This window comes from Paenibacillus durus (assembly GCF_000756615.1).
In the GTDB taxonomy this organism is placed as follows: domain Bacteria; phylum Bacillota; class Bacilli; order Paenibacillales; family Paenibacillaceae; genus Paenibacillus_AQ; species Paenibacillus_AQ durus.
This window is the reverse complement of the sequence record NZ_CP009288.1, coordinates 865,072-922,742: the sequence shown is the minus strand read 5'-3', so window position 1 is coordinate 922,742 and position 57,671 is coordinate 865,072. Positions and strand designations below refer to the sequence as shown.

Annotated in this window: 58 protein-coding genes and 1 pseudogene (2 of these 59 only partly in view); 11 read left to right on the top strand and 48 right to left on the bottom strand. The window is 46.4% G+C overall.

What is annotated here, in order from left to right; all coding sequences use genetic code 11:
- The 7 genes from PDUR_RS04240 to PDUR_RS04210 form a co-directional block, all read right to left on the bottom strand.
- Positions 1-551 carry the beginning of an S-layer homology domain-containing protein gene (locus PDUR_RS04240; RefSeq protein ID WP_169744886.1) on the bottom strand. Its footprint begins 4,675 nt before the window's first position, so the window shows 551 of its 5,226 coding nt (coding positions 1-551); its start codon is at positions 549-551; its stop codon lies beyond the left edge, outside the window.
- Positions 552-792: 241 nt separating this feature from the next.
- Positions 793-2,034 carry an MFS transporter gene (locus PDUR_RS04235; RefSeq protein ID WP_042205232.1) on the bottom strand — a complete coding sequence of 414 codons (1,242 nt, stop codon included), beginning with the start codon at positions 2,032-2,034 and terminating at the stop codon, positions 793-795.
- Positions 2,035-2,350: 316 nt separating this feature from the next.
- On the bottom strand, positions 2,351-4,540 hold the full coding sequence (locus PDUR_RS04230) for an alpha-galactosidase (RefSeq protein ID WP_042205231.1): 2,190 nt from the start codon (positions 4,538-4,540) through the stop codon (positions 2,351-2,353).
- A gap of 23 nt (positions 4,541-4,563) precedes the next feature.
- Positions 4,564-5,589: a LacI family DNA-binding transcriptional regulator gene (locus tag PDUR_RS04225; protein WP_042205230.1), complete on the bottom strand. Its 1,026-nt coding sequence runs from the start codon at positions 5,587-5,589 to the stop codon at positions 4,564-4,566.
- A 146-nt stretch (positions 5,590-5,735) separates the two neighbouring features.
- On the bottom strand, positions 5,736-6,086 hold the full coding sequence (locus PDUR_RS04220; protein WP_042205229.1) for a hypothetical protein: 351 nt from the start codon (positions 6,084-6,086) through the stop codon (positions 5,736-5,738).
- Between the two features lie 13 nt (positions 6,087-6,099).
- Positions 6,100-6,789, bottom strand: coding sequence for a DUF2271 domain-containing protein (locus PDUR_RS04215; RefSeq protein WP_052410026.1), 690 nt, complete (start codon positions 6,787-6,789; stop codon positions 6,100-6,102).
- Positions 6,790-6,846: 57 nt separating this feature from the next.
- Positions 6,847-7,593 (bottom strand): FadR/GntR family transcriptional regulator, encoded by a 747-nt coding sequence (locus PDUR_RS04210; protein WP_042205228.1) that lies wholly within the window; start codon positions 7,591-7,593, stop codon positions 6,847-6,849.
- A gap of 293 nt (positions 7,594-7,886) precedes the next feature.
- Here PDUR_RS04210 and PDUR_RS04205 point away from each other — a divergent pair, with 293 nt between their 5' ends.
- Both PDUR_RS04205 and PDUR_RS04200 read left to right on the top strand, forming a co-directional pair.
- On the top strand, positions 7,887-9,005 hold the full coding sequence (locus PDUR_RS04205) for an ABC transporter substrate-binding protein (RefSeq protein ID WP_042205227.1): 1,119 nt from the start codon (positions 7,887-7,889) through the stop codon (positions 9,003-9,005).
- Positions 9,006-9,093: 88 nt separating this feature from the next.
- Entirely contained in the window at positions 9,094-9,831 is a 738-nt protein-coding gene (locus PDUR_RS04200; protein WP_042205226.1) for a class I SAM-dependent methyltransferase, read from the top strand.
- A gap of 22 nt (positions 9,832-9,853) precedes the next feature.
- Here the strand turns inward: PDUR_RS04200 and PDUR_RS04195 are convergent, their stop codons facing one another.
- Positions 9,854-10,684 carry a helix-turn-helix transcriptional regulator gene (locus PDUR_RS04195; protein ID WP_456238436.1) on the bottom strand — a complete coding sequence of 277 codons (831 nt, stop codon included), beginning with the start codon at positions 10,682-10,684 and terminating at the stop codon, positions 9,854-9,856.
- A 167-nt stretch (positions 10,685-10,851) separates the two neighbouring features.
- Here PDUR_RS04195 and PDUR_RS04190 point away from each other — a divergent pair, with 167 nt between their 5' ends.
- Positions 10,852-12,018 carry an MFS transporter gene (locus PDUR_RS04190; RefSeq protein WP_042205224.1) on the top strand — a complete coding sequence of 389 codons (1,167 nt, stop codon included), beginning with the start codon at positions 10,852-10,854 and terminating at the stop codon, positions 12,016-12,018.
- Between the two features lie 63 nt (positions 12,019-12,081).
- A complete protein-coding gene (locus PDUR_RS04185; RefSeq protein ID WP_081949381.1) occupies positions 12,082-13,188 on the top strand; it encodes a GerAB/ArcD/ProY family transporter in 1,107 nt (368 codons plus the stop codon).
- Here the strand turns inward: PDUR_RS04185 and PDUR_RS04180 are convergent.
- The 3 genes from PDUR_RS04180 to PDUR_RS04170 are packed head-to-tail and all read right to left on the bottom strand — an operon-like array spanning position 13,185 to position 16,133.
- Positions 13,185-13,418 carry a hypothetical protein gene (locus tag PDUR_RS04180; protein ID WP_156130294.1) on the bottom strand — a complete coding sequence of 78 codons (234 nt, stop codon included), beginning with the start codon at positions 13,416-13,418 and terminating at the stop codon, positions 13,185-13,187. The genes PDUR_RS04185 and PDUR_RS04180 overlap by 4 nt on opposite strands.
- Complete coding sequence (locus PDUR_RS04175) at positions 13,415-14,587, bottom strand: Ger(x)C family spore germination protein (protein ID WP_233277542.1); 1,173 nt, start codon at positions 14,585-14,587, stop codon at positions 13,415-13,417. Before PDUR_RS04175 ends, PDUR_RS04180 begins: the two co-directional genes overlap by 4 nt.
- Positions 14,588-14,597: 10 nt before the next feature.
- Positions 14,598-16,133 carry a spore germination protein gene (locus PDUR_RS04170; RefSeq protein WP_052410024.1) on the bottom strand — a complete coding sequence of 512 codons (1,536 nt, stop codon included), beginning with the start codon at positions 16,131-16,133 and terminating at the stop codon, positions 14,598-14,600.
- 304 nt (positions 16,134-16,437) lie between these two features.
- On the opposite strand from PDUR_RS04170, the gene PDUR_RS04165 reads away from it, so the two are divergent.
- Both PDUR_RS04165 and PDUR_RS04160 read left to right on the top strand, forming a co-directional pair.
- Positions 16,438-17,283 carry an alpha/beta fold hydrolase gene (locus PDUR_RS04165; protein WP_233277475.1) on the top strand — a complete coding sequence of 282 codons (846 nt, stop codon included), beginning with the start codon at positions 16,438-16,440 and terminating at the stop codon, positions 17,281-17,283.
- A 45-nt stretch (positions 17,284-17,328) separates the two neighbouring features.
- A complete protein-coding gene (locus PDUR_RS04160; protein WP_042205220.1) occupies positions 17,329-17,892 on the top strand; it encodes a TetR/AcrR family transcriptional regulator in 564 nt (187 codons plus the stop codon).
- A gap of 73 nt (positions 17,893-17,965) precedes the next feature.
- Here PDUR_RS04160 and PDUR_RS04155 read toward each other — a convergent pair whose 3' ends face one another.
- Positions 17,966-18,832, bottom strand: coding sequence for a LysR family transcriptional regulator (locus tag PDUR_RS04155; RefSeq protein ID WP_156130293.1), 867 nt, complete (start codon positions 18,830-18,832; stop codon positions 17,966-17,968).
- 152 nt (positions 18,833-18,984) lie between these two features.
- On the opposite strand from PDUR_RS04155, the gene PDUR_RS04150 reads away from it, so the two are divergent.
- Positions 18,985-19,815: a nitroreductase family protein gene (locus PDUR_RS04150; protein ID WP_042205218.1), complete on the top strand. Its 831-nt coding sequence runs from the start codon at positions 18,985-18,987 to the stop codon at positions 19,813-19,815.
- 329 nt (positions 19,816-20,144) lie between these two features.
- Here the strand turns inward: PDUR_RS04150 and PDUR_RS04145 are convergent, their stop codons facing one another.
- From PDUR_RS04145 to PDUR_RS04135, 3 genes are all read right to left on the bottom strand, one after another.
- A complete protein-coding gene (locus PDUR_RS04145) occupies positions 20,145-20,645 on the bottom strand; it encodes a hypothetical protein (RefSeq protein ID WP_042205217.1) in 501 nt (166 codons plus the stop codon).
- Positions 20,632-20,835: a hypothetical protein gene (locus tag PDUR_RS04140; protein ID WP_156130291.1), complete on the bottom strand. Its 204-nt coding sequence runs from the start codon at positions 20,833-20,835 to the stop codon at positions 20,632-20,634. The genes PDUR_RS04145 and PDUR_RS04140 overlap by 14 nt, the downstream gene beginning before the upstream one ends.
- A 492-nt stretch (positions 20,836-21,327) precedes the next feature.
- Positions 21,328-21,816, bottom strand: a complete 489-nt coding sequence (locus PDUR_RS04135; RefSeq protein WP_042205216.1) for a hypothetical protein — start codon at positions 21,814-21,816, stop codon at positions 21,328-21,330.
- Between the two features lie 149 nt (positions 21,817-21,965).
- Between PDUR_RS04135 and PDUR_RS27745 the strand changes: the two genes are divergently transcribed.
- A protein-coding gene (locus PDUR_RS27745; protein WP_407944310.1) for an IS630 family transposase occupies positions 21,966-23,010 on the top strand; the annotation gives its coding sequence in 2 pieces (ribosomal slippage) (positions 21,966-22,469 and positions 22,471-23,010; 1,044 coding nt in all).
- Here the strand turns inward: PDUR_RS27745 and PDUR_RS28535 are convergent.
- The 28 genes and pseudogenes from PDUR_RS28535 to PDUR_RS28510 form a co-directional block, all read right to left on the bottom strand.
- Positions 22,979-23,242 carry a hypothetical protein gene (locus tag PDUR_RS28535; protein WP_156130289.1) on the bottom strand — a complete coding sequence of 88 codons (264 nt, stop codon included), beginning with the start codon at positions 23,240-23,242 and terminating at the stop codon, positions 22,979-22,981. The two genes, PDUR_RS27745 and PDUR_RS28535, sit on opposite strands and share 32 nt — an antisense overlap.
- A gap of 14 nt (positions 23,243-23,256) precedes the next feature.
- Positions 23,257-23,715: a hypothetical protein gene (locus PDUR_RS27085; RefSeq protein ID WP_052410021.1), complete on the bottom strand. Its 459-nt coding sequence runs from the start codon at positions 23,713-23,715 to the stop codon at positions 23,257-23,259.
- Positions 23,712-24,047 (bottom strand): hypothetical protein, encoded by a 336-nt coding sequence (locus tag PDUR_RS04115; RefSeq protein WP_042205214.1) that lies wholly within the window; start codon positions 24,045-24,047, stop codon positions 23,712-23,714. Before PDUR_RS04115 ends, PDUR_RS27085 begins: the two co-directional genes overlap by 4 nt.
- Positions 24,048-24,339: 292 nt before the next feature.
- On the bottom strand, positions 24,340-24,558 hold the full coding sequence (locus PDUR_RS04110; RefSeq protein ID WP_052410019.1) for a hypothetical protein: 219 nt from the start codon (positions 24,556-24,558) through the stop codon (positions 24,340-24,342).
- An 11-nt stretch (positions 24,559-24,569) separates the two neighbouring features.
- The gene (locus PDUR_RS04105) at positions 24,570-24,770 is read right to left on the bottom strand and encodes a hypothetical protein (protein WP_042205212.1); all 201 of its coding nucleotides are present in this window, start codon (positions 24,768-24,770) and stop codon (positions 24,570-24,572) included.
- A 6-nt stretch (positions 24,771-24,776) separates the two neighbouring features.
- Positions 24,777-25,256: a hypothetical protein gene (locus PDUR_RS04100; protein WP_042205211.1), complete on the bottom strand. Its 480-nt coding sequence runs from the start codon at positions 25,254-25,256 to the stop codon at positions 24,777-24,779.
- Positions 25,257-25,270: 14 nt separating this feature from the next.
- Complete coding sequence (locus PDUR_RS04095; protein WP_042209047.1) at positions 25,271-25,684, bottom strand: hypothetical protein; 414 nt, start codon at positions 25,682-25,684, stop codon at positions 25,271-25,273.
- On the bottom strand, positions 25,669-26,574 hold the full coding sequence (locus tag PDUR_RS28530; protein ID WP_156130287.1) for a hypothetical protein: 906 nt from the start codon (positions 26,572-26,574) through the stop codon (positions 25,669-25,671). The genes PDUR_RS04095 and PDUR_RS28530 overlap by 16 nt, the downstream gene beginning before the upstream one ends.
- A 719-nt stretch (positions 26,575-27,293) precedes the next feature.
- Positions 27,294-27,797 (bottom strand): hypothetical protein, encoded by a 504-nt coding sequence (locus PDUR_RS04085; protein WP_233277474.1) that lies wholly within the window; start codon positions 27,795-27,797, stop codon positions 27,294-27,296.
- A gap of 1 nt (position 27,798) precedes the next feature.
- Complete coding sequence (locus PDUR_RS27075; protein ID WP_156130286.1) at positions 27,799-29,301, bottom strand: CdiA C-terminal domain-containing protein; 1,503 nt, start codon at positions 29,299-29,301, stop codon at positions 27,799-27,801.
- Positions 29,298-29,483: a hypothetical protein gene (locus tag PDUR_RS04075; protein WP_042205208.1), complete on the bottom strand. Its 186-nt coding sequence runs from the start codon at positions 29,481-29,483 to the stop codon at positions 29,298-29,300. The genes PDUR_RS27075 and PDUR_RS04075 overlap by 4 nt, the downstream gene beginning before the upstream one ends.
- Positions 29,471-30,763, bottom strand: coding sequence for a type VI secretion system Vgr family protein (locus tag PDUR_RS04070; protein WP_042205207.1), 1,293 nt, complete (start codon positions 30,761-30,763; stop codon positions 29,471-29,473). The genes PDUR_RS04075 and PDUR_RS04070 overlap by 13 nt, the downstream gene beginning before the upstream one ends.
- 364 nt (positions 30,764-31,127) lie before the next feature.
- Entirely contained in the window at positions 31,128-31,817 is a 690-nt protein-coding gene (locus PDUR_RS04065; RefSeq protein WP_042209045.1) for an endonuclease V, read from the bottom strand.
- A gap of 177 nt (positions 31,818-31,994) precedes the next feature.
- Positions 31,995-32,312: pseudogene (locus PDUR_RS30175) on the bottom strand (hypothetical protein); the annotation flags it as partial.
- Positions 32,313-32,459: 147 nt separating this feature from the next.
- Positions 32,460-33,603, bottom strand: a protein-coding gene (locus PDUR_RS04055) for an IS3 family transposase (protein WP_218918414.1) whose coding sequence is annotated in 2 segments (ribosomal slippage) — positions 32,460-33,330 and positions 33,329-33,603 — 1,146 coding nt in all. Because the reading frame shifts where the segments join, the coding sequence is not laid out codon by codon here.
- Positions 33,604-33,843: 240 nt separating this feature from the next.
- Complete coding sequence (locus PDUR_RS29650) at positions 33,844-36,243, bottom strand: hypothetical protein (RefSeq protein WP_233277473.1); 2,400 nt, start codon at positions 36,241-36,243, stop codon at positions 33,844-33,846.
- 169 nt (positions 36,244-36,412) lie between these two features.
- Positions 36,413-36,901 carry a hypothetical protein gene (locus tag PDUR_RS04040; protein ID WP_042205206.1) on the bottom strand — a complete coding sequence of 163 codons (489 nt, stop codon included), beginning with the start codon at positions 36,899-36,901 and terminating at the stop codon, positions 36,413-36,415.
- Between the two features lie 17 nt (positions 36,902-36,918).
- The gene (locus tag PDUR_RS27070; RefSeq protein ID WP_156130282.1) at positions 36,919-40,119 is read right to left on the bottom strand and encodes a type VI secretion system Vgr family protein; all 3,201 of its coding nucleotides are present in this window, start codon (positions 40,117-40,119) and stop codon (positions 36,919-36,921) included.
- Between the two features lie 148 nt (positions 40,120-40,267).
- Complete coding sequence (locus PDUR_RS04030; RefSeq protein ID WP_081949380.1) at positions 40,268-40,714, bottom strand: DDE-type integrase/transposase/recombinase; 447 nt, start codon at positions 40,712-40,714, stop codon at positions 40,268-40,270.
- Positions 40,715-40,809: 95 nt separating this feature from the next.
- Positions 40,810-42,348 carry a group II intron reverse transcriptase/maturase gene (ltrA, locus tag PDUR_RS04025; protein ID WP_218918416.1) on the bottom strand — a complete coding sequence of 513 codons (1,539 nt, stop codon included), beginning with the start codon at positions 42,346-42,348 and terminating at the stop codon, positions 40,810-40,812.
- 638 nt (positions 42,349-42,986) lie between these two features.
- The gene (locus PDUR_RS04020; RefSeq protein WP_081949379.1) at positions 42,987-43,379 is read right to left on the bottom strand and encodes an IS3 family transposase; all 393 of its coding nucleotides are present in this window, start codon (positions 43,377-43,379) and stop codon (positions 42,987-42,989) included.
- Positions 43,380-43,398: 19 nt separating this feature from the next.
- Positions 43,399-43,692: a transposase gene (locus tag PDUR_RS28525; RefSeq protein ID WP_042205154.1), complete on the bottom strand. Its 294-nt coding sequence runs from the start codon at positions 43,690-43,692 to the stop codon at positions 43,399-43,401.
- A gap of 412 nt (positions 43,693-44,104) precedes the next feature.
- Positions 44,105-44,794, bottom strand: coding sequence for an endonuclease V (locus PDUR_RS04010; protein WP_042205205.1), 690 nt, complete (start codon positions 44,792-44,794; stop codon positions 44,105-44,107).
- 178 nt (positions 44,795-44,972) lie between these two features.
- A complete protein-coding gene (locus tag PDUR_RS04005) occupies positions 44,973-45,422 on the bottom strand; it encodes a hypothetical protein (protein ID WP_042205204.1) in 450 nt (149 codons plus the stop codon).
- 59 nt (positions 45,423-45,481) lie between these two features.
- Positions 45,482-47,488: a hypothetical protein gene (locus PDUR_RS29645; RefSeq protein ID WP_233277472.1), complete on the bottom strand. Its 2,007-nt coding sequence runs from the start codon at positions 47,486-47,488 to the stop codon at positions 45,482-45,484.
- Positions 47,489-47,890: 402 nt separating this feature from the next.
- Positions 47,891-48,295, bottom strand: a complete 405-nt coding sequence (locus PDUR_RS03995) for a hypothetical protein (protein ID WP_042205203.1) — start codon at positions 48,293-48,295, stop codon at positions 47,891-47,893.
- A 13-nt stretch (positions 48,296-48,308) separates the two neighbouring features.
- On the bottom strand, positions 48,309-48,515 hold the full coding sequence (locus PDUR_RS30265) for a deaminase domain-containing protein (protein WP_156130657.1): 207 nt from the start codon (positions 48,513-48,515) through the stop codon (positions 48,309-48,311).
- Positions 48,512-49,108 (bottom strand): hypothetical protein, encoded by a 597-nt coding sequence (locus PDUR_RS28510; protein WP_042205202.1) that lies wholly within the window; start codon positions 49,106-49,108, stop codon positions 48,512-48,514. The genes PDUR_RS30265 and PDUR_RS28510 overlap by 4 nt, the downstream gene beginning before the upstream one ends.
- A 323-nt stretch (positions 49,109-49,431) precedes the next feature.
- On the opposite strand from PDUR_RS28510, the gene PDUR_RS03985 reads away from it, so the two are divergent.
- From PDUR_RS03985 to PDUR_RS03975, 3 genes are read left to right on the top strand one after another with little or no spacing between them, the layout of a single operon-like run.
- Positions 49,432-49,968 carry a DUF6431 domain-containing protein gene (locus PDUR_RS03985; RefSeq protein WP_156130276.1) on the top strand — a complete coding sequence of 179 codons (537 nt, stop codon included), beginning with the start codon at positions 49,432-49,434 and terminating at the stop codon, positions 49,966-49,968.
- 40 nt (positions 49,969-50,008) lie between these two features.
- Entirely contained in the window at positions 50,009-51,361 is a 1,353-nt protein-coding gene (locus PDUR_RS03980) for a DDE-type integrase/transposase/recombinase (protein WP_042205201.1), read from the top strand.
- Complete coding sequence (locus PDUR_RS03975; protein WP_042205200.1) at positions 51,354-52,154, top strand: ExeA family protein; 801 nt, start codon at positions 51,354-51,356, stop codon at positions 52,152-52,154. Before PDUR_RS03980 ends, PDUR_RS03975 begins: the two co-directional genes overlap by 8 nt.
- A gap of 320 nt (positions 52,155-52,474) precedes the next feature.
- Here the strand turns inward: PDUR_RS03975 and PDUR_RS27065 are convergent, their stop codons facing one another.
- The 5 genes in view from PDUR_RS27065 to PDUR_RS03950 are tightly spaced (at most 23 nt apart) and all read right to left on the bottom strand, a layout consistent with a single transcriptional unit that may run on beyond the window.
- Positions 52,475-53,296, bottom strand: coding sequence for an Imm3 family immunity protein (locus PDUR_RS27065; RefSeq protein WP_052410004.1), 822 nt, complete (start codon positions 53,294-53,296; stop codon positions 52,475-52,477).
- 22 nt (positions 53,297-53,318) lie between these two features.
- Positions 53,319-56,357 (bottom strand): hypothetical protein, encoded by a 3,039-nt coding sequence (locus PDUR_RS03965; protein WP_042205199.1) that lies wholly within the window; start codon positions 56,355-56,357, stop codon positions 53,319-53,321.
- A 23-nt stretch (positions 56,358-56,380) separates the two neighbouring features.
- Complete coding sequence (locus tag PDUR_RS03960) at positions 56,381-57,079, bottom strand: DUF4280 domain-containing protein (protein ID WP_042205198.1); 699 nt, start codon at positions 57,077-57,079, stop codon at positions 56,381-56,383.
- Between the two features lies 1 nt (position 57,080).
- Positions 57,081-57,605, bottom strand: a complete 525-nt coding sequence (locus tag PDUR_RS03955; RefSeq protein WP_042205197.1) for a hypothetical protein — start codon at positions 57,603-57,605, stop codon at positions 57,081-57,083.
- On the bottom strand, positions 57,598-57,671 hold the end of the coding sequence (locus PDUR_RS03950) for a pentapeptide repeat-containing protein (protein ID WP_169744885.1). 1,069 nt of this gene lie beyond the right edge of the window; 74 of the gene's 1,143 nt are visible here — the last part of the coding sequence; the start codon falls outside the window, past its right edge; the stop codon is at positions 57,598-57,600. Before PDUR_RS03950 ends, PDUR_RS03955 begins: the two co-directional genes overlap by 8 nt.

The following is a 57,671-nucleotide window of genomic DNA, read 5'->3' as shown; positions in this document are numbered from 1 at the left end:
TAGGAAGCCGAGACGACAATATTCCCGCTGCCATCCTTAAGAATTAAATCTCGCGGGGCGCTGTTGCTCATGCCTCCTCCACCCGATACACGGAATAGGTTCATGCCTTCGGTCAGCGAGGTGCCGTAATTGCCGTTAAAGTCGGCGGCGGTAAGCCCAGTATTATCGTTGTTCATCACCCATAACACTACCGATTGCTGGGCTCCGATTACCGGATTATCAGCCGAAGAAGCCAACGGCCAGACCGCATCCACATCCGAATTGCTCGCATTCAGATAGTGGTATTGCAGACTGTAATCTTTTAACGAAACCGCTTGGCTTGAATTGTTATACACCTCGATAAACTCATAGGCGTCTACCGATTTCCCCGACACGTTCGAACTGTCCGGCGTAAGCTCCGTGATCAACAGCTTGGGAATTTTCATGTAATCCAACGTATCCCCAATTTCATTCGCACGTGCCTTACTTGCGCCGTATGGTGTCAGCAGACCCGACAGCAAGCCGGCAATTGAAGCATGTAACGCCAGCTTTTTAAGCACTCCTCTTTTCAATGGCTCCGCACTCTCCGTTCTCATAGTAATGTCTTGATTTCCTCAGTGATGAAGTGGCCAACATCTACTCACCAGCTGCCAAATACCTAAATCTTAAAATAACAATCAACTGTAAAAAGTCTGTCAACGCTGTATCATCAGGTTGTAAATATTAATACCTATAAATTTCCACTCAATAGCACAAAGAACCCGGACTGCCGTCCAGGTTCTCTCAATTTATTTATCGCTTTTGCCGCTCTATTCAACTCGCTTCTTGAGCGCTTACATTTTTCACAAGAACCATTTTTTTGCCGGATAATGTGAAGATTGAAATGGCAGTGAAGATGAGAGCAATGGAACCAAGCAGCAAGTATGCGCTTTTAAATCCAACCGTATCATACATGTTCCCCGCGATGGTCGACAGGAAGATAGCTCCTACTTGCTTGGAGAACTGGAATCCGATCAGATAAATCGTCGCTGACAATCTCATATCAAAATTCGCCGAGATGTATTTGAAGACGGCCACCAGCAGGATCGGAACTTCCAGGGCGTGCATTAATTTTAACAAGCTGATCGCAACCGCTCCGTCCGCCACACTTGATCCCAAGATCCGGATAGACATAATGAAACCCGCATACAGCAGAGCATTTTTCGCTCCGATTTTATTAATAATGAACGGCGCCAGGATCATTACAATCGCTTCCAAAAAAATCTGTAAGGTTACGAGGTTGCCAAAGACTTGGGTTCCCTTCTCCGGTGTGGCAAAGAAATGGGTAAAATATACGGCAAACTGCTGATCATAAACATCGTATATGCAGCCAACGCCAAGGACATACAGCACGAACATCCAGAACTTTCTGTTCTTAAAAAGCTCGAGAGTAGATCCTTTGGGAGGCGCCGCTATTTTGTCTGCATTTGCTGCGTGAGCCTCGGAATTTCCCATCTTGGCGAAGGAGAACACAACGGCCAGCAGGAGAGCCATGCCAGTGCCGATCCAGAAGATCAAATCGGGATTCGTATTGAACAAATGCCCAGTAACAAAAGTACTTGCCGCAGCGCCAATGTTCCCGAACACTCTGACCCGTCCGTATTCAAACCCGTTCAGATGACTGACTCTCTCAATATAAGCTTCGATTGCGCCAACTCCGCCATTGAAAATGGCTCCCAGGTAAGCGCCGCCAATTACAGCCGCCAGTATAATATTTCCCTTGAGCAAGGCAGGAAATAAGTAAACGAAGAACGGTCCGATAAACACCAATAGTCCGATAAACAGCCAGAGTAAATTCTTTTTCAGGCCGAGCTTATCTGACACGATTCCGAAAAAAGGTTGAAAGCAAATCGCTGCAATCGATATTGCCGAGAAAATTACGCCTGTCTTGGTGGAATTCAGGCCGCCTTCTTGGGTCAGCCATAGAGATAAAAACATCGTACAAGCAGCCCAGATAAAGAAGTAAAGCATAAAGAATACCCCAAAAATCCAATAATTTCTGTTAAGCGTTCTCATTAATTCTCCTCCTTCAACATGATAAGGCTTCCAAATAAGAAGAAACAGCTTCGCCGTCCTCTGGAAGAGGAAGGCATTCGTTTCTCGTAAAAATATCAGGTTAAGGATAAGCGCAAAGCTCATACTTTCTGATATTTCAAGTAAAACGCTTTCTATAACGTAACTAGTTAAATGCCGGTTGTTTTTACTAAAATGAGTATACCAAAGATAGCGCATACATTCAATAGAACGTTTGCATTACCTGAAAAATAGTTCTAAAGACAGTAAAACGGCCCTTCCCTAAGGGAAAGACCGTAAGTTTACTTCATTTTTTTAATTAAACTTCAGTAAAATGCCAAACGTAACTGTGGAAATCCCGCTCGGCCTCTGTAGGAATACTCAAGCCGACAAAAGCAAGCTCATCCCCGCCGTATACCTCATCCGTTCCGGCCAGCCGGTATTTCTTGGTTACATCAATTCCGTCCAGCTTCAGGAACTTGAGCGGAGCCGCAGGCTCGGCCAGAACATTGAAATAGAAGGCGATGGCTTCTTTCTTATCTTGATCGGCAAACAGCCAGGCCGTATCGTTTCCTTCAAACGGGCTGAGCAGGCGGTAGAAATCCCCGAATTGAATTAAGCTTCTAATCTCCTTGTACTTGGCTACCTGCTGCTTGACCGTCTCTTTCTCCTCATCCGTCAGCTTGGTCAGATCCAGTTCATAGCCCAGGTTGCCGGACATCGCCACGTCGCCCCGCATCTCCATGGAAGTAATCCGGTGCACCTGGTGATTCGGGACTGCGGATACATGGGAGCCCATCGTAATGATCGGGTACACGAGGCTTGTGCCATACTGGATTTTCAAGCGGGAAACGGCGTCGGTGTTATCGCTCGTCCACGTCTGCGGCATATAGTAGAGAATACCGGGATCGAATCTTCCTCCCCCGCCGGAGCAGCTCTCAAACAGGACCTCGGGAAAGGAAGATGTGATGGCATCCATGACTTTGTATAACCCGAGCATGTAACGATGCGCCGTCTCCCTCTGTCTGTCCGCAGGCAGGGACGCCGACCCGATCTCCGTCATATGCCGGTTCATATCCCATTTCACATAGGAAATCGGAACCGTGCCAAGTATCGCGCTTACTTGTCTGATAATTTCTTCACAAACCTCTTCCCTCGAAAAATCAAGAATCAACTGATTCCGGCTCTCGGAACGGAGACGATTCGGCACATGCAGGCACCAATCCGGATGCTTGCGGTACAGATCGCTGTCCACCGAGATCATCTCGGGCTCGAACCACAGTCCGAACTGCATCCCCATTCCTTTCACACGCTCTGCCAGGGTATCCAGCCCTTCCGGCAGCTTCTCCCGGTCCACGAACCAGTCGCCGAGCGAGGATTTGTCGTCATTTCTTTTTTCAAACCAACCGTCGTCCAGGACAAACAGCTCGATTCCTAGCTCCTTGCCGGCGCTCGCGATATCGAGTATTTTCTCGGCATTAAAATCGAAGTACGTCGCTTCCCAGTTGTTCACCAGAATAGGCCGTTCTTTGTCACGGTGGAGTCCTCTTGTCAGCCGAGTGCGATATAAAGCGTGGAAGGTTCTCGACATATCTCCAAGGCCTTCGGATGAGTACACCATAACCGCTTCGGGCGCCTGGAATTCTTCGCCGGGTTCAAGCTTCCAGCTAAAGTCAAAAGGATTAATCCCCAGCGTCACTCTTGTATTATTAAATTGATCCACTTCAGCCTGGGCCAGGAAATTACCGCTGTATACGAAGTTAAAGGCGTATACCTCGCCGGAGGTTTCATTCGCGCCTGGTCTGAGCAGGGCAATGAAAGGGTTATGCTGGTGGCTGCTGGCGCCACGGCTACTCTCGATGGACTGGATTCCATGTCTGAGCGGCCGTCTTTCGATATGTCTCTCTTTTACATGGGCTCCATACAAATGAAGGAAATCGAAGTCGGCATCCTGGAAATCCACGCTTAGACTCAATGCCCGCAGCAGCTTTAGGGACTCCGAACCCTTATTCGCGAACCGCACCGATCTTGTGATGACATTGAACTGTTCAAACACGGTATAGCTTAAAATAACCTGCAGCCCGGACACTTTATCTTCCGTTACGATCTCAAGCGTTTCCGCTTCCTGTTCATTCTCCACATATGTAGCAGGAAGGCCTTCCAAAGCAGGTTTCCCCTTAAAAATGGCATGTGACACGTAGCGCAAATCGGATACCGTCGATCCGTTCTCAAGCTGGACCTGGTAAGCGGGCTTCCGGTAATCCGTATTCCCGTATTGAGGATACTCCTGTGGAAGCGTATCGAGAGAGAAGGCGCGGTCTTCCTTATATGGATTTCCGGAAAATCCCCGGTCGAGCAGCTGAATCCGGTTGGAATGATGGTATTCATTGATTTTTCTACCCCAATAAAGATGAAGCAGGAATTCATCACGAACAATTCCGATCACATAACTGGTATCCTTGGCTTGCAAATGAAAAAGTCTGTTCTCTGCATCAAATCGAATTCCCATCGATCTTATCACTCCCATGATTATTATAGTTTCGGCCCTGTGCTGTCTCTTACAACAAGTTCGGTCGGCAAAATTACTTTGAGCGGCACTTCTCTTCCGTTCTTCAGGCGGTCAACCAAAAGCTTCACCGCGGTTCTTCCCATCTCTTCCGTGTGGATCTTGACCGTGGACAACGTCGGATTCAAAAAGGCGGAGGCATCGATATCATCAAAACTAAAAATGGAAATATCACCGGGAACTTTAATGCCTGCTTCATGCAGTGCTTTCATGGCCCCTATGGCCATAGGGTCACTGGCAACCACGACCGCGCTCGGAAAAGGCTTCATCCCTATGAGCTGCTTCATCAGGGTATATCCGCTCATCGGTCCAAATTCCCCTACCAGAACGTTATCCGCTTGAAAAAGTCCCTCTTCCTTCATCACTCTCTCATAGGTGCTGAGCCGGATATCCTCTTTTTCAATCACTCTTCCATTATGGATGCTGCGGATTAAACCTTTACCGCCGATGTAAGCGATTTGACTGTGGCCAGCGCTGAACAGGTAGTTTAAAATCTTACGAGTAGCGGTTTCAAAGTCGGAAATCACGACATCATAATTCTCCTCCTCGGGTAAGAAGTCAACAAATACAATGCTGCGATTCTGGACATAAACGTCTTTAAGCTCCTCGCTGTTTACGTCTCCCAGAACAATAAGCCCGTCAAGGCCAGCCATTTTCCCTGGAGAAAAATCGCTTTTGCCAATATTGAAGACCGAGGCAATCTTGACCGAATATTGATCACACACACTCTCGACGCCTTGTCTCATGGACATGAAGTAAGGGTCAATAGCCTCATCATTAGTCAGAATCAAGCCTATGTTAAAGGCTTCCTGCCCCTGAACGGCTTTGGTTCTCTTTCTTCTTCCAGGCTTATAGTTCAGCTCATTCACAACTTCCAGAACCCTCTTCCTCGTTTCACCCGAGACGGAAAGCGAAGGGTCATTGTTCAATATTCTGGATACCGTAGCCGTTGAAACATTTGCGGATTCCGCAATATCCTTAATTCTCGTCATATTGTTCACAACCCCACTAATTTACTAATAAATTTACTTAATACTTAGTAAACTTCATATTCCTAATATATCAAAGAAATCGTTTTCAATCAATGTTTTATAAAAAAATCCCGAGCCTGCCGGTTACGGCTTGCCCGGGATTTACTTCAAGATAGCCCAAACTCATTTTTCAACGTTTGCGTCATAATGTCGATAGGAGCTTCCACTCCCGTCCATAATGTAAAATTAACCGCCCCTTGATTAACCAGCATTCCGAGTCCGTTGATCGTCTTCGCGCCGCGGCGCTCGGCTTCCTGCAAAAAGACGGTGTGGGGATCATTAAAAATAACGTCGCTGACCGTCATGTTCGGCTTGATCGTATCGTAGTTCACATCAGGTTTATCGTTGACATTCAGATACAGCCCCACCGAAGTGGCATTGACCGGTAGGATTCTCATCAATCGGGCAGCCGAAGGCTCCCACAAGCTCCGAACGGTAATTCTTTCCCATCTGGTCATCTTCCTCCTTATTTTAAGGCGTATACACGGCGGTCACTTGGCCAATCATGCCGCTCTGTGTTGCTTCTTCGGTCGTATATTTCACAGCGGCATCCGACTTGGTCCGCTCTTTGCCGACTGCAATCGTTCCCTCGTACAAGATCCGATTCTCCCAATGGGTCGTTCCCTCCACATAGAACCGGTAACTCCCCTCTGGAACGGGGCGGCCATCCTGATCCTTACAGTCCCAGGCAAACTTCAACGGACCGCTGGAAAGAGTCGCTCCCGAGACCGCGTCCGCCTCTTCCGGCGAGGTCTGCGCCAGTCCCGAATGTTCCACCCAAGTCGGAATGGCCTCCGGCCGCAGCTTATACCCTCCGGTAGCGATAAACCGGGTAGCATAGAGCGTTTTGACAAATCGGCCTTTGCCGTCCTCAACCCATACGGCGAACTGATTGGACGCTAGTCCGTCCTGGCGGACGAAAGGAAATGAAATCTCCAGCGTTCGGTGCGCATCCCCCGGCTGTGCAGAACCTGCGGCCTGACCCTGCTCTGCGGCGTCAGAAGAACCGCCCGGAGAAGCAGCTGGCAATGGGCTGACTGCCGCACCCGAAAGTGCCGGCTGGCTGCTTGCTCCCTCCGGGCCGTCCCCGCCGCAAGCCGCCCCCAGCAGCACAAGCAGAAGCGCCGTAGATAACAGTCCGGCGCCCTTGATCATTTTCATGACAGAGTAACTCCTTTCGTTAGATAGCCCCGCAAAGCGCGGACAATGCTCCGCTGTTTATTCCCTTTTGCCGTCGAAATCCTCCTTCAGCTTGTCCACGTTGAGAGCAGCCCGAATGTGCAGAATATGCTCTCTCATCGCCCGGTAGGCGGCTTCGCCGTCACGCTGCTCGATGGCACGGACAATGCTATCGTGATAAGCGACCGATTCCTCGACGTGGAGCGGGTTCACCGTGTATTTTTCATCGAAAATATGACGGCTCTGCCCTGCGTGGCGGACAGTATCGATGATCTGCAGAAAGAAGTTATTATGAGCGGCGGCGGCGATTCCCAAATGAACCTCGTTGTCGCGTTCCAGCACGGTTACGATATCCGCCTCTTTCTCTGAATAACGGAGCACCGTCTCTTCGTGCCTGCTCATCGCCTCTTTGATCTTGTCCAAATCCTCGTCCGTACGGTTCATCGCGGCCAGTCTGGCCGCATCGGCCTCCAGCAGGACCCTCGCTTCAAAAATCTCCTCGATCAGGGAACGGTCAAACAAGCGGTAAGTCCGGATGATCTTGCCGATCACGCCGGGATTATACTCGCTGACGAACGTGCCTTCTCCCTGGCGTGCCTCCAGAATGCCCAGCGTCGACAACGCGGAAATCGCTTCACGCAGCGGAACCCGGCTCACTCCAAGCCTGTCGGACAACTCGCGCTCATTGGTCAGCTTATCGCCGGATTTCAGTTCCCCGTTCTCAATTTTTTGCAAAATATACTGAATCACGTATTCTCTGATGTTCTGTTTCTCCACCGACGGCATAGGGTTGCTCCTCTGCAAAACAAAATGGTTATACCAATACTGGTATAACCATTTTACCGCTGCTCTATTTGTTCGGTCAAGGAAGCAGGGGATTGTTCCATTTACTTAACTAATCTCTTGAATTTCAATAATCATATTTAGTGCATATGAATATAAATTAATATAATTTAGACATATTTAGTACATTGCTTTATGAATATTGCTCTTATATAATGGTCACTAACATTGTCGAAACATATCAAATTATGTTTCAAATTATGTTTCAAACGCTATTAGAATCAGGGGGAATTGTGATGAAAAACAGGCGAGTCTTATTAACTCTATTACTGTGTATGCTTCTGCTGATGCTTCCGCTCTACGGCTGCGGGAATGGAACGAACACGGCGGCGGACAATACTCAGGCCGGGGAGCAGCAGCCCGCTCCATCCGCTAAAGCGTCCTATACCATTGTCGATCAATTAGGCCGCACGGTGGAAATTCCGGGGAAAGTGGACAGAATCGTTGCTCTGCAGCACCACACATTGGATATTATGCTGGAGCTTCAGGCTCAGGACAAGCTGGTAGGCGTGTTGCGCGATTGGGAGAGCTTGCTTGGAAGCTATGCGGCCGATGTGTATCCGGGGATACGGGATTTGGAAACTCCGGGGTCGATCTCCGAATTGAATGTTGAGGCTGTCGCCAGCCTGAAGCCGGATGTCGTATTCGTGTCCAACCAGATTCCGAAAGAGACCCTTGCGCAGCTTGAACAGCTTGGCATACCTGTTGTTGGAATCACTTTGTATGTGGCGGATAAAGAGCAGGCTTCAACGATAAACCCTAGCCTTGTTAATCCGGATGAGGCTTACACCGAAGGACTCAAGCAGGCGATCAACCTGATCGGCCAAATTACAGGAACAGAAAATAAAGCGGCAGATCTATGGAATTATGTCGTCAGCAACCGGGCCATCGTATCCGAACACTTGAGCGCGATTCCCGAACAGGACAGAATCAAGGTCTATATGGCTAACGAGAATATGTACACTTACGGTACAGGCAAATATGTCGGTGTGGCCATGGCCAAAGCAGGCGCCCGCAACGTGGCGGAAACGATTAAAGGGTACAAACAGGTCAGTGTTGAGCAGGTTACAGCGTGGAATCCGGAAGTGATTTTTGTACAGAGCCGCTATGCATCCGTACTGGAGGAAATACGAAAGGACAAAGCATGGGCCTCAATTGATGCTGTGAAGAATGGCAAGCTGATTATCGCGCCCGATTATACCAAGCCTTGGGGCAATCCTACGCCGGAATCCATGGCCCTCGGCGAAATTTGGCTGGCCAAAACTTTATATCCGGATGCATTTAAAGATGTGGACCTGAACGCAATGGTCCAGCATTTCTACCAAACCTTCTACGGCATTGAGTACAAAGAATAGTACATTACCGATCACTGCTTCGACATGTTAGCGCATTTCGGGGCAGTGATTTTTTTAGAAAGTTACTATAAAAGGAGCTGAGTAAGTAATGCAAGAACGAATTAACAACTATTGGACGGATCGGGCCGATGATTTCAGCGAGCTGCGGCTGCATGACTTTAATAGCGGTCTGCGCGGGAAATATACCGAAGTGATCAAGGAGCATTTGCCGAAATTGGACTCGCCGAGAGTATTGGATCTGGGTACAGGCGCCGGCTTCTTTTCTTTTATTATGACGGATCTGGGTTGCAGCGTAACCGGCATTGATTATTCAAGCGCGATGCTGGAAAAGGCCGAAGCCAACGCCGCCAATCTGGGGTATACCGGGATCGTATTCCGGCAAATGGACGCCCAGGACCTGCTCTTCCCGGATGAGAGCTTTGATTTCATCATCACCCGCAATGTCACCTGGACGCTCCCCGATCCTTACAAGGCGTATAGCGAAATGTGCCGCGTACTTGCTCCCGGAGGCGGGGTATTAAATTTTGACGCCAACTATGGTCAAACCTTCAAGGAGGCCGACGAGAAAGGAGAGCAGCTGTGCCATCCCACCCAAACCGCCGAACAGCTCAGGGAACGCAATGCCATTGCCAAGTCCTTGTACATCTGTGAGAAGACGCGCCCGCAGTGGGATGCGGAGGTGCTGCTCTCGCTCGGCATGAACTATATCGAGATGGATCTGGATATTATCCGGCGGATCAGAGACGAGGCCAACACCGACGCGAGATACTCCACCATTTCCCGGAGCGTGACCTCCTCGCTGTTCATGGTATATGCGCGAAAATAGTAGGTACAGCTTCACGCCCTTATCAGTCCGCCAGCAAGCTCCGCAGCTTCTCCAGCGTCTCCTCCGTCTCGGGCATATGCACCGTCACCAACAAGTCCGGCGCGTCGCTAACCTGAAATGAAAGGTGGCCGAGAATAAGCTCTCCCACACCGGGATGATGGAGAACCTTTCTTCCCTCCGGTGTATTCAGAACGTCATGCCGCGGCCACCATTCCTTAAATTCCTCGCTCTCCTTGGATAGTCTAGCGATCATTTCGGGCCACCACGGGTCATCGATAAACCTTCCATAGGAGGCGCGGAATTGGGCTAGCCGCCTTTGCCCATGCTCTTCCCAACAATCGAGCAGCTCCCTCATGTACGATGATGTGAATATGCGCCAAACAGAATTGCGCTCAAGCTCCGACATCTCATTATAATCTCCAAACACCGCGCATGCGGCCCTGTTCCAAGCAATAAAATCCCATCTGGGATTCGTCACATAAGCCGGACTTGGATTCTGATAGTCAAGAAATTGCTGTACCGACGGACTTAAGTGAAGCTGGTCATGCTTGTTGTCTAATGGAATGGTCTGCTCGGCCAGTAGGAACAGGTGTCTTCTCTCGGTAGAACTCAGTTGCAATACCCTCGCCAGTTCCTCAAGAACCCGAGACGACACACGTATGTCCCTGCCTTGCTCCAACCAGGTATACCAATCCACGCTCACCCCCGCTAACAGAGCCACTTCTTCACGCCTCAGACCCGCCGTGCGCCTTCTTCTTCCCAGTGGTAATCCAACCTTCTCCGGATTCAGCCGGGCCCGTCTTATTTTCAAAAAATCCCCAAGCTGCTTATTACGTGCCAAATCCATATCTATCATACGATCCTCCAATCAAAATAAGGTAGGAGAGCCAATCCCCTGATTCGCCCTTCTCTGGCTACTCTTCTGTTCCTATTATACTATGTTAAAAGTTTCTCCCGCCGCCCGGACTCCCGTAGTGTACATACGTTTTAGTCTGTTTTTGATCTTAGGAGGTTATCGATATGAAAAGAATGCTATGGACCATTTTGATTATGGCTATTGGAGCTACGCTCTCTTCGCCGCTGTACCCTTTATACCAGGAACGATTTCACCTGAGCAGCCTCGGGATCACGTTATTATTTGCCGTTTATGCCGCGTTTCTCTTGCCTGCGTTATTAATAGCGGGGCCAATTGCGAACGTCTGGGGATTAAAAAAAGTGACGATGACCGGTGTTGTTGCTTCGATGGTATCAGCCTTCCTGTTCATGGCAAACAATCAGGCCTGGACACTTTACCTGGCCAGAATTTGTGAGGGCGTCGGGTTTGGTACATTCATGGGAACCGCCACAACCTTGTTGTTGCAGCAGACTCCACAAGCCAAAGCGGTCAAGGCATTGTCTTTATCCAGTATGGCCGTCATGCTCGGATTTGGACTGGGACCGGCGATTAGCGGTTTGCTCATTCAATATGTCCATTTCCAGCCGCTTCGTTTGCCGTATATGCTGCTCTTAGTTTTGTTAATCAGCGCGGCCGTTGCTCTGTGGTCAATCCCTGACAATCATTCGAAAAAAAACAAGACAAGCTCAATGAAAATCAGTATCCCCAAGAGTATCCGGCCCGTATTCTGGTCATTTATTGCCCTGTCCGGATTTATCGTGTTCTCTCTGAATGGCATCGTGCTATCCCTAATACCTTCTTTTGCCAAAAATATAATTCATACCTCTAATCTTTCCGTTTCCGGATTGTTAATCTTGCTTCTTCTCGGCGGGGGCGGATTAGCCCAGCGGATTTCCTGGCCTGGGGAGCTTGTCACCCGGCTTCGGCTCGGCATCCTTTTTCTATTAATGGGCGCATGGTTGATGATTATTTCCGGGGAGACGGCAAACCTTGGGTTCCTGTGGACCGGAATATTCATTCAAGCGATCGGCGGCGGATGGGCATTTCAAGCAAGCCTGCAGATGGCTGGAACCGTACCTAAGCCTGAAGATCGGGCGGGCGTCATTTCAACGTATTACTCCGCATCCTACTCCGGATTCATCATCCCGATTGTTGGCGTGGGTTCGCTGAGTTTGTCTTTTGGCTTATTTCACTCCCTGATTATTTTGAACGTAATTGCGACAATAATCGTAATATTTCTTGTTGGTTATTCATTTAAATGCAGAGGCTTATTAGGCGAAGCCGAGTTATGATGTGATCATGTTTAAACCAGATTGTAATGGAAAAAATAGAAGGATACCAACCTATGAAGAGATGTGAGAGTAAGCGTGCAATCCAGCGGCAAAATATCCGGTTATCAGCTCAGCCTGCTTTTTTTCACCTTTATCGTTTCTACTCTGATCTTGTCTGTTCCGGGAATCATGGTGGCCTTCGCCAAGCAAAATGCCTGGCTGTCGATACTTCCGGCTTCATTAACAGGGATCGTGAACATCTATGTACTGACGGCACTGTCCAGGCGCTACCCCGGTCAATCCATCATGCAGTATACGGCCGTGATTTGCGGGAAATGGGGCGGTAAACTTGTCGGAGTTTTTTTCACTTACTATTTGTTCTTCTTTATTTCCAGCACTGTAAACGAACACGCGCGATTTCTAAACAACGTTCTCCTGATGAATACGCCTTCGCTCGTATTGATCATAACGCTGCTGTTACTGTGCGGCCTCGCCGTACTGGCCGGAGTCGAGACAATCGGCAGATGCAATGAGATCATCGTACTGATCGTCGTTATGCTGCTGCTCCCCATCTTCATCTTTTCCATCCGGGATGCGGACCCCGCAAGGCTGTTTCCTGTGCTCGCGGAGGGGCTCGTTCCGGTCATCAAAGGTTCGGTCGTTCCGTCCGCCTGGATGAGCCAATTCTTCTTCTTGGGCTGGTTCCTTCCGCACTTGAACGAGAAGCCGCAGCAGGTCCGCAAAAAATTGCTTACGGCGCTCTGCGGTATCGTTCTGCTGATTATGGCCATCGACGCCCTGACCATCATGGTGTTCGGTCCGATCACGCCGCGGATGAATTTCGCTTTTCTAAATGTCATCAAATACACCGATATAATCGGGCCTTTGGAGAGGCTCGAAGCCATCGCCATTATGATCTGGATTCTCGGTATTTTCATCAAAGTGGCCATGCTGCTGTATATGCTCTGCATAAGCGCAACCCAACTGTTTGGCGCGAATAATTACCGAAAAACCGTCGTTCCGATCACGGTGTTATCTGCCGTCGGTTCCGTTTGGATTTTCAAAAATGCCGCCGGATTTCAAATTTGGATTACGTTCACTTATCCGATTCTGGCTCTCTTCATGCAAAGCTTGCTCCCTTGTCTGCTGCTTGCCATTGATACGATCAAAGCAAAGCTTGTAAGCCATTAACGGGATAAAATCGATTTCCCAATAGATTCAAACACAATTTTGTACGGCAGGACAAAGGTCGGGAACTCGATACCCGCGATCAAAAGCGAGCCGGCGGCGGCGGAAACGGTCATGGATAACCCATAGATCCAGGCTTCCCGCTTCTCGTTCCGGCTCCACAACCGGCGGATTTGGATGAAAGTGAAAGCACCCAGACAAAAGATATATAGAGTCGGCAGTATAAACATCAATTCAAGATCTCCTTGTCTTTAAACTGTAAGGCAGGTCCAATTTCACCGGTATTGTTGATGGCGAGATTTACCGTTACAGAAATATCGGCCTCCGCAAAATAGCGGTCCCACTCCTTCTCTACGGCGCGCCACTTCTTCGGGTTATTTCTTTGCAATTGCTGGCTGAAGCCGACAATATCCGCATGATACTCGGTTTGGATTTTGCGTAAAAAGGCCTCCATATTCTGGATTACCTGTTTCTCAAGCGCCTTTTTCACCATGCTAAGATTCTTCGAGTCGGTTACGTCAAGCGGGGAATCGTTCTCAACCAAATCTCCTTTTGCTGCTAGATCAATATGAAATTTGAGCGGATTGCTTTGCCAATCGGTCTTGATTTTTGTCTTGCTGGAGGTTATGGTAAAAGCCACATTTCCTATGCCTTTTGGCAGGCCGGCAGCGATGCCATCCCCCTTTTTATTTCCCTTGAACCAGAGAAATTCGTGCGTCTCCGTATTATTTAAAAACCCGACCAATTTTGAAGATTTAAAAATGGCCGTTCCGGTTATACGGAAGAGTGGCTTTTCGCCTTTTTTCCCCGAGCTGCGATAAACGGTTGGCTCCAATACACCGGTTGTCGGGCTCGTCCCCTCGCTTGCAGATGCAATCATATAATCACGCAGCGTAGCGACCGTTCCTTTTCCCTGAAGCAGCTCCATTTCCTTCAACGCTTCGGAGGGGGCTAGCTCATAAGGGTATTCAACTTGAAGAAGATCCCCCGCTTTTTTCCCTTTGACGACCAGTATATAGGCTTTCAAACGGTTTCGCGGATTGCGGGTGAAGGTATCCAATATATCATTCAGTCCTTTTATGGCCAAATCCTCTCCGACCAGGATCACGCTGCGGTGCGAAAAGAATAACGTTCTGGACATTTTTTGTTGAAGCTTTTGGTCAATTTCAATTCCGTTTTTTCCAACATCCGAAATCAAAAAGAATCGCTCCGTTTCCTTCGAGGCGCCGGTCGTTTGCGAGGAAGGCGACGGAACGGCGACCTGAAGGGTTGCCTGTAGTTGCCCGTCTTCCGCCAAATCAATCGCGGTTGCCATAACCAAACCGATATCGTTGATTTCTTTCCGGTCCCAACAACCGGTATGGATTAGCAGAATTAACAGCACAAGCCAGATTCGCATCACTCGCTTCAAGCTACTCTCCTCCTTCCGGCCGCGGTGCTTTTACGGCTCTTTCGTAAGAGGGGGCGGAAAGGCCGCTGCCATTGTTTCTGGGCGCCCGGATCCAGACATCCTTGAAGGCTCTCAGAGAAAAGGGAGCTACCGGCGTAAAATAAGGAACCCCAAACGATTTTAAATGGACGACATAGAGCAAAATGCCCAAGAATCCGAGCGCCATCCCGTATAATCCCAGCGATCCCGCCAGAAGGATGATGGGAAACCGCAGCAGGCGGACCCCGTTGGCGAAATTAAACCGTGGAATGAGAAATGCCGCTATGCCTGTCGTCGATACGACGATAAGGATGGGCGCCGAAATAATACCCGCCAGCACGGCCGCCTGTCCGATGACAAGACCGCCGACGATGCTTACTGTCTGGCCTATAGCCCTTGGCAAGCGAATACCGGCTTCCCGCAGCGCCTCAAACATAATTTCCATGAGCAACGCTTCGATCATGACCGGAAAAGGCACCGGTTCCCGCGCAGAAGCGATGCTCAGCAGCAAGCTGGTCGGGATCATTTCCTGATGATAAGACGTCACGGCAACAAAGAAGGAAGGGGCGAAAATAGCCACAAACAAAAAAATAAACCGGACCCATCTCGTGAAAGTGGCTACGGGGGAGTTAAGATAATAATCTTCGCTTGCCTGTAATCCAGCCCAGAACGTGGTGGGTACGATCATAACGAAGGGAGTGTTATCGACCAGAATAGCAACTCTTCCTTCCAGCAAGCTCCCTGCAACGACGTCCGGCCGTTCCGTTATTTGTACATGGGGAAAAATAGGAAACGGATCGTCTACGATCAGTTCCTCGATGGTGCCGGATTCCAATACGCCGTCGATTCGGATCGAAGCGATTTTGTTTTGCACCTGATCGATGACGGTAACATCGGCAAGTCCTTCGATATAAGCAACCAGCACCTTCGTTTCCGTCAACTCGCCTACGCTATAAGCCTCCATTTTCAGACGCGGAGTACGAAGATAATTGCGCAGCAGCCCAACATTGACGGACTGTCTTTCAATGAACCCTTCTTTGCCGCCTCGAATGACCTGTTCCGACGATGGCTCCTCGATCGATCTTTGGATCGTGGCATTCACTGCAAAGCAAACAGCGTGATCTTCGCCTTCGGTGAACACGGCAGCATGCCCGCGCAGAATGAGCCGGATAACTTCCGACCATCTGGACGTTACCACCTTTTTGTCAACCGGCATCGATTCGCCTTCCCATGTTTCCGTCTCAACGGCTGCCCGGTTCTCCTGATCGGCCGTTAACGGCTTCACGAGCTGCTCGCTCACTTTCTTGTCATCTGCCAAGGTTTCTAAATAAACAATAAGCTGCCGAAGTGTCCCGTCTTGATGATAAATTTTGCGGCACACCAAATCCGAGCACCTGTGAAACGCTTGCTTCACAAAAGCTTCATTCTGACTGATCTCGGCAGACAACGTTTCTTCTGTGGCAACAGGATCTTCCATAGCCGGGGTGCTGCTGCTCAGCCGTTTTCGTCGCCAGATCATTATCCGTAGCACCTCCGTACACAACTTTTACTGTTTATAGCATGTGTCGTATTCCATACATTTATCCAAATTAATGGAATATGAGGAAATGACTCGTCAGCATGATGGACACGTTTTCCGTAACAGATGTGAATTGACAACCGAATTTTTTTAAAGTAAACTTACTTTCATGAGTCCGGAACGATCGTTCCGGTAAATGAGGCTTTAAAGTTTTGTTGGCTATTTTTAATTTTTTTTGACCGATTCGGAACGGTCGTTCCGGTAAATTCAAAAAAGAAAAAACTATTATTTTGGAGGCAGGATTATGATGGATCAAACCAAGAACCCGCAAAGCAGAGTTGTATCGACAAGCAACGGGCACTATGTGACTGTGGACAAAAATGTTAATATCTATGTAGAAGATGTTGGTGAAGGAGCGCCGGTTGTGTTCCTGCACGGGCTGCCGGTAGACCACAGAATGTATGAGTATCAAAGGAATGTGCTTCCATTCAAAGGCATTCGGTTTATTGGAATCGATCTTCGTGGCTTTGGTAAATCCGATCGTCCGATAACTGGTTATGATTACAATAGATTGAGTGACGATATTCGAGAGGTCATCGATCAACTGAACCTGGATCAGGTAACACTGGTTGGATATTCTATGGGCGGGGCCATTGCCGTCCGTTACATGGCAAGACATAATGGCCACGGCGTTTCGAAATTAATTTTGGCTGCTGCGGCAACCCCGCTATTTTCGCAAAAACCTGACTATCCATTTGGTCTGCCCATCGAGGTCATTGACTCAATTATTGCATCAGGCTATGAAGACCGTCCTCAAATGATAGCTGCATTCAACAGTACCCTGTTCCATAACAAACCAAGTCAGGAGTTTATGGATTGGTATAACCGTTTGTCCCTTGAAACGGATGCCATTGCAACCTTTAAATGCTTGGAAGCTTTAGGTGCCGAAGATTCACGGGAAGACTTGGCCGCAATCAAAGTTCCAACCCGAATCTTCCAGGGTATGCACGATCAAATGATTCCTTTTGAACCTCAGGAGAAAGGGATAGAGAACGCCCAGGTTATTCGATTTGAAAATAGCGGGCATGGTCTGTGGTATGAAGAGAAAGATAAGTTTAACGAGGAAATTCTTAAATTTGTTCAATCGTAAGGTATGCAGTTGCCCGTTCCGCATGCCAGCAAGGGGGTACTATCATTGTCCAGACAGAAAGCCTTTGAGATCAATGAGGTGATTGATAAGGCATTAGAAGTTTTTTGGGAAAAAGGATATGAAGGCTGCTCAATGCAGGACCTTGTTAATGAACTCGAGCTTAGCCGCAGCAGCATTTATGAGACATTCGGGAACAAAAAGGCCTTATACCTCTTAACATTGGACCGATACGAAGCACAAACGAAGACTCGCTTATCGGCAATTCTTTATGAAGAAGGCACAGCCCAGGAATTGTTGGTTCGTTTTTTTAACACAGTGGTTGAACATACACATCGCCGGAGCTGCTTTATGGTCAATGCTTCTCTGGAGATGACTGCGCATCCCGATGTGGCCCACCGGGTTCACACGAATATGATCCGAAATGAACAAGCATTCTACCAGCTCTTGGAACGTGCGCATGCTAATGGCGAACTGAAAGAAAACGTTGATTTAAGAGCCATGTCCCAGTACCTCGTAAATGTTATGCACGGCATCTCTGTCACCGCAGTAACATCAGACCGGCAAATGCTTGATCATATTATTAATACTTCCTTGAGCTTTCTTAAGTAAAGAAGCTTCATTAGAAATCCGCAGATCATGCGGATTTTTTTTGCCTTTTTACCCGAAGAGATTCCCATAGCAGTTAAGCAAATAACTGAAGTGCCGTCTCAATAAATAATTTTACAGCGATTGAAGATTCCTCTAACGAGTGAACTGCGATATGAATATCCCGGTATCCTTCCGGATCAATCTCACGAACGCCAACATTTGGAGGCAGATTGAACAATGACAGCTCAGACATGATCGCCATTCCCAGTCCTTCTTGCACCATGTTTAAGCCTGTATTGTAGTTGTAGACCACAAATTTCTCCCGAGGATTCATACCGGCTTTATTGAACCAATCGATAACCGGCGGTTCGAAGCCTGCTCTGCATATAATCATCGGTTCGTCCTGCAAATCCTGTACTCGTATTACGGACTGGTTAAATAATGGGTGGTCGTCTCTTAAAACGGCGAACATTTTTTCACGGTATAACACAAACGTCTCAAGCTCATGAACCGGCGGAATAAGCAATCCCACGTCAATGAAGCGGGTTTCCAGCCACTCCTTAATTTCGGCTATGGTCCCTTCATAGATCGAAAATTCAATATTCGGATATTTTTCAGAAATACAGCGGATAATCTTGGGAATAAAATGGGCGGAGGCTACCGGAAATGCTCCGATTCGAATCGTCCCTATTTCCAGTCCCTTTTCCTTGGCAATCTCCTGATCAACTTTCTCAAACCCCTGCAAAATCTCCCTGAAAATCCGGAGGATACGCTTCCCGATGTCCGTAAGCATTACCCCATTACGACGGTTACGAATGAACAGGACCACATCAAGCTCAGCTTCAAGTGAGGATATGGCACGGCTTACAGCAGGCTGTGTCATATTCAGCTCCTGTCCGGCTCTAGTAAAGCTTCCCGTATCTGCAATTTTGACGATTAACTGCAATTGTGCATGATTCATATCAGTTTTGGTATGCCTCCTATGAGTAATATTCATTTTATTTATATCTGATTGTATTGTATCATCGGATCAGAGCAAACGGCAAGTAAGAAAGAGAAGATGCAGCCATGATTAGCCATAAAATTAGAAAATAGCGATCGGGGAGGATAAATATGAATTTGATAACTGTAGATCAAGCGAAATGTGCGAAGTGCGGGATTTGCATAAACGAGTGTCCGGAACAGGCATTAAAGCTTGGAGACAATGGTCCGGAAGAAGTGTATCCGCAGAACTGTATTGCCTGCGGTCATTGTGTAGCCGTCTGTCCCAGAGAAGCTATTGATAATAAGAAAACACCGCTTGCTGATCAAACGAGTTCAAGAAATCTGCCAAAATTAAGCCCCGAGGAGGCAGAAAACTTCCTTCGTTCCAGACGTTCCATCCGGTCTTACAGAAACGCTCCCGTTCCAAGAGAAAAGCTAATACAGCTTGTTAATATTGCGCATTATGCCCCTACCGGAAGCAATCTGCAGGGCGTGTCCTATAAAATAATAGACAATAAGGATGTCATTAACCGGGCTGTTGCAATTGCAGTGGAAGGATTGGAAAATGATGCCGGGCTCAGTCAAGGACGGAATAACTTTTTTAAACCTTATCATGAGCAAGGGATCGACACTATTTTACGGGGAGCCCCCGCTCTTGTACTGGCCATTGCTGATGAGAATTTCCCCAGAGGCAGAGAAAACTCCATTCTTTCCTTGGCCTATTTGGAGCTGTATGCGCCAACGCTTGGATTAGGTTCATGTTGGGCTGGAATATTTGAGAAGATTGCACTCCAGGATCATTCTCCCATGCTGAAATTATTCAATATTCCTGAAGGAAAGAAAATAACAGGCGCCGTTATGGTAGGCTCCCCAAAGTACCGTTATCCAAGATTAGTGGATAGAAACCCGTTGGAATTTAGTTTTTATGAGTCGGATGAAACCGTGCCTTCACAATCTTGACTTAGAGCACACTCTAAGATGTGATATCGCTCCATGGAAGAAGATGTATAATCACAAGAAGAGTTAGCGGAACAGATTGAGAGGCTTCAAGAACATTATGAAGTCCTTAAAATGAAAAATTGAAATTTACCGTAAAATGTGAAAAAAAGCTTATTCCTAACTCATGGCTTAAGTTGGAATAAGCTTTTGAAATTTTTGTCAAGTGTTTGTCAAATTGTTTCGTGGTTAGTTTGTTGGTTGGTTGTATTGTACGATCTTGTTGTTCGGTTATAGAGTGAGTTTACACAAAATCTTGACAGATCCGTTTTTCGCTTACAAATTAAGAAAACTTACTTTTTTATAGTTAATTTAAATTCATTATCAAAAATCACAAATTCATTGCTAATACTAACAAGTAAATCAGAATAGTTCTTTTCTATCTTGTATTTAAGTTCATTCATAGAGGGGAACACTTGCATATATAAACAAAGTTCTGTAATTTTATAACTGTCAGGATCAAGGAACATTTCTACCTTAGTTATATCGTTATCTTTTCGGTTCACCTGATTAATACTGTAGATAATCTTTTCGTTGTCATCCTCTTTCTTTTTTTCAGAACCGAATAAGCTACCTAAATTGATGTAATTCGGATTCCCTTTTCTAAATATTGAAACTAAATCAACTACCAAGCTATCAAAAGATTTTTCAAAGAAATCTCTTTGTAATGCATTCCATTCATGATCTATAAAAGTAAACCAATTTGGGCTTACCGCTGAAGTATCAATCACCCCAGGCTTTGATTGTTCATATAAATTTCTCTTCAAACCAACTTCGTCTTTATTTGTACACACTATACTTACCTCCAATTTTATTAGCTATGGCTTCCATTAACATATCGTTTATTTTAGCATATCCCTCTTCTCTCAAAATTTGCATCATTTCAGGATTATTTCTAAATGAATTTTGAGTGTCTATAGTATCTATATAGATATCTTTTATATCATTATAAGGAACACTCCAACCGCCAGTTCCCCTTTTCATACTAAGTGTAACCCCGTTAGGAAGTGTCGCACGTATTTCCGTCGCATCAAATGCAAGAGCAGTTTCAAAGTCTTGCCAACTAAACATACCATTTGTTGGATGATTATGTGTAATAGTAGCGTCCTTAATTATATCTTTATAAGGTGAGCATTTTACATTAAACTGAGCCCTTGCTGGGCAAGGAGATTTTGAGCATAAAAAAGGACTTCATCCCAACTTAGAGAAGTTTTTTGGTAACCACACCAAAACACTACTTTTGTTTATATTCCCGGGCAATTTCCATAGCTTGGCTAGCTGTTAATTTAGTATTCATATTTCCTCCCATTATTCCTAATATCCCTTCCAATCAGATAAATGCCATGCTCTATTCCTTACTTTGAAAATGTATCGTTGCGCTTCATATATTTCAGCGGCATACAAAAAAAGCTTACTCCTATTTCACAGTTCAAGTTGGAATAAGCTTTCGAAAGGTTATCAAGTGTGTTTGTAAAATCACAGTTCGTCTATGTCAATAGGTTCCATTTCTACAAATCTTTCATACCATCCATTCATGGAGATGTATGCAACATTTTTTATCTCTAGCTCATGCATTCTAAAAACAAATAATCCTCCCTTTTCAAAGATTCTAATTAATGGTTCGTATACACTTAAATATTTTTGATATTCTGGATTTTCATCAACATATTTCGCCAATTGTATATAAAATTCGAATATCCTTTTTGCACTCGTATTTTTAACTAACAATTCTAATGCTTTTGAACTGCAATATTTCGAGATATCTACCCCTTCCTCAGTGTCACCAAGCAATTTTGCTATATGTGTAAACATAGGCTTCAGTGGCTTTATAGACTCTTCTTTGTAAAATTGAGCTGCTCTTCTCAAAAATTCACGACCTAAATCGGCATCTTCTTCCGATACAATTGTACCCACTTCATCCCATTTAACATTATTAATTTTTTCTATTGCCTTATTCAGATACATATTCTCACCTCAAAATTAATAATCTATATATTCGGTGAAAAACAAATGGAATAATGTGGACGTAGAAAACCCAAAAGAAATAAATTCCAGTATAATAGTCTTCCATCATATAATCATTGGAGACGATACAAATGAGCGTACGAGTTGGTGTGGCAGAAGAACACAAAGCAGTAGCCATTCAGGAAATCAAAGCCGCGATGAAAATAAACAAAGATGTACGTATGCATGAAAGGTATCAGACGATCCTCATGCTGTTACTTGGTGAATCTTACGAACGGATTTCCGAAGTGACAGGACGGACTATATCGACCTTATATAACTACAGCGAAGCTTACCGAGAACAAGGGATGCAGGGGCTACAAATCGGACGTCCTCCAGGACGACATCGCTTGTTAACAGCTGAACAAGAGCAACAAGTGTATGAAGTGGTAACGAATCAAACGCCCGAGGATCAAGGATTTCCTTCCCAGATGAACTGGACTTCTCCACTCGTTCGGAAATGGATCGAACAAAAGTGGAATATTCGGTATTCGGATCGAGGAACACGAGACCTGTTGTACCGTTTGAAGCTTAGCTTTACGAAGCCGACCTACACACTGGCTAAAGCAGACCCACAGAAACAAGAAGAATTCAAAGAACACTTTCAGGAGTTAAAAAAAACTCCTCGCTGGGCGCATCAACCGGATTCTGTTTGAAGATGAGTCCATGATCCGGGATTACCAAGCGCTTTCTCGTACCTGGTTTCCCAAGGGGCAGCAAAAAATCATTCCCACCTACGGCAAGCATTGGGGAGCGAAGCTGATTGGAACGCTGGATTATGAATCCGGTGAAGTATTTTGCGTACAAGAAGAACAGTACACCGCCAAAGAATTCTTGTCCTTTCTGGAACGTCTCTTGGAAAAATATGAAGGGGATCGAATCGTGATGATTTTGGATAATGCACGAATCCATCATGCCGACCTCATCCAGCCTTTTTTAAAAGAACATCAAGCCAAGCTCACCTTGGTTTACTTGCCTCCGTATAGTCCGAATTTGAACATGATTGAAGAATTATGGGCCTGGCTAAAATCATCCGTGATTCATAATGTCTTCTTTGACTCGGTACAAAAAATTCGTAAAGCTGTTCAAGGATTCATCCGATTAATTAATGAAACGCCTGCCGCTACAGTTGAACGGTTATGTCTCCAATTCTAAATATTAAATGCCGGATATATATATCTTTATCGGCATACTTAAGATACTCATTAAATTTATCATATCCTGGAAAATCCTCAGACGGCTGCTCAGCTCCTTGAGCATTTGCTGCATCATGGGCATTTTTTGTCGGATCCGGTTTATACCCATTTTTCATATCCCAAGTAGATGGATCTCTTAAAGGTAAAGGTTCTATTTTGCTACCATTTCCATCAATGTACCCATTCTTCATGATATCTTGTTCTTTTAATTCATGATCTGCCAGTCTCTTAAACCAATCTTTTTTGTAAGCTCTCTCTTTTGTGCCAATTGCCATGCATAAACGACATCAGAATCTGCTTGGAAATATAACTTATTATATGGTTGACCCTCTACAGATAGATCATGAATAGTTAAAAATAAGTGTTCTTTCATCTTGGCAACTTGTTCTTCAGTTAATCCTGTATTTTTAGCAACCGTTTTTACATCTTCTAAACCTACTTTTCTAATCTCAATATATTTTCTCTCCACAAGCGCATCAAACCCATCTTTTGGAGGTACGCTATACTGCCTCATTGCTGCAGGATCAGTTAAATATTTAACTTCACCCGTCCCCCCTGCCTTCAAAGCATCTTCCAGCTCATCCAGCGCCGCGATATTCCTGCCATTCGCTAGTTTATCCGCCGCCTTGTACAAGCCGTGCTTCATCAAGAACGCCAGATTCACAAACGCGAGGGCGACCCCATATCATCCAGCATCGCCTGGTCTATACCGAGGATGCTCGGATTCGTATTCCCATTTCCGTTCTTGAGATCGATTAGCTTCTCAATGTTGACGGCGACCATGCCTGCGCCTATGACCCCATCTGCGAGCGCCAGGAGATACAACGATCCCCCTCCTGTCGCAAACGCCCCGATGATCGCCACCGCTCCAAATAAGAGATTGATCTCCGCAATCAGAACTTGGGGATCGATGACTAACACTTGGAACGTATACCGGGATAAGTATACCTTTTTTTCCGTATGCTTGCTGAGATAATCCGATCGACCTTTTCGCATGATCTTGAGCTTGTAAACAGGTGGGTTGGGGTTTGACGTTCATTTTTCTACTGCTTGTGCCTGTTTTGCTATTCTCTTTCTTAACTTTCTTCTGATTTTGGGCATGAAAAAAAGCTCATTCCTACTCATAATTCAAGTTGGAATAAGCTTTTGAAAGGTTATCAAGTGTTTGTTTACGTTCTTTAGTGTTTGGTTTTTTGGTTGTATTTGTACTAGTTGACCTTATAATACGAAAAACCTTGACAGACCCTAATTGGTATATCTATAAATATTCAAAAAAGAAAGGAACAATCTAAGATCTTTTGCTTTTTAAATCAGAAATAATCTCTGTAATTCCACTTGTGATTGCAGAACCAATGACCTCTGAATAATTATTAAATGAAGGAGTTTTTTCTATTATCGAATCAAGTAAATTTTTGAACTTTCCTTCAACCATAATTCTAACTCCTTTTACTAATTCTCCAGTATCGCCGTTTTGCAAATCATCTTCAACAATTGTAAAATTATCCATAATACTATCTCCTATTTTATGGTCTTATTAATTCCCCTAGCTAGGGCATTTGCTATAAGATTTGTGTATCCGCCATAGGATTTTTCGTTTTGAAGTATTGTGTCTAAAACTTGTTTGAAATACCCATCCACAACTACAGTAACCCCTTTTACAGCTTCTCCAGAGTTTTCATTTAGAAATTCATCTTCAAATATTTGAACCTGGTTTTTCAAAGAAACTCACCCTTTCACTTTGGCATTCTCCGGAATTATTTTTTTTGTATCTTTTTCAAAAACACCCCTCCATCCAGTTGGAACAAAATCCTCATAAGATCCAGGTTCTTTAAAAAAGGAGTAAAAAATTTTGTTATCAAAATCTAAATAAAACGAAGTTTCAACTTCGGAATTCACTCCACCCAAGTATACTTCAGAATATAAATTAAAGTAATCAATCAATTCTGTATAGCTTACTTTAAAGTCTTTCATAGCTTCTTGAAACTGTTCTATATTTTTTTCAGATAGTATTTCACATCCTACACGTTCTTCATAATCAGCCTCTGTTTCAGTTACTTCAGGTTGATTGAATTTTCTTCGGAAGGCGTTGTCTAATTCTAGCAAATCCATAATCCATAATTCTTTTTCACTCACATACCAAGTATATTTCTCTTCATGTTTCACTAAAACTACGACTGTATCAGGAAAATTTGGTTCCACTTTCAAAGCTGTTACAACCCCTACTCAAGTGTTTTAGCATTTTTAGCAATTTCTTCAATCCAATCGAGCCAGACGGGTGGCAGCTCAAGATACAATCCTGGCTGATGAGGGTCAACTATTTTAGGCGCTGTTCTGCCTTGATTTAAAAGGTTCGTTCTATATTTTTTCTGAGGGATTGCATACTCCATTATCATATCATGAAACCAACTATCAACTTCAAACTCAATAATGTAAGATCCTTCTCCTTTTTTTTGCATGAAATATTCTGCATGTTCTGCTGTTTCGGCACTCACATTTAAATTGCTATTTTTAGTGACTATTGAAATAGTTCCGTCATCATTTACAACCATTCTTTCAAAGCTGCCATGTTCGCCCTTGGTTTGCACTCTGTAATACTTTACAGTATTTGCTTCATCAGCTACACTAACATGCAACCACCATTTCCCGTCCCCTTTGCCCTCCAAGCCTTCGATGCATCTTCCAGTTCTTCCAGCGCCGCGATATTCCTGCCATTCGCTAGTTTATCCGCCGCCTTGTACAAGCCGTGCTTCATCAAGAACGCCAGGTTCACAAACGCGATGGCGAGCCCCATATCATCCAGCATCTTCTGGTCTATGCCGAGGATGCTCGGATTCGTATTCGCATTTCCGTTCTTGAGATCGATTAGCTTCTCAATGTTGACGGCAACCATGCCTGCGCCTATGACCCCATCTGCGAGCGCCAGGAGATACAACGATCCCCCTCCCGTCCAAAACGCCCCGATGATTGCCACCGCTCCAAATAAGAGATTGATCTCCGCGATCAGAACTTGGGGATCGATGACTAGCACTTGGAAGGTATACCGGGATAAGTATACCTTTTTTTCTGTATGCTTGCTGAGATAATCCGGCTTCTGCGGAATGATGTGCTCCAGTTGCAACGCGTCCAGGACAGGTCCCAGTTGATCCACCAGTTTCCCGATCCCCGTAAAATCCAGCATCTGCTCGATTATACCCGGCCCGTGGCTTTCCTGCGGCGCTCTTTGCGAAAGTACGGGCTGCGGGGGAAGCATCGCCCGGATCTCCGCTGGCGACTTGCCTTCCCGTGCTCCTTGCTCCATGATCTTCTTCGCACTTTGATTCCACTCATATACCGCTGTCCGATCCCGGTCTTCCTGATCGTAGATGTTCTGGTTCTGCTCTAGCTCCGCTTGTTTCTCTTTCTTACCCTTCTTCGGTTCAGCTGGCGGGGCGTACTTCTTCTGGTAGGCGTTCTGCTGCTCTTCCGCCGATTTCCCGCTCAGCCAGCTTCGCGCCGCAGCGATTCCATTCGGATTACTGTTCACTTCAGCTGCCACTTTCGCACGAATGTCCGCCTTTTGGCCTTCCGTTAATTGCACAGCCGCTTTAACGCGACAGCTTAAATCCAGTTCTTCTTTTAGGATTTCCCCGTTGCGATTGTTTCAAAAACCTGTAGAAAGCGTACATAACAAAAAACAGGTCAATCATGGTAGTTTCTGACCAAAATCGACCTGTTTAACGTAAGGGAATAGCGTTATTTAGGTTATAAAATTAAAGCATTTGATGTGCGTATTAAAGGGGGTGGAAAAATATTGTAACTACTCAGGTATCTATATGGTATAAATCCTGAAAAGTTATTACTTGAGCTATTATATATTGAATTCACCCTTCAAAAGAACACAAATAGCGAAAAGTAATTACTCAACTGGGACTAAGAAAACACAATATGTGGTTCCTTTAAAGAGATGGAAATCATGATGTTGTACCTAAGTAGTTACAAAATATTTATACGGGTATTACTTGGGTTAAGTCTACTTGAACTCCGCCGCCCGATTCATTCGGCACTGGGTGGGGTCTACTCATAATAAATCAACGATCAGAGGATAATGACAACAAAGACCACAATATGGGCGGCGATCTCGTATTGTGGTATTGAACGACTGGTTACACAAAATTATTGACATACCTCGAAAATATTTACAAGCGCTGATATCATTTTATTACTCAACAAATAGGAAGAGATTACCTTCTATACTCCCCATCTTTAAAAAATCCTCTCTTCATATGGATAATTCAGTAGTGCTAGATTTTCTTTTGTCATATACCATGTTCGATATTCATCCAAATTACTGTTGATAAGTAAAGACCCTTTAATTCTTTTTAGTAATGGATATGTGGAATCATCCTCTAAAATCAAATCTCGATCGTTCATATTCAATATTTTTCCAATTATTCCAAGTAGCTTTAACCATCCTAAATCAAATGTACGCGTTATAAATTGAATACTAATAAAAACATTCGTATCTACACCATATGCTTCGAGATTTGCCTTCCGATAACGTTCTGTATAGTCATCCTCATCATCTAAATTAATGCTCATTGAAAAATATGTGCAACCGACACTTACGCGTTGAGTATAAGACCTATCCCATACTTCTGCCTCATGATCAATTAATTCTACAAATAATACTTCGCATATCATATTGTAGAGAAAATTCCCCAATTCTTCTTTAGGCAAATTAGAACCAATACATAACGAATAATCCATTTTACTCATACCTCCAATACGCTCTAGTTACTTGACGACCTTCAATGACTAATAGTTCATTTAAATGTTTTAAATCCTTGTGGGTTTGACTTAATATAAACTCAATAAGTTCAGCCCTTTTTTCAATAGGATAATCATTTAAATTTAACACTATTCTTCTTGCTTGATCCGTAGTTTTATCTCTGAGCATTTTAAGAATGTTCTTTAGATTAGTTGATTCAGGAGCATAACAATCAAACACCTGCCGCTCTATTATGAAGTCCGGACTTTTATCAGGATTAATACCATAGCCGTTTCCACCAAAACCATTTCCATTGGGGACTTCGTCAAGCATTATCGTGCGATATCCATTTTCCGCCAGCACATCTGCGGCTTCATTTTGTCTATCTATTCCTCGAGTATCTTTACCTGTAGCTTTAGCATAATCTCCTTCTGGTTTCCCTCCCTCAGGTAACGAAGGCTTCGTAATTGTTTCATTTGGCCTGATTTTAGGTGTATAAGGAATATATTTAGGAGGATATAGAGAGTACTCAGAACTAGTTTTCCAGTCTACATTTTCATCACCATATTTTGAACGGAAATACTCATCCCATTCTGGTCCTGTTCTTGGTGTATTAGCACCATTACCCGTCCCCCCTGCTCTCGAAGCATCTTCCAGCTCTTCCAGCGCCGCAATATTCCTGCTGTTCGCCAGTTTATCCGCCGTCTTGTATAAGCCGTGCTTCAATAAGCTCGCCAGGCTTACAACCGTGATGGCAATGCCCAGGTTATCCAGCATCGCCTGGTCTAGACCGAAAATGTTCGGATTCGTATTCCCATTTCCGTTCTTGAGATCGTACAGTTTCATCCCGTTGACGATGATCGTGGCTGCGCCTATGGCTATATCTGCGGCCATCAGGAGATACAACGATCCCCCTCCCGTCGGAATTGCCGTGATGATCGCCACCGCTCCAAATAAGATATTTAACTCCGCGATCACCATCTGGGGATCGATGACTAACACTTGGAACGTATACCGGGATAAGTATACCTTTTTTTCCGTATGCTTGCTGAGATAATCCGGCTTCTGCGGGATGACATGCTCCAGCTGCCACGCGTCTAGAGCAGGACCCATCTTTTCCATCATTTTCCTGATCCCCGTGAAATCCAGCATTTTTTGTATCATATCCGGCCAATGGCTTTCCTGCGGCGCTCTTCGCATAAGTACAGGTTCCGGTGGGAGCATCGCCCGGATCTCCGCTGGCGACTTGCCTTCCCGTGCTCCTTGCTCCATGATCTTCTTCGCGCTTTGATTCCACTCATATACCGCTGTCCGGTCCCGGTCCTCTTGCTCATATTCCTTCTGACTCTCTGCCAGCTCCGCTTGTTTCTCTTTCTTACTCTTCTTCTTCGGTTCGCTTGCCGGCTGGGCGTAGCTCTTCTGGTAGGCGCTCTGCTGCTCTTCCGCTGATTTCCCGCTCATCCAGCTTCGCGCCGTAGCTACTCCATTCGGATTGCTGTTCACTTCGGCTGCCACTTTCGCACGAATGTCCGCCTTGTTGCCTTCCGTAAGGGTACGGACACTGGCACTCCGGACATCGGAACGGCGACATTCTTGTTGAAATCCAGTTCTTCCTGCCAGATTTTCGCTTCGGCCTGTTCATCGATATACATCTGCTTGAGTTCTTCATCCGTCAGCAACTCCATGAAATCCGCTTCGACTTTCTGGAAGTCCAGCTTGCTGCTCTTGATGCCCACCCGGTTTTCTTGGATGACCATATAATGGGCAGCGTTCGTTTGCAGCGCAATCTGCTTCGCGGCGCGCATGCGGATGGACTCGAGCACTCCCTTCTCGCTCCCGCTCCCCACCTCCATCCGGTTGCCTGCCACCAGCAACAAATCCTCGCTTGCATTAACCGTAATGTTCCCGCCATCCAGATGCAGGCTGACCGTCCCTTTCTCGAACAGCACTCCGTCGTCTCCCAGCTGCATCTTGGCCGCTCCCGGCATCTCGAACACTTTCGTCGTGGGCTTTGGAACACCGTCCGGCTCTTCATCTCCTCACTTCCGCCGCGAACCGAGTTGATTGCCATCGCCTGCTTCTCGGTACCGCTTGGAAAATACACCTTGATCCGCGCGCCTTCCTCCGGCAGACAGTGAAAGATATTGTTCCCTTCCCCCGAGTAGGGGAACCACCAGTTCCCTTGCGCGTCATGCTCCGCATCGATGTCCAGATGAACCTTTACCATATTGTTCGCCCGTTTCACGACCCGGCCTTCGAGGGAGACGCCTTGAATCCGCTCATTCCGCCGCAGCTTCATTCTCAGCGTCTGCCGTTTCACCAGCACATATTCATATTGCAGCAGCCCGGAGGCATAGCTGATCACCGATTCGGATACGACCCACATCTGGTTTTTAAACAGGACATCATCTCCGACCTCGCAATATTGCTCGCTGATGACCCGGTAATGGACAAAATCCGCCTCCTGAAGCGAATCCTCTTCGTTTCCTTCCGCATGCGCCTTCAGCTCTTCATAGCGGGCCCGGTCCTTCACGGCGGTGTAACGCTTGGACTTCAGCTCCTCGCCCCATGACAAATCCGGCACGCCGAAATAGACGCGCGGCGCATCCAGGGCCACATCCGGCAAAATAACGGTCCCGATCCGGGAGGCCAGCCGTTTCATAAACTGCCAGTCGGTCTCTGCAAATTGAACCATGAGCGACCCGATTGCCGCTTCCTCGTTTGTCGCCATATTTTGTGCAGCCCCTCCGGGGTAGTCAGCGACGAGCTGCGCTATGGCGTCCGAATAGGTCAAATGCTTGTTCTGATACGACCGGTTTTTCGGCTCCATATCCATGGCATACGTGCGCGAGATCGCCTCGACTTGCACATGCGGAATCCCATCTTCCATGTGAATATCGATACCCGTAATGCCCCCGGCGAACCACCTCTCCGCTTTCGGCTCGGCAGGCTTCCAGAGGACCACACTGTCCTCAAAGCTGCTTCGTTGTATGCAGAGTTCCGCTTCCTCTTCACTCTTCCTTCTTTAATTTTGGGTATGCAAAAAAAGCTCATTCCTACTCATAATTCAAGTTGGAATAAGCTTTTAATAGGTTATCAAGTTTTTATTTAAGTTGTTTACTGTTTGGTTTATTGGTTAATTGTGCGATCTTGTTGTTCGGTTGTAAAGTGAGTTTACACAAAATTCTTGACATACCCTATTTACTGATCTGATTATCAACCGTAGACCAACCACATTATAAACAAAGGGTGATTAACCTTGTTCATTCTAAGCAAAAATATTAACTTCGTTTGATAAACTACTAGACGGTCCTCATCATAAGTCTAGTTTAGAACAGGAGAGATTTTCTTCTTTTAATTTTTTTCGTTTCTAAATCGGCTTGTCTTACTGGTATAGGTAGTCGGCTCTCATTATTGATTAACTCTAGCGTAATTTCAGTGGCCGTATCTATATCAATCCAGTTTCCACACGATACAAAAATGGGTTTCACATTTTTATGTGTTCGCAGTGCCCTTCCATATACTATTCTGTTTATTACAATATCAGTAAACGCTCCGACATTATTACTTGGCATAATGAAGTCAACAGAATTGATTTTTAAATAGCTTTTGGCGATTCCTATTGTTGATTTATTTAAATGAAATGAAGCATGTGTTGCAATACCCATATTTCTGGGATGTAAATAACCATTACCATCAAACATCACAAGATCAGGATCATTACTTAATTTTTTAAAAGTTTGCATAATTAAGGGTAGTTCTCTAAATGATAAATATCCTGGCATATACGCCACATTAACTTCGTCTATTAAAGATTTTATTTCGATTATTTTTTTTGTTGAAAAATCTAGGACGCAAATACAGCAACATGCGACTGTGGCCTCTCCTTCCTCCCAATAAGCTAAATCGACTCCTGCTATTAGGCGTATATCTTCTCTAGCAAAGCTATTCTTTAATCTAATTTTATGAGATAAGTCGGATTGAATTCCATCAAAAACTTCCGTAATTTTACTTTCCATCTTGATCCGCCCATTTTTTATGGTATCTTTCTCAAATTGGGTTGGCTCCAATTTTTCTTTTATTAATTCTCCTCTTTCATTCCATTCTCTATAAGTTATTTTAAACCCATATATTTACAAACTAGTTTCACTTATCTATAAAGACTGCTATACGCTCAAATTTCTGTATCTAAAACATTAAGCTCTATACTGCTCTTTAATTATTTCCATCCCCTTCATAAATTTCTTAATAGAATCCTCACTCTTTAATAACTCACTTATATATAACAAAGCATCAAACTCTTCAGGGTCTGCATCGTAATAAATCATTCCAGGGTCGATAAAAGGCTCATAAATTATATTACAGATATCTTGCCCCCCTATTGTTACACTAAAACATCTTTTTAATTTGGAAACATAATTATTTGTACAATTCAGGTCGCTTATGGGTGCCTCAAATGATTGTCCATTGTAGAAAAAAAATAGTTTGTTATTTTTAACATAGATACCAACTACCTATGGTGCTACAAGATGTCAAGACAGAGATTTGAATATATTTAAGGTGTGAAAAAAAGTGCAAAGTGAAAAGTAGAGCTGTTGTAGGTGGAGGACAAGGCCCAAGCGAAGGCGCGGGAGGGGAACAAAGTTCCCTTCACCTTATTCCTATGTGGATGAAAGCATGACCTCCTGGTTATACACAGCAGCCGGCGTATGGTTTTGCAGGGACTGATGAGGCAGGTAGTGATTATGCAAATGGATATATCCTCCTACACCCTGCCGGGTCTCTCTTGGACTGCCATACTCGTTGATGTAAATTTCGTTGTACTTTAGGCTGCGCCAAAAGCGCTCAATGACAATATTGTCTGTCGCTCGGCCCTTCCCGTCCATGCTGATCCGAATCTCCTTTTCCTTGAGCAGATCAATGTACTTGGGACTGGTGAAGTGGCTGCCCTGGTCGCTGTTCACGATGGACGGAACACGACGGGCCAAGGCGCGTTTCATGGTTTCCAGGACAAAGTCAATTTCCAGACTTTGATCCAGTTGCCAGTCCACAATGAAGCGCGAATACCAGTCCATGACGGCATACAGATACATCCAGCCCTGTTTCATGCGGATATAGGTAATATCGACACTCCAGACCTGATCCGGCGCTGTAATCGGCAGCTTACGCAGCAGGTACGGGTAGATCCGGTGCTGTAGGTCTCGCTTACTCAGGTTAGGACCGGGGAAGATCGCCATGATCCCCATTTCCCGCATATACCGCCGTACGGTGTTGGGATGAATAGCATCCCCTTCCCGGTTCATGATGGCCGCAATCGTCCGGTAACCCATAAACGAATGGCGGGTGTAAAGCTCGTCAATCCGGTGCTTGAGGCGAATTTCCTCCGGGGAGGGAGGGACCGGCTTGTAATACAGGCTGGAACGATTCAGGCTGAGCAAGTCCGCCTGCGTTTGAATGGAAAGTTCAGCGTTCCCATACTCGACGAGGAGCAACCGTTCGGCACGGCTGAGATTATCGGCCAGATTTTTTTTTGAGCCACGACAATTGGGTGGTCAGTTTACCCACTTCGGCGTAGAGGTCTTCGATCTGCTGCTCGTATTCTTTTTTCATCTTCGTGATCCCTTTCCGGTCGTCTACAAAGAGCTGAGCCAGATTTTGAGTCGCTTCATTCTTCCAGCGATTTAACACATTGGGATGGATTCCTTCTTCCGAAGCCAGCTGCGAAATGGACTTTTCTTCTCTTAGAATCTCCAGTACAATTCGTGCTTTTTCTTCCGGCGTGAATGTTCGTCTTGATGTTGGCACAACTAAGAATCTCCTTTTTTGCTGTCTAGATTCTATGTAGCATTATAACCTGTCCATCTTCACTTATTCCCCCAATCCCTTGTATTACTTTATACCTATCCTCAGCTTCTTCGATTGAATAAGTATTATTATCAATTAAAATGTACGATCCCAGCTTTGGATAATTGCGCAATGTTATCATTTGAGTATACTCCTTTTAAACAAATATTGTTTTCACATCGCTATACACTTAATGTTTTTCTAATGCTTTAATCCTAATAATGTATTCAACACATCATCTTTTTTCATTGAGCTTTTAATTATTGATTGCCATATTTCATAATCTGTAGGATTTAATCCCTGTTCAAGCATTTTTTGTTTCTTACTATCAAAAAGCCACTTTGCATCAGGCCCTATCGGATTACCATATAGTTTCATGTTCCTTTCCTCTATTGGAGCCAATTCTTCAGGTGCCATTTTTGCTCTCGCTGAAACTTTATCTTGATTTCGCATATTAACAACTCTATTTGCTATTTCATCAATTGGGGTACCTTGTTGCACCATCCTATCAATTTCTTCTTGAATTTTTTTAGATTGTTGTAAATACTCTTCTCTAATAGCCCTGTTCTGCTTAACCTTTTCAACATCCGTGAAATCATATTTTGCATATGGCGTTCTCTCTTTAGGTAAGTATCCATATACACCTGCGTCATCCCGATAAATCTGTTCAAGTATATCTGGTCTTACTTCTTCAATTGGTATTCCCTCACCAGTTTTCCCAATAACACCTTTCCCCGTCCCCCCTGCCTTCAAAGCATCTTCCAGCTCATCCAGCGCCGCGATATTCCTCCTGTTCGCTAGTTTATCCGCCGCCTTGTATAAGCCGTGCTTCATCAAGAACGCCAGATTCACAAATGCGATAGCGAGTCCCATATTATCCAGCATCTTCTGGTCTATACCGAGGAGGTTCGGATTCGTATTCCCATTTCCGTTCTTAAGATCAATTAGCTTCTCAATGTTGACGGCGACCATGCCTGCGCCTATGACCCCATCTGCGAGCGCCAGGAGATACAACGATCCCCCTCCCGTCCAAAACGCCCCGATGATCGCCACCGCTCCGAATAAGAGATTGATCTCCGCGATCAGAACTTGAGGATCAATGACTAACACTTGGAAGGTATACCGGGATAAGTATACCTTTTTTTCCGTATGCTTGCTGAGATAGTCCGGCTTCTGCGGGATGACATGCTCGAGCTGCCACGCGTCTAGAGCAGGACCCATCTTTTCTAACAGTTTCCCGATTCCCGTAAAGTCCAGCACCTGCTCGATTATACCCGGCCCATGGCTCTCCTGCGGCGCTCTTTGCGATAGTACGGGCTGCGGTGGGAGCATCGCCCGGATCTCCGCTGGCGACTTGCCTTCCTGTGCTCCCTGCTCCATAATCTTCTTTGCGCTTTGATTCCACTCATACACCGCTGTCCGGTCCCGGTCTTCCTGATCGTAGATTTTCTGGTTCTGCTCTAGCTCCGCTTGTTTCTCTTTCTTACTCTTCTTCGGTTCGCTTGCTGGCGGGGTGTAGCTCTTCTGGTAGGCGTTCTGCTGCTCTTCCGCCGATTTCCCGTTCAGCCAGCTTCGCGCCGCAGCGACTCCATTCGGACTGCTGTTCACTTCGGCTGCCACTTTCGCACGAATGTCCGCCTTGTGGCCTTCCGGCAAGGATACGGTCACCGGCACGCCGGACATCGGCACGGGGACATTTTTGTTGAAATCCAGTTCTTCTTTCCAAATTTTCGCTTCGGCCTGTTCATCGATATACATCTGCTTGAGTTCTTCATCCGTCAGCAGCTCCATAAAGTCCGCTTCGACTTTCTGGAAGTCCAGCTTGCTGCTCTTGATGCCCACCCGGTTTTCTTGGATGACCATATAATGGGTTGCGTTCGTTTGTAGCGCAATCTGCTGCGCAGCGCGCATCCGAATGGACTCGAGCACGCCCTTCCCGCTTCCGCTCCCCAGCTCCATCCGGTTGCCTGCGACCAGCAACAGATCCTCGCTTGCCTTAACCGTAATGTTCCCGCCATCCAGATGCAGGCTGACCGTCCCTTTCTCGAACAGCACCCCGTCGTCTCCTAGCTGCATTTTCGCCGCTCCCGGCATCTCGAACACTTTCGTCGTGGGCTTCTGGAACACCGTCCGGCTCTTCATCTCCTCGCTTCCGCCGCGAACCGAGTTGATCGCGATCGCCTGCTTCTCGGTACCGCTTGGAAAATACACCTTAATCCGCGCGCCTTCCTCCGGCAGACAGTGAAAGATATTATTCCCTTCCCCCGAATAGGGGAACCACCAGTTCCCTTGCGTATCATGCTCCGCATCGATGTCCAAATGCACCTTTACCATATTGTTCGCCCGTTTCACGACCCGGCCTTCGAGGGAGACGCCTTGAATCCGTTCATTCCGCCGCAGCTTCATTCTCAGCGCCTGACGCTTCACCAACACATATTCATATTGCAGCAGCCCCGATGCATAGCTGATGACCGATTCGGATACGACCCACATCTGGTTTTTAAAAAGCACACATACTCTGCTTGGCTTAAGCAATTGAATCTGCTTTTTATGCTGCCTGTCCTCCTTTACATCTTTTCTTCCTCCTTTGATTTTAGGCATGAAAAAAAGCCCATTCCTACTTATGTTTCAAGTTGGAATAAGCTTTTGAAAGTTTGTCAAATTGTTAGTTATTTGTTGGTTGCATTGTACGATTTAGTTAATAGTGTTGTTGTAAACGAGTTTACACAAGCTAGTTTACAGACTCGTTCATCAATTCTGTGCGTAATAATTACAGATTACTTATGTCAATAGGTTCCATATCCACAAAATTTTCATACCAATTATTCAATGGGATGTGTCCACCATCTATTACATCTAGCGACCTTGGTCTAAGAATATACAAACCTCCCCGTTCAAAAATTTTGATTAACGGCTCATATACACTAAGATATTTACTAGCATCTGGATATTTATCAGCATACTTAGATAATTGAATATAGTACTCAACTATTTTTTTAATATATATATTTCCACCTAAAAATTGTATAACCTCTGAGTTACAATAATCTGAAATAGCTACTTCTTCCTCATTGTCACCAAGTAATTTTGCTATGTTTGCAAGCAATGGGGGAAGTATTTTTAAAGATTGCTCCTTAAAAAAATGAGCCAATCTCCTTAAAAATTCATAACCTAAATCAACATCTGCTCTCGATGTACTTTTACCCACTACATCCCATTGTATATTATTTATTCTTTCTACTGTCTTAGTCAGATACATTTTTCTCACCTCTAACATTAATAGTCAATATCTTTATCGGAATATTTCATATAATCAGTTGGGTAGTCATATCCCGGGAATGGATCTGATGGTTGTACGGCCTTTAGAGCATTTGCTGCATCATGGGCATTTTTTGTAGGGTCTGGATCATAACTTCTTCCGTTCCAAGTAGATGGATCTCTTAAAGGTAAAGGTTCTATTTTGTTACCATTTCCATCCACGTACCCGTTCTTCATGATATCTTGTTCTTTTAATTCATGATTTGCCAGTCTCTTAAACCAATCTTTTTCAATATCTGTAAGCTCTCTCTTTTGTGCTAGTTGCCAAGCATAAGCGATATCAGGATCCGCCTGAAAATATAATTTTTCATAAGGCTTACCATCTACCGATAAATCGTGAATCTCTAAAAATAAGTGTTTTTTCATATTTGCAACTTGTTCCTCAGTTAGTCCTGTATTTTTAGCAACCGTTGATACATCTTCCAAGCCTATTTTTCTTATTTCAATATATTTTCTTTCTACAAACGCATCAAATCCATCTTTAGGAGGTACGATATGTGGTCTCATTTCCGCAGGATCGGTTAAATATTCAATTTCACCCGTCCCCTTAGTATGCTCGCTTTCTCTTCTTTTACGCTCTTCCTCTCTTTCCCTTCTTTTATGTTCCTCTTTATCCTTTGGTTTAGTTTTCGTTTCTGTTTTGGGTTTTCCCTTACCCTCATCATGCGACCCTCTCGTTGAATGCGGAGGTTCCAATCCTTCTGTTCTCTCCCTACCTGCTGCATGATAAATATCAGTATCATCAAATTCATCCATCGCCCTATTGATACCTGAACCAACTTTTTCTGGCTCTTCCAAGTGAAGTTCTGTTTTTGGTTTAGGAGATGTTCCCGGCTTGTCCCTCCAAGCCTTCCAATCATCCAGCGCCGCGATATTCCTGCCATTCGCCAGTTTATCCGCCGCCTTGTACAAGCCGTGCTTCATCAAAAACGCCAGATTCACAAACGCGATAGCGAGCCCCATTTTATCCAGCATCGCCTGGTCTATACCGAGGAGGTTCGGATTCGTATTTCCATTTCCGTTCTTGAGATCGATTAGCTTCTCAATGTTGACGGCAACCATGCCTGCGCCTATAACCCCATCTGCGAGCGCCAGGAGATATAGCGATCCCCCTCCTGTCGCAAACGCCCCGATGATCGCCACCGCTCCAAATAAGAGATTGATCTCCGCGATCAGAACTTGAGGATCGATGACTAATACTTGGAACGTATAACGGGATAAGTATACCTTTTTTTCTGTATGCTTGCTGAGATAGTCCGGCTTCTGCGGGATGACATGCTCGAGCTGCCACGCGTCTAGAGCAGGACCCATTTTTTCTAACAGTTTCCCGATCCCCGTGAAATCCAGCATCTGCTCGATTATACCCGGCTCATGGCTTTCCTGCGGCGCCCTTCGCGTAGGTACAGGCTGTGGGGGAAGCATCGCCCGGATCTCCGCTGGCGACTTGCCTTCCCGTGCTCCTTGCTCCATGATCTTCTTCGCGCTTTGATTCCACTCATATACCGCTGTCCGGTCCCGGTCTTCCTGCTCATATTCCTTCTGACTCTCTGCCAGTTCCGCTTGTTTCTCTTTCTTACTCTTCTTCGGTTCAACTGGCTGGGCGTAGCTCTTCTGGTAGGCGTTCTGCTGCTCTTCCGCCGATTTCCCGTTCAGCCAGCTTCGCGCCGCAGCGATTCCATTCGGATTGCTGTTCACTTCGGCTGCCACTTTCGCACGAATGTCCGCCTTATTGCCTTCCGGCAAGGGTACGGTCACAGGCACTCCGGACATCGGAACGGGGACATTCTTGTTGAAATCCAGTTCTTCTTTCCAAATTTTCGCTTCGGCCTGTTCATCGATATACATCTGCTTGAGTTCTTCATCCGTCAGCAGCTCCATGAAATCCGCTTCGACTTTCTGGAAGTCCAGCTTGCTGCTCTTGATGCCCACCCGGTTTTCTTGGATGACCATATAATGGGCAGCGTTCGTTTGCAGCGCAATCTGCTTCGCGGCGCGCATGCGGATGGACTCGAGCACTCCCTTCTCGCTCCCGCTCCCCACCTCCATCCGGTTGCCTGCCACCAGCAACAAATCCTCGCTTGCATTAACCGTAATGTTCCCGCCATCCAGATGCAGGCTGACCGTCCCTTTCTCGAACAGGACGCCGTCGTCTCCCAGCTGCATCTTGGCCGCTCCCGGCATCTCGAACACTTTCGTCGTGGGCTTTTGGAACACCGTCCGGCTCTTCATCTCCTCACTTCCGCCGCGAACCGAGTTGATTGCCATCGCCTGCTTCTCGGTACCGCTTGGAAAATACACCTTAATCCGCGCGCCTTCCTCCGGCAGACAGTGGAAGATATTGTTCCCTTCCCCCGAGTAGGGGAACCACCAGTTCCCTTGCGCGTCATGCTCCGCATCGATGTCCAGATGAACCTTCACCATATTGTTCGCCCGTTTCACGACCCGGCCTTCGAGGGAGACGCCTTGAATCCGCTCATTTTGCCGCAGCTTCATTCTCAGCGTCTGACGCTTCACCAGCACATATTCATATTGCAGCAGCCCCGATGCATAGCTGATCACCGATTCGGAGACGACCCACATCTGGTTTTTAAAAAGCACATCATCTCCGACCTCGCAATATTGCTCGCTGATGACCCGGTAGTGGACAAAATCCGCCTCCTGAAGGAGGTCCGCTTCATTTCCTTCCGCATGCGCCTTCAGCTCTTCATAGCGGGCCCGGTCCTTCACGGCGGTGTAACGCTTGGACTTCAGCTCCTCGCCCCATGACAAATCCGGCACGCCGAAATAGACGCGCGGCGCATCCAGCGCCACATCCGGCAAAATAACGGTCCCGACCCGGGAGGCTAGCCGCTTCATAAATTGCCAGTCGGTCTCTCCAAATTGAACCATTAACGCGCCGATTGCCGCTTCCTCGCTTGTCGCCATATTTTGCGCAGCCCCTCCGGGGTAATCAGCGACGAGCTGCGCTATGGCGTCCGAATAGGTCAAATGCTTGTTCTGATACGACCGGTTTTTCGGCTCCATATCCATGGCATACGTGCGCGAGATCGCCTCGACTTGCACATGCGGAATCCCGTCTTCCATGCGAATATCGATACCCGTAATGCCCCCGGCGAACCACCTCTCCGCTTTCGGCTCGGCAGGCCTCCAGAGGACCACACTATGGTGCTACAAGATGTCAAGACAGAGATTTGAATATATTTAAGGTGTGAAAAAAAGTGCAAAGTGAAAAGTAGAGCTGTTGTAGGTGGAGGACAAGGCCCAAGCGAAGGCGCGGGAGGGGAACAAAGTTCCCTTCACCTTATTCCTATGTGGATGAAAGCATGACCTCCTGGTTATACACAGCAGCCGGCGTATGGTTTTGCAGGGACTGATGAGGCAGGTAGTGATTATGCAAATGGATATATCCTCCTACACCCTGCCGGGTCTCTCTTGGACTGCCATACTCGTTGATGTAAATTTCGTTGTACTTTAGGCTGCGCCAAAAGCGCTCAATGACAATATTGTCTGTCGCTCGGCCCTTCCCGTCCATGCTGATCCGAATCTCCTTTTCCTTGAGCAGATCAATGTACTTGGGACTGGTGAAGTGGCTGCCCTGGTCGCTGTTCACGATGGACGGAACACGACGGGCCAAGGCGCGTTTCATGGTTTCCAGGACAAAGTCAATTTCCAGACTTTGATCCAGTTGCCAGTCCACAATGAAGCGCGAATACCAGTCCATGACGGCATACAGATACATCCAGCCCTGTTTCATGCGGAGTGAAGTAAGAGACGGGGCGTAGTCGAACTATTTCCCCGTTTCTCCTTCCCGAACCGGACATGCACCTCTCAGCGCATCCGGCTCTCCATTTAAGTGTTGCTCATAGCAAAGGCGACATCATCATAATAGGATTCAATAGTTCGTCGTTTGTCTGAACGTAGGATATATGGATTTTCGGTAGGGTTTCGCCATGTGAACCAACCTTTGCGGCTAGTGATTAGCCTTCTCAGTGCTAGTTCACCATAGAATCCGCGACTGTTCTGACCCTGCAGTACCCAGATTTTAGCCTTTCCTTTTTCTGGTGAGCGGACATAATCTCGCATCAAAGCTCGGAAGCCACGCTTGTACTTTCTTGCCAGCCAGTAGCCGAGTTTCCAGAACACCGCGCGATCTACTTTACCGAATATCGTCGCTGTATGGTCTGTGTATTGATAAAAGTTTGCCCATCCTGCAAGTTGTCGGTTTAGGCTTTCGACCAAGTCCATAACGTTCATGCTGTAATTTCCCGACAATTGCTTGACAAGTTTTTCCGTGAAGCGGCGGTATTTCTCCCATGGAATGGATGAGACAGGGCGCATTCGTCCCCGAGCCCCACGTTTGCGAATGATACGATGTCCGAGGAAGACAAAACCGTCATTGACGTGCGTGATATGCGTTTTCTGCATGTTGAGCGTGAGTTTCAACTTATCTTCGAGAAACTCCCGACATGCTTCACGAACTTCTTCTGCATGTGCCTTGGTTCCTTTGACAATCACCACAAAATCATCCGCATAGCGGCAGTACGAAATAGCTGGCTTCCACTGCCGATTTTCACGTATCGCGATAGGGCGCTCTTTCTGAATGCCGAAGTTCCAAGCCCAGCGATCTTTTCGTACCTTCTTACTCAGAAATTTCGCTTCCATCCATTGATCAAATTCGTGTAACATTATATTGGATAGGAGGGGCGAGATAACCCCACCTTGCGGAACTCCCTCGCTTGAGGCGCGAAATAAACCGTGGTCTACGCATCCTGCCTTGATCATCTTCCATATCAAGGAAAGGAATCTCTGGTCAGAGATACGTTTACGGACAGCCTTCATGAGCAGCCGATGGTGTACGGTATCGAAATAACTCGCCAAGTCTCCTTCAATGACCCAGCGACCGGCGGTTGCGTTCAGTTGTTCATTTCCATCTTGCAATTGCATTTTGACAGTACGAATTGCATGATGTACGCTCCGTGCAGGTCTGAAACCATAGGATACCGGATGGAAATCACTTTCCCATATCGGCTCCATTACCATCAGCATTGCCCTTTGCACGATACGATCTCGAAGACATGGAATACCTAGCGGTCTGAGTTTGCCATTGGCTTTAGGGATATATACTCGTCGGGCAGGTTGCGGACAGTATCTTCCGCTCAGCAGTTCATAGTGTAACATTTCCAGTTCTAGATCGAGCTTTCCTTCCATCTTACGCCTGTCTACGCCGTCTACGCCCGGTGTTCGAGCGCCGCTTGAAGCGAGAGTGATACGAGCCGCTTCACTTAACCAAGACCTGTCAGCAATTAGTCTGATTAGTCGGTCGAACTTACGATCCTTGTTTTCTGTTGACCATGTCGCCAGTTTGCTTTGCATTTCACTGATTATCAAAGGTCTTCACCTCACTAGGGTCAGTTAATGAGCCAAGCAAACCACTTAAACTGCCTCCCTTCGCCATGTAACCGGCTTTCCCGATCTCAGACTACTACGGAGGCTCCGTCATTCTGCATAGCATCGGGGAACTCACTCCCTTGGCATCTATGCAGACTTTCCCCAGTTCACATGCTGGACTCCACACATGGGTTAGGCTGCGTATCGCAGTCTTTATCCTTGCATTCTGCAAGTCGTCGCGGACATCGCGGTCTAGCTATGCACTCTCCGTGAATCCCATCCGGTCAACTTACATGTTTGACCGGATTTCGTGAATGCCGTCAATGCGGCTAACGGCAGTTCAGTCCGTGACCTGCCTGTTAAGCGATGTAGGCAGGGGTGACATTTCAACCCTCAGATGCGGTTTAATAGGTTTGTGTTCCTCAGCCTTCCCATGCTCAGCCTAGAGACTCATCTTGGCGTAATCGCTTCGCCGCAAGCCCCGTTTCCCGCGGACTACGTCACCTTGCCAGTGTCGGCAAGTCACCGCCGCTTCGGCTCACTTCTTCTCACAGCAGAAGAAGGGCATGTCTGTAAAAAAAAAATCTCAACATGCATTCCAAACATGCTCGAGTAACTTGTTCCATTACAGGAACTTGTTAGCTGGGCGTACTATAGGTAATATCGACACTCCAGACCTGATCCGGCGCTGTAATCGGCAGCTTACGCAGCAGGTACGGGTAGATCCGGTGCTGTAGGTCTCGCTTACTCAGGTTAGGACCGGGGAAGATCGCCATGATCCCCATTTCCCGCATATACCGCCGTACGGTGTTGGGATGAATAGCATCCCCTTCCCGGTTCATGATGGCCGCAATCGTCCGGTAACCCATAAACGAATGGCGGGTGTAAAGCTCGTCAATCCGGTGCTTGAGGCGAATTTCCTCCGGGGAGGGAGGGACCGGCTTGTAATACAGGCTGGAACGATTCAGGCTGAGCAAGTCCGCCTGCGTTTGAATGGAAAGTTCAGCGTTCCCATACTCGACGAGGAGCAACCGTTCGGCACGGCTGAGATTATCGGCCAGATTTTTTTTTGAGCCACGACAATTGGGTGGTCAGTTTACCCACTTCGGCGTAGAGGTCTTCGATCTGCTGCTCGTATTCTTTTTTCATCTTCGTGATCCCTTTCCGGTCGTCTACAAAGAGCTGAGCCAGATTTTGAGTCGCTTCATTCTTCCAGCGATTTAACACATTGGGATGGATTCCTTCTTCCGAAGCCAGCTGCGAAATGGACTTTTCTTCTCTTAGAATCTCCAGTACAATTCGTGCTTTTTCTTCCGGCGTGAATGTTCGTCTTGATGTTGGCACAACTAAGAATCTCCTTTTTTGCTGTCTAGATTCTATGTAGCATTATACACTGTCCTCAAAGCTGCTTCGTTGGATGCAGAGTTCCGCTTCCTCTTCACTCTTCCTTCTTTAATTTTGGGTATGCAAAAAAAGCTCATTCCTACTCATAATTCAAGTTGGAATAAGCTTTTAATAGATTATCAAGTTTTTATTTAAGTTGTTTACTGTTTGGTTTATTGGTTAATAGTGCGATCTTGTTGTTCGGTTGTAAAGTGAGTTTACACAAAATTCTTGACATACCCTATTTACTGATCTGATCATCAACCGTAGACCAACCACATTATAAACAAAGGGTGATTAACCTTGTTCATTCTAAGCAAAAATATTAACTTCGTTTGATAAACTACTAGACGGTCCTCATCATAAGTCTAGTTTAGAACAGGAGAGATTTTCTTCTTTTAATTTTTTTCGTTTCTAAATCGGCTTGTCTTACTGGTATAGGTAGTCGGCTCTCATTATTGATTAACTCTAGCGTAATTTCAGTGGCCGTATCTATATCAATCCAGTTTCCACACGATACAAAAATGGGTTTCACATTTTTATGTGTTCGCAGTGCCCTTCCATATACTATTCTGTTTATTACAATATCAGTAAACGCTCCGACATTATTACTTGGCATAATGAAGTCAACAGAATTGATTTTTAAATAGCTTTTGGCGATTCCTATTGTTGATTTATTTAAATGAAATGAAGCATGTGTTGCAATACCCATATTTCTGGGATGTAAATAACCATTACCATCAAACATCACAAGATCAGGATCATTACTTAATTTTTTAAAAGTTTGCATAATTAAGGGTAGTTCTCTAAATGATAAATAGCCTGGCATATACGCCACATTAACTTCGTCTATTAAAGATTTTATTTCGATTATTTTTTTTGTTGAAAAATCTAGGACGCAAATACAGCAACATGCGACTGTGGCCTCTCCTTCCTCCCAATAAGCTAAATCGACTCCTGCTATTAGGCGTATATCTTCTCTAGCAAAGCTATTCTTTAATCTTATTTTATGAGATAAGTCGGATTGAATTCCATCAAAAACTTCCATAATTTTACTTTTCATCTTGATCCGCCCATTTTTTTATGGTATCTTTCTCAAATTGGGTTGGCTCCAATTTTTCTTTTATTAATTCTCCTCTTTCATTCCATTCTCTATAAGTTATTTTAAACCCATATATTTACAAACTAGTTTTACTCATCTATACAGACTGCTATACGCTCAAATTTCTGTATCTAAAACATTAAGCTCTATACTGCTCTTTAATTATTTCCATCCCCTTCATAAATTTCTTAATAGAATCCTCACTCTTTAATAACTCACTTATATATAACAAAGCATCAAACTCTTCAGGGTCTGCATCGTAATAAATCATTCCAGGGTCGATAAAAGGCTCATAAATTATATTACAGATATCTTGCCCCCCTATTGTTACACTAAAACATCTTTTTAATTTGGAAACATAATTATTTGTACAATTCAGGTCGCTTATGGGTGCCTCAAATGATTGTCCATTGTAGAAAAAAAATAGTTTGTTATTTTTAACATAGATACCAACTACCTGTCCATCTTCACTTATTCCCCCAATCCCTTGTATTACTTTATACCTATCCTCAGCTTCTTCGATTGAATAAGTATTATTATCAATTAAAATGTACGATCCCAGCTTTGGATAATTGCGCAATGTTATCATTTGAGTATACTCCTTTTAAACAAATATTGTTTTCACATCGCTATACACTTAATGTTTTTCTAATGCTTTAATCCCAATAATGTATTCAACACATCATCTTTTTTCATTGAGCTTTTAATTATTGATTGCCATATTTCATAATCTGTAGGATTTAATCCCTGTTCAAGCATTTTTTGTTTCTTACTATCAAAAAGCCACTTTGCATCAGGCCCTATCGGATTACCATATAGTTTCATGTTCCTTTCCTCTATTGGAGCCAATTCTTCAGGTGCCATTTTTGCTCTCGCTGAAACTTTATCTTGATTTCGCATATTAACAACTCTATTTGCTATTTCATCAATTGGGGTACCTTGTTGCACCATCCTATCAATTTCTTCTTGAATTTTTTTAGATTGTTGTAAATACTCTTCTCTAATAGCCCTGTTCTGCTTAACCTTTTCAACATCCGTGAAATCATATTTTGCATATGGCGTTCTCTCTTTAGGTAAGTATCCATATACACCTGCGTCATCCCGATAAATCTGTTCAAGTATATCTGGTCTTACTTCTTCAATTGGTATTCCCTCACCAGTTTTCCCAATAACACCTTCACCCGTCCCCCCTGCCTTCAAAGCATCTTCCAGCTCTTCCAGCGCCGCGATATTCCTGCCATTCGCTAGTTTATCCGCCGCCTTGTACAAGCCGTGCTTCATCAAGAACGCCAGATTCACAAATGCGATAGCGAGTCCCATTTTATCCAGCATCGCCTGGTCTATACCGAGGAGGTTCGGATTCGTATTTCCATTTCCGTTCTTGAGATCGATTAGCTTCTCAATGTTGACGGCAACCATACCTGCGCCTATGACCCCATCTGCGAGCGCCAGGAGATACAACGATCCCCCTCCCGTCCAAAACGCCCCGATGATCGCCACCGCTCCGAATAAGAGATTGATCTCCGCAATCAGAACTTGGGGATCGATGACTAATACTTGGAACGTATAACGGGATAAGTATACCTTTTTTTCTGTATGCTTGCTGAGATAGTCCGGCTTCTGCGGGATGACATGCTCGAGCTGCCACGCGTCTAGAGCAGGACCCATCTTTTCCATCATTTTCCCGATCCCCGTGAAATCCAGCATCTTTTGTATCATACCCGGCCAATGGCTTTCCTGCGGCGCTCTTGGTGTAAGTGCAGGCTGCGGGGGGAGCATCGCCCGGATCTCCGCTGGCGACTTGCCTTCCTGTGCTCCCTGCTCCATGATCTTCTTCGCGCTTTGATTCCACTCATACACCGCGGTCCGGTCCTGGTCTTCCTGCTCATATTCCTTCTGCCGCTCTGCCAGCTCCGCTTGTTTCTCTTTCTTACTCTTCTTCGGTTCAGCTGGCGGGACGTAGCTCTTCTGGTAGGCGTTCTGCTGCTCTTCCGCTGATTTCCCGCTCAGCCAGCTTCGCGCCGTATCGACTCCATTCGGATTGCTGTTCACTTCGGCTGCCACTTTCGCACGAATGTCCGACTTGTGGCCTTCCGGCAAGGGTACGGTCACAGGCACTCCGGACATCGGCACGGGGATATTTTTGTTGAAATCCAGTTCTTCTTGCCAGATTTTCGCTTCGGCCTGTTCATCGATATACATCTGCTTGAGTTCTTCATCCGTCAGCAGCTCCATGAAATCCGCTTCGACTTTCTGGAAGTCCAGCTTGCTGCTCTTGATGCCCACCCGGTTTTCTTGGATGACCATATAATGGGCAGCGTTCGTTTGCAGTGCAATCTGCTGCGCAGCGCGCATGCGGATGGACTCGAGCACTCCCTTCTCGCTCCCGCTCCCCAGCTCCATCCGGTTGCCTACGACCAGCAGCAGATCCTCGCTTGCATTAACCGTAATGTTCCCGCCATCCAGATGCAGGCTGACCGTCCCTTTCTCGAACAGGACGCCGTCGTCTCCCAGCTGCATTTTAGCCGCTCCCGGCATCTCGAACACTTTCGTCGTGGGCTTCTGGAACACCGTCCGGCTCTTCATCTCCTCGCTTCCGCCGCGAACCGAGTTGATTGCGATCGCCTGCTTCTCGGTACCGCTTGGAAAATACACCTTAATCCGCGCGCCTCTCTTAGGTGCTTTTATTAATTTATCAGCACTTTGACCTTTTTTGCACGGTCTTGAGATTGTGAACAGGTGAGTTGGGTTTGAAGCTCACTTTCTGTGCTTGTGCCTTCTTTGCAATTGTTTTTCTTCACCTTTCTTCCTTCTTTGATTTTGAGCATGCAAAAAAGGCTCATTCCTAACTCATAGTCAAGTTGGAATAAGCCTTTGAAAGTTAACCAAGTGTAATGTTTAATGTTTGGTTTGTTGATTGAATTGTACGATCTTGGTTGTTCTAGTTGTAAAGTGAGTTTATACGAAAATCTTGACAGACCCTTTTTTGATTAGATCAATTTTATAAACTTCAATCACACTAGGGACGATGGGGAATTCAACTCGCATAAACAGTTCTTATAAATCTTCTTGTTTTAAACTCAAAATATATTCAAGTCTACCTTTCCAAGTTTCATCTGTCTTTAATATTTTATAATCATCCTTTTCTATAAATTCTTTGTACAAATTGATATCATGAAGAAGTTGCTTTACATCATCTTTTTCAATATAATCTTCGAAATCTAAATTTCTTAAGAAGGTATCTAATTTTAACATTATAAAGTCTGCAATTTCATTCATTTTGAGACTTTCTAAGGCCAAGCATATAAAAAATGCTGTTTTACTGAATGTGCCTTCGTTTAATAGCCACCAGTCCTCCTCTAAAATTCTTGCAGAAGCCTGAGCACTATTGTACTTGTTATTACCAATATATTCTTCAAAACCAAAATCCACAGAATCTTTAATTTCTTCATAAGTACTCATAATACACATCCTTTTATCTCATGCTATTAGTGTAAATGTTCAATTTAATATTAGGAAATTTACGTCTAAATTCAAATATCAAATTAGTGCAACTTTGGCACGTGTCAAAATTTGTAAACAGATCAATTTCACCCGCTACATTTGGATCTTTAATTTTTGAAGCGATGTCCTCTAAAATCTTGGCTTCAGTGTCTTGATATCGAGGAAAACCATCCTCTATATAGTTTCGAAGTTTTTATTATTAGTTTCATGGGTAAAATTGTCAAGGTCGGCAAATAAATCGTTCAGTGTATTAATTTGACTATGAGAAATATGATCTTCTTTAATACCAGGAATATTAACTCTTGCGGCAGCTAAATTTCCTTTTTCTAATCTTCTTAGTTTTTGCTCTAAAATTCTTCTATTTTTACTTGAAAGATTTTTATATGCATCTGAATTTCTTATTTCATCTGCTTTTTGCTTTATTTGATCCCTCACATTTTTAGTTCTATTGTAAAGATCATCAATTATGCTTTCTGTCTTACTAACTTCACCCGTCCCCCCTGCCCTCCAAGCCTTCCAAGCATCATCCAGCGCCGCAATATTCCTGCTATTCGCTAGTTTATCCGCCGCCTTATACAAGCCGTGCTTCATCAAGAACGCCAGGTTCACAAACGCGATGGCGAGTCCCATATTATCCAGCATCGCCTGGTCTATACCGAGGATGCTCGGATTCGTATTTCCATTTCCGTTCTTGAGATCGATTAGCTTCTCAATGTTGACGGCGACCATGCCTGCGCCTATAACCCCATCTGCGAGCGCCAGGAGATACAACGATCCCCCTCCCGTCCAAAACCTGCATTTTGGCCGCTCCCGGCATCTCAAATACTCGTAATTCTTCCTAATAATAATGCCTCATACTCTGCTTGGGCCTGAGCAATCAAACCTGCTTTTTCTACTGCCTATATCTGCTGTTTCTGCTAAAGCATAACGCCGCGAAGCTGGCGGGATTGCCTGTCCGGAAGTTGCCAGATATAATGACCGTATTCTAGCAAAGGAAAAAGGATACTTCCATCGCGTGTATGCCTGCTAGCACAGGCCGCACCGGAAATATCCTTCATCATTAGACATGGTCATTGTAACAGAGTATGCGCTGGTTGAAAAGATCCCTGGTGTTTTTCGTCAGGGGTGCGGAGGAGGTGCCCTGCCCGTGCTGCACAGAGAACCTGGAGATTATCGGTAGCCGGGAGCGGAAGGTCCGGGGTGGGGGTGGTGAGCTGCGCCAACTGGTGATTCGCAGACTCCGGTGTGTGGGATGCCGCAGGATTCACCATGAGCTCCCGGATCTACTCATTCCCTATAAACGGTACGATTCCCGTTGTATCGAACAGGCGGTCACGGAGCCGGAGGCGTCCGTGACCGCCTGCGCGGAAACCTCTACGTTACGGCGTTGGAAGGTCTGGTTTCGCGTGCTCTCTATCTACTTCATCCTCGTTCTGCAGGCGCTGGAGGCTCGGATGTCCGGCCTCGCTCCCGGGTCCCCCGAAGCTTCGGATCACCTGCGTATGACCTCCGCCCCCGCCTTTCGTCAGCAAGGACCCGGCTGGCTGGCCAGACTTGTCCGCCCCGTCGCAAACGCTCATTTGTGGGTACATACCCGTTTTGCCTATCTGTCCGCCCCGGCTCTACGGTAGACTCTCCTTGAGTTCATTTCAGGAAGGAGTTTACCGACCCATGAAAGACCAAAAGAAAGCCGAAGCCCTCGCCGCAGAGCGGATGCAGCTTCTCGCTCCCCTGCTTGCCGAAGGGCTGGACCCGGCCAAAGCCCGGGAGATGAAAGCGCAGATTTGTAAGCAAACCGGACTCTCCGAACGTACCTTGCGCCGGTATTTGGCGAGTTACCGGAGCGAAGGATTTACCGGCCTGAAGCCCAAAGGCAAAGGGCGGCAGCCCTCCGAAGAGATTCTTCCTACCGCCGTGCTCGAGCAAGCGATTCTCTTGCGCCGGGAGGTCCCCGGCCGCAGCGTCGCACAGCTCATTCAGATTTTAGAATGGGAAGGGCGGATTTCGCCGGGCCAAATTAAGCGTAGTACCCTGCAGGAGAGACTGACTGCCTGTGGCTACAGCTCGCGCCATCTGCGGATGTACGCCGAATCCGGGGTTGCCGCCAGACGCTTCCAGCAGCGCCACCGGAACCAGCTGTGGCAGTCAGACCTCAAATACGGACCGTATTTGCCCCTTGGCGAAAGCGGGACGATGAAACAGGTGTATCTGGTCGTGTTCATTGACGACGCTACAAGGTTTATTCTGCATGGGGAGTTTGTGCCGGTCATGGACCAGCGGCTGGTCGAATCGGCGTTTCGCCAAGCGATCCAGAAGTATGGGGTACCAGAAGCGGTCTATTTTGACAACGGCAAGCAGTACCGTACCCAAGCCATGACCCGGATATGTTCCAAGCTCGGAACCCGGCTGCTCTATGCGAAGCCCTACTCGCCTGAATCCAAAGGCAAGGTCGAACGGTTTAACCAAATCGTCGATTCGTTTCTGAGCGAAGTCGCCTTGGAGAAGCCGAAGACACTCGAGCAGTTGAATGAGCGCTTCGAGGTATGGCTCTCGGAGTGCTACCAGCACAAGCCCCACTCCGCCCTGCCGGACAAGCAAAGCCCGGAAACGGCGTTTCGGAGTGACAAGAAAGCGCTGCGGTTCATGGACCCGGATACCTTGGCGGACGCGTTCTTGCATAGTGAAAAGCGGAAGGTCGACAAGTCGGGCTGCATTAGCTTCATGAACCGAAAGTACGAAGTGGGCCTGACGGTCATTGGCTGTACGGTCGAGGTGGTTTATGACCCGGCAGACCCCACGGAACTGACGATTGAGTATGAGGGACGAGCGCCGTGGCGGGTGCGCGAGATGGAAATCGGTCAGCGGGCGGGAACCCGTCCGGCGTTGCCGGAGCACCTGGGCGCATCTATGACCGACACGTCGAGACTGCTGGAGGCGGCAGAGCAGCGACACCAGCAGCGCAAACAGCGGGAAGCACCTGCGGTGACGTACCGCAGAGTGCAGGCGGAGGATGGCCATGTTTGAGTCCTTCTACGAGTTGCACCGTGCTCCGTTCTCCAGAGATCTTGCGGTAGACGAGTTATATGCGTCTGCGTCGCAGGAAGAAATGCTCGGGCGTCTGGCCTATGTCGCGGAACGCCAGTGGTTTGCCGTGCTCACAGGGGACTGCGGGACCGGGAAAACGACTACGATCCGGCGGTTAGCCAAGGAACTGGACGAGGCGCGCTTTAAGCTACTCTACCTGTCCGATTCGAAACTGACCCCGCGCCACTTCTACAAAGGGCTGCTGGAGCAGCTCGGCTGTGAGTCGAAATTTTACCGGGGGGATGCAAAACGGCAGTTACACCGGGAGATTGAACTCATGCGTGGGATTCACCGGCTACAGCCCGTGGTCGTGGTCGATGAAGCCCATCTGCTGGACCGGGAGATGCTGGAGGAACTGCGATTTCTACTAAATCTGAAAATGGATTCACAGAGTCCGATGGCCCTGATTCTGGTGGGGCAAAGCGAACTGTGGGACCGGCTGGGGCTGCAAGCCTATGCGGCGATCCGCCAGCGAATTGATATGCAGTGTTATCTTCCGCATATGGACCGGGCGGAAGTGGGGGCCTATATGAAGAGGCATCTGAGTGCAGCAGGTGCCGAGCATGAACTGTTTACGGAGGCGGCGATGGATGAAATCTACCGTTTTTCCAGCGGAGCCGCCCGGCTGGTGAACAAGCTCTGTACCCACGCGTTGATCTACGGCGCACAGAACAAGCACCGGATTGTGGACGACCATATGGTAAAGCGCGTGATCCAGGGAGAATTGTCATGATTCTCCCTGCTTTTCTATCCTACTGCGGACAGCATGGCCGTCAATAGCAGGACAGCTTACACCGTCAACCTCCGGTCATTATGGGTTAGCAGTAACAATCTGCTCTGCCATTGTTTTATTCCTCCTTTAATTTAGAGCATAAAAAAAGCTCATTCCTACTTATCGTTCAAGTTGGAATAAGCTTTTGAAAGTTTAACAAGTGTTTGTCAATTTAATTAGTATTTGGTTGTTGGTTTTATTGTACGATCTTTAGCTGGTACCTGTACAAGATGACTTAAGATTACTTATGCCCCCTTCATTAGGTGGGGCTTTGGTTATTTTTATATTTCTTTAAGCCTAGCTAAAACTTCCTTAATCCGAAAAGATAAATCTTCCTTTTCTGCATCAGGCAATAATACGCTCAAGTCACTCATCTTAAATTGTTCAAGTTTATTTTTTATAATTTTTAGATGCTCATAGGCAAGTATTCCATTGTTTAATAGTAACTCACCTAATGTAGTTTGAATAATAATATTCTCCCCTAAGGTATTGTTGCAAGCCCTTAATCTCTCCAGTATGATCCCAGCAACTTCCTCGGGACTATTCTGTTCTATGTTCAAATTATCCAAATAATCCCTATCTAGTCTTTGATTATAGTACCATGCATTATCCATTTCATCCAATATTTCATCATGGATATCCAGTGGGGGTGTATTTCTTAAAATTAAAGCTGAATTACGTGACCAGCCATACTTTCCACAGACCAGCTCATGATGATGATAGCTTATTCTTCCTCCACGCTCATACAATTTAATGATTGGATCATATAAATCTTTGAATCGAAGTGCTGGGGGAAATTCCTGATCAACCAAATATGACCATTCTAAATAAAAAGTACAGATCATTTTAGCCCAACCATCTTTTACTTCATTTAATTCTGTGCAAACACCATTAATATCTATTGGTAAGTCAATTTTACAAATCAAAGATGCACTAAAAATAGCTCGTCTATTATTTGGATCATAATCATTGTAATCTAAAAACATATTACCGCTTCTTATAAACTCAGTTACCAAAACAGGATGAGAGGGCTTATTTCTTACCTTATACTCCCAATTTATATTTTTAATACGTGTTCTAGCTTCTTCAAAGTTTTTTTTCATTTTTTCGCCTCACTAATATGGTTTAATACTTTACAATCATACCTGGATATAACTCATCTGGTGGAGGAGGCGCTAAATCATGAGCACCTGGTGGATCTCCAGTCAAATTATCAACAGGATCCCAGGACTCAATTTTACGATAAACAACACCCTCTTGCATTAACTTACTTTCTGCCAATTCGTGATCTGCTAATTGCCTAAACCATGCTTTTTCATCTGGAGGTAATTCTCCTTTTAGTGCTTTTTCCCATCCATATGCTATGCCAATATCAGGATCAAAGTACCCCTCGTAGTAATACTTTCCACCTACATGATCCGGCATATTTACGTGTTTTGTCAAAAATAAGTGCGTTTTTAATTGCTTAGCTTCCTCCACACTAAGTCCAGTATTTCGAGCAAAAACTTCAATCTCTTGCATATCTAAACCTGTAGCCCTCAATCTTTCATACGTTTTTAAAGCTATCTCTTCTTGTTTGAATGCAGGAACAAATTCAATCGGCTCGCCTCGTGGTTCAACAGGTTTAAGAGGTGGAAGTTCACCCGTCCCCCCTGCCTTCAAAGCCTTCGAAGCATCTTCCAGCTCTTCCAGCGCCGCAATATTCCTGCCATTCGCTAGTTTATCCGCCGCCTTGTACAAGCCGTGCTTCATCAAGAACGCTAGATTCACAAACGCGATAGCGAGCCCCATATCATCCAGCATCTTCTGGTCTATACCGAGGAGGCTCGGATTCGTATTCCCATTTCCGTTCTTGAGATCGATTAGCTTCTCAATGTTGACAGCAACCATGCCTGCGCCTATGACCCCATCTGCGAGCGCCAGGAGATACAACGATCCCCCTCCCGTCGTAAATGCCCCGATGATTGCCACCGCTCCGAATAAGATATTGATCTCCGCGATCAGAACTTGGGGATCGATGACTAACACTTGGAAGGTATACCGGGATAAGTATACCTTTTTTTCCGTATGCTTGCTGAGATAATCCGGTTTCTGCGGGATGATGTGCTCCAGTTGCAGCGCGTCCAGGACAGGTCCCAGTTGATCCACCAGTTTCCCGATCCCCGTAAAATCCAGCATCTGCTCGATTATACCCGGCTCATGGCTTTCCTGCGGCGCCCTTCGCGAAAGTATAGGTTGCGGTGGAAGCATCGCCTGAATCTCCGCTGGCGACTTGCCTTCCCGTGCTCCTTGCTCCATGATCTTCTTCGCGCTTTGATTCCACTCATACACCGCTGTCCGGTCCCGGTCTTCCTGCTCATATTCCTTCTGACTCTCTGCCAGCTCCGCTTGTTTCTCTTTCTTACTCTTCTTCGGTTCAACTGGCTGGGCGTAGCTCTTCTGGTAGGCGCTCTGCTGCTCTTCCGCCGATTTCCCGCTCAGCCAGCTTCGCGCCGCAGCGATTCCATTCGGATTGCTGTTCACTTCGGCTGCCACTTTCGCACGAATGTCCGCCTTATTGCCTTCCGGCAAGGGTACGGTCACAGGCATTCCGGACATCGGAACGGGGACATTCTTGTTGAAATCCAGTTCTTCTTGCCAAATTTTCGCTTCGGCCTGTTCATCGATATACATCTGCTTGAGTTCTTCATCCGTCAGCAGCTCCATGAAATCCGCTTCGACTTTCTGGAAGTCCAGCTTGCTGCTCTTGATGCCCACCCGGTTTTCTTGGATGACCATATAATGGGTTGCGTTCGTTTGTAGCGCAATCTGCTGCGCAGCGCGCATCCGAATGGACTCGAGCACGCCCTTCCCGCTTCCGCTCCCCAGCTCCATCCGGTTGCCTGCGACCAGCAACAGATCCTCGCTTGCCTTAACCGTAATGTTCCCGCCATCCAGATGCAGGCTGACCGTCCCTTTCTCGAACAGCACCCCGTCGTCTCCCAGCTGCATTTTGGCCGCTCCCGGCATCTCGAACACTTTCGTCGTGGGCTTCTGGAACACCGTCCGGCTCTTCATCTCCTCGCTTCCCCCGCGAACCGAGTTGATTGCCATCGCCTGCTTCTCGGTACCGCTTGGAAAATACACCTTAATCCGCGCGCCTTCCTCCGGCAGACAGTGGAAGATATTGTTCCCTTCCCCCGAGTAGGGGAACCACCAGTTCCCTTGCGCGTCATGCTCCGCATCGATGTCCAGATGAACCTTCACCATATTGTTCGCCCGTTTTACGACCCGGCCTTCGAGGGAGACGCCTTGAATTCCCTCATTCCGCCGCAGCTTCATTCTCAGCGTCTGCCGTTTCACCAGTACATATTCATATTGCAGCAGCCCCGATGCATAGCTGATCACCGATTCGGATACGACCCACATCTGATTTTTAAAAAGAACATCATCTCCGACCTCGCAATATTGCTCGCTGATGACCCGGTAATGGACAAAATCCGCCTCGTGAAGCGAATCCCCTTCGTTTCCTTCCGCATGCGCCTTCAGCTCTTCATAGGCGGCCCGGTCCTTTACGGCCGTGTAACGCTTGGACTTCAGCTCCTCGCCCCATGACAAATCCGGCACGCCGAAATAGACGCGAGGCGCATCCAGCGCCACATCCGGCAAAATAACGGTCCCGACCCGGGAGGCCAGCCGCTTCATAAACTGCCAGTCGGTCTCTCCAAATTGGACCATTAACGCGCCGATCGCCGCCTCCTCGCTTGTCGCCATATTTTGCGCAGCCCCTCCGGGGTAATCAGCGACGAGCTGCTCTATGGCGTCCGAATAGGTCAAATGCTTGTTCTGATACGACCGGCTTTTCGGCTCCATATCCATCGCATACGTGCGCGAGATCGCCTCGACTTGCACATGCGGAATCCCGTCTTCCATGTGAATATCGATACCCGTAATGCCCCCGGCGAACCAGTTCTCCGCCTTCGGCTCGGCAGGCCTCCGGAGGACCAGGCTGTCCTCAAAGCTGCTTCGTTGGATGCAAAGTTCCGCTTCCTCTTCTGTCATTACCGCCGTAAATGTACACCGCGCATGTGTATTAAATTTCCGTTCAATCCGAAAACTGCGAATGGCTTTCAGCCCATACGGCCACGTAAGCTCATAGCCATCCCCTTGATACCCTGCTCCCATGCCTTCACCTTGACCTCCTTTCTTTATCTCACTAAGAACTCGGGAGGCGCTGGGTCCATCCCATTCGTAAGCAACCGGATCTTCCCCCCATACTGACAAAATAAACAGGACTTGCTGGTCAGTGCAGGCACTCCCTGAATGGATACATTCGGGCTGCCGTTCGTCCACTGGGTCTGAGCTCCTGCCAGTTTCTCCAGCATCGTAGTAAGCGCAGATAGTGCACCTAACAGCCCGGGCCGTGACTCTGTCTGAGGCTTGAATGGCGGGCCCGCAGGGGCGGATGCCGATACCGTTGGCAGCAATTTGGGCGCACACGGATAAATATACTGATTAAAGGTCGGCTCCGTTGGATCGGGGTCAAAAATATATGAAGAGTCCGGCATACCCGAATTTTTTTCAGCCACCTTCATCGGAAGCATCTCACTCCGGCAAAAGCCAAATGAATAAAAGTTGCCATCAAGCTCCTGGCCCATTTTGTCATAGGGAATCCCTTGAATCGTCCCTGGCTCCGACGCGGATACCACGCAATCCTCTACCGTCAGCATCGGGTTTCCGTTAATATACACTCCATTCGGGTCCTGCTTGTTCAGCACTTCTTCATGCGTGCCAAACGTACAATGCATATACGCCCCTGCCGTTACATAGGTATCCTCGCTCCGCCACGGGGATGCCAGCAGCTTGGCAAGCGTGTCTTTCTTTAATATCGTATCTGTAACTCCCATATCAAGCTTCTCCTCCTGTCAACCGGATGGGTCTGATCCTTAAGCCGTACAGGCTTTTTCTAAGCAAGCTCTCCGCTACGTCCACACGCGCAACCAGCACACGGCTCCGGTAGTACGGAATTTGGAAAATGGCAGCCTCCCTCAAAGCTTCCGGGTCTACCCAAATGGTGTGAACCTGTCCGTTGTCCGTCTCCGTGCGGTCAGGCGCAAGACAAGCGATTTCCTGGAAATCCATCCATGCATAATCGAATTGCCCCTGCTGCTTCAGGTCCATCACGATTACGCTTTTATAAGCGATCTCCGGTATTTGCTTATTTATAATGGCCCGAAGCTCCTCGCTAACCAGCAGGATGGGATGTTCAATCAGACTGCTGGAAGTCAGGCTATTGCCCGGCTTAACATAGACGATCTCCTGCTGCTCCGCGTGGCCGTAGCCCCTGAGCATACGTTCCGGAAACGCCAGATTCGCTCCGTTCGCCGGCAAGCGCCGATCATGCTCCAGCACATAATATTCCATCCTACTCATGCCGCAGATCCTCCACCCAAGTGATCGTTTCACGCTGTTCCTTCGTCAGCGCAACCCGGAAAGCGT

Coding starts and splice junctions, on each gene's coding strand:
- PDUR_RS03995 (WP_042205203.1), bottom strand. CDS start 48,295: ATGAGTACTTATGAAGAAATTAAAGATTCTGTGGATTTTGGTTTTGAA.
- PDUR_RS04030 (WP_081949380.1), bottom strand. CDS start 40,714: ATGAAACAGGGCTGGATGTATCTGTATGCCGTCATGGACTGGTATTCG.
- PDUR_RS04235 (WP_042205232.1), bottom strand. CDS start 2,034: ATGAGAACGCTTAACAGAAATTATTGGATTTTTGGGGTATTCTTTATG.
- PDUR_RS04010 (WP_042205205.1), bottom strand. CDS start 44,794: ATGAAAAGTAAAATTATGGAAGTTTTTGATGGAATTCAATCCGACTTA.
- PDUR_RS04075 (WP_042205208.1), bottom strand. CDS start 29,483: ATGGAGTTGCTGACGGATGAAGAACTCAAGCAGATGTATATCGATGAA.
- PDUR_RS28535 (WP_156130289.1), bottom strand. CDS start 23,242: ATGAAGAATGGGTACATTGATGGAAATGGTAGCAAAATAGAACCTTTA.
- PDUR_RS04065 (WP_042209045.1), bottom strand. CDS start 31,817: ATGGAAAGTAAAATTACGGAAGTTTTTGATGGAATTCAATCCGACTTA.
- PDUR_RS03955 (WP_042205197.1), bottom strand. CDS start 57,605: ATGAGTAGGATGGAATATTATGTGCTGGAGCATGATCGGCGCTTGCCG.
- PDUR_RS04110 (WP_052410019.1), bottom strand. CDS start 24,558: ATGGATAATTTTACAATTGTTGAAGATGATTTGCAAAACGGCGATACT.
- PDUR_RS27065 (WP_052410004.1), bottom strand. CDS start 53,296: ATGAAAAAAAACTTTGAAGAAGCTAGAACACGTATTAAAAATATAAAT.
- PDUR_RS04040 (WP_042205206.1), bottom strand. CDS start 36,901: ATGTATCTGACTAAGACAGTAGAAAGAATAAATAATATACAATGGGAT.
- PDUR_RS03980 (WP_042205201.1), top strand. CDS start 50,009: ATGAAAGACCAAAAGAAAGCCGAAGCCCTCGCCGCAGAGCGGATGCAG.
- PDUR_RS04230 (WP_042205231.1), bottom strand. CDS start 4,540: ATGGGAATTCGATTTGATGCAGAGAACAGACTTTTTCATTTGCAAGCC.
- PDUR_RS04170 (WP_052410024.1), bottom strand. CDS start 16,133: ATGATCTGGCGACGAAAACGGCTGAGCAGCAGCACCCCGGCTATGGAA.
- PDUR_RS04190 (WP_042205224.1), top strand. CDS start 10,852: ATGAAAAGAATGCTATGGACCATTTTGATTATGGCTATTGGAGCTACG.
- PDUR_RS04205 (WP_042205227.1), top strand. CDS start 7,887: ATGAAAAACAGGCGAGTCTTATTAACTCTATTACTGTGTATGCTTCTG.
- PDUR_RS04140 (WP_156130291.1), bottom strand. CDS start 20,835: ATGAAAAGGGGAACTGGCGGTTGGAGTGTTCCTTATAATGATATAAAA.
- PDUR_RS04215 (WP_052410026.1), bottom strand. CDS start 6,789: ATGAAAATGATCAAGGGCGCCGGACTGTTATCTACGGCGCTTCTGCTT.
- PDUR_RS29650 (WP_233277473.1), bottom strand. CDS start 36,243: ATGCCTAAAATCAAAGGAGGAAGAAAAGATGTAAAGGAGGACAGGCAG.
- PDUR_RS03965 (WP_042205199.1), bottom strand. CDS start 56,357: ATGGGAGCAGGGTATCAAGGGGATGGCTATGAGCTTACGTGGCCGTAT.
- PDUR_RS04155 (WP_156130293.1), bottom strand. CDS start 18,832: ATGAATCATGCACAATTGCAGTTAATCGTCAAAATTGCAGATACGGGA.
- PDUR_RS04085 (WP_233277474.1), bottom strand. CDS start 27,797: ATGGATTATTCGTTATGTATTGGTTCTAATTTGCCTAAAGAAGAATTG.
- PDUR_RS03975 (WP_042205200.1), top strand. CDS start 51,354: ATGTTTGAGTCCTTCTACGAGTTGCACCGTGCTCCGTTCTCCAGAGAT.
- PDUR_RS03960 (WP_042205198.1), bottom strand. CDS start 57,079: ATGGGAGTTACAGATACGATATTAAAGAAAGACACGCTTGCCAAGCTG.
- PDUR_RS04210 (WP_042205228.1), bottom strand. CDS start 7,593: ATGCCGTCGGTGGAGAAACAGAACATCAGAGAATACGTGATTCAGTAT.
- PDUR_RS04220 (WP_042205229.1), bottom strand. CDS start 6,086: ATGACCAGATGGGAAAGAATTACCGTTCGGAGCTTGTGGGAGCCTTCG.
- PDUR_RS04115 (WP_042205214.1), bottom strand. CDS start 24,047: ATGCGAAAAGGTCGATCGGATTATCTCAGCAAGCATACGGAAAAAAAG.
- PDUR_RS04150 (WP_042205218.1), top strand. CDS start 18,985: ATGAATTTGATAACTGTAGATCAAGCGAAATGTGCGAAGTGCGGGATT.
- PDUR_RS04135 (WP_042205216.1), bottom strand. CDS start 21,816: ATGTATCTGAATAAGGCAATAGAAAAAATTAATAATGTTAAATGGGAT.
- PDUR_RS04200 (WP_042205226.1), top strand. CDS start 9,094: ATGCAAGAACGAATTAACAACTATTGGACGGATCGGGCCGATGATTTC.
- PDUR_RS04165 (WP_233277475.1), top strand. CDS start 16,438: ATGATGGATCAAACCAAGAACCCGCAAAGCAGAGTTGTATCGACAAGC.
- PDUR_RS04225 (WP_042205230.1), bottom strand. CDS start 5,589: ATGACGAGAATTAAGGATATTGCGGAATCCGCAAATGTTTCAACGGCT.
- PDUR_RS04005 (WP_042205204.1), bottom strand. CDS start 45,422: ATGATAACATTGCGCAATTATCCAAAGCTGGGATCGTACATTTTAATT.